The organism is Streptomyces sp. 135 (genome assembly GCF_020026305.1).
Classification (GTDB): Bacteria; Actinomycetota; Actinomycetes; order Streptomycetales; family Streptomycetaceae; genus Streptomyces.
This window is the reverse complement of the sequence record NZ_CP075691.1, coordinates 8,023,256-8,079,871: the sequence shown is the minus strand read 5'-3', so window position 1 is coordinate 8,079,871 and position 56,616 is coordinate 8,023,256. Positions and strand designations below refer to the sequence as shown.

Sequence of the window (56,616 nt, the reverse complement as noted above, 5' to 3'; positions counted from 1 at the left end):
TCGAAGGCGACGGGGTCCTCGCCCTTGACGATGAGTTCTTCGTTGAGGGTGTCGAGCATCTCCAGGAAGGACATGTCGGACGAGATGCCGTCCACCTCGTACGTGGACATCGCGCCGTCGGCGTCGGCGTTCTTCTGGCGCCAGACGCGCAGGGTGAGCTTCATGCGTAGCTCCGCTGGGTGGGGTGGACGTACTCGAAGACGAGGTCTTCCTTGTGCAGGACGGGGGCTTCGCCGGTGGCGGTGAACTCCCAGGCGGCGGCGTAGGAGAACTCCTCGTCGCGGCGGGCGGCCTCGCCGTCCGGGGTCTGGGACTCCTCGCGGAAGTGGCCGCCGCAGGACTCGGCGCGGTGCAGGGCGTCGAGGCACATCAGCTCGGCCAGTTCCAGGTAGTCGACGATGCGGTTGGCCTTCTCCAGGGACTGGTTGAACTCCTCGCCGGTGCCGGGGACCTTGATGCGGCGCCAGAACTCCTCACGGATCTGCGGGATGCGCTCCAGGGCCTTGCGCAGGCCGCTCTCGGTGCGGGCCATGCCGCAGAACTCCCACATGACCTCGCCGAGTTCGCGGTGGAAGGAGTCGGGGGTGCGGTCGCCGTCGACGGACAGCAGGAGGTTCAGCCGGTCCTCGGTCTCCGCCAACGCCTCCTGGACGACGGGGTGTTCGACGCTCACCTCGTCCTTGTGGGGGTGGCGCGCGAGGTAGTCGTTGATGGTGGACGGCAGGACGAAGTAGCCGTCGGCGAGGCCCTGCATGAGGGCGCTGGCGCCAAGCCGGTTCGCGCCGTGGTCGGAGAAGTTGGCCTCGCCGATCGCGAAGAGTCCGGGGACGGTGGTCTGGAGGTCGTAGTCGACCCAGAGGCCGCCCATCGTGTAGTGCACGGCGGGGTAGATCCGCATCGGCACCTCGTACGGGTTCTCGGCGGTGATCCGCTCGTACATGTCGAAGAGGTTGCCGTACTTCTCCTCGACCTTCTTCCTGCCCATGCGCCGGATGGCGTCGGCGAAGTCGAGGTAGACACCCTGTCCGCCGGGGCCCACTCCCCTGCCCTCGTCGCATACGTTCTTGGCGGCGCGGGAGGCGATGTCGCGGGGCACGAGGTTGCCGAAGGAGGGGTAGATCCGCTCCAGGTAGTAGTCGCGCTCGTCCTCGGGGATCTCGTTCGGCGGCCGCTGGTCGCCCCTCGCCTTCGGCACCCAGATCCGGCCGTCGTTGCGCAGCGACTCGCTCATCAGCGTGAGCTTGGACTGGTGGTCGCCGGTGCGCGGGATGCAGGTGGGGTGGATCTGCGTGAAGCAGGGGTTGGCGAAGTACGCACCGCGCCGATGGGCCCGCCAGACAGCGGTGGCGTTGGAGTTCATGGCGTTCGTCGACAGGTAGAAGACGTTGCCGTAGCCGCCGGAGGCGAGGACCACCGCGTCGGCGAAGTAGGTGTCGATCTTGCCGGTGATCAGGTCGCGGGCGACGATGCCGCGGGCCCGTCCGTCGACGACGATGACGTCCAGCATCTCGGTGCGCGGGTGCATCTCCACGTTTCCGGCGGCGATCTGCCTGCTCAGCGCCTGGTAGGCGCCCAGCAGCAGCTGCTGGCCCGTCTGGCCGCGCGCGTAGAAGGTGCGGGACACCTGGACGCCGCCGAAGGAGCGGGTGTCGAGCAGTCCGCCGTACTCGCGGGCGAACGGCACGCCCTGCGCGACGCACTGGTCGATGATCTCGACGGAGATCTGCGCGAGGCGGTGCACGTTGGACTCGCGGGCGCGGAAGTCGCCGCCCTTGACGGTGTCGTAGAAGAGGCGGTGGACCGAGTCGCCGTCGTTGCGGTAGTTCTTCGCGGCGTTGATGCCGCCCTGGGCGGCGATCGAGTGGGCGCGGCGCGGCGAGTCCTGGTAGCAGAACTGCACGACGTGGTAGCCCTGTTCGGCGAGCGTGGCCCCGGCTGAGCCGCCGGCCAGGCCGGTGCCGACGACGATGACGGTGTGCTTGCGGCGGTTGGCGGGGTTGACCAGCTTCGCCTGGAAGCGGCGGGTGTCCCAGCGGTCGGCGATCGGGCCGCTCGGGGCCTTGGCGTCGACGAGCGGCTCGCCGGTCGCGTAGGCGGCGTACTCACTGGAGTAGTTCATGGTTCAGCTCACCAGTCCGGTCATGACGGCCACGGGTACGGAGACGAAGCCGACGGTCAGCACCAGCGCGAGTCCGCCCGCCAGCGGCTTCAGGACGCGGTCGCGGGTTGCGGTGCCGACGCCCAGGGTCTGCGCGGCGCTCCACAGGCCGTGCCGGACGTGGAGGCCGAGGGCGACGACGGCGACGATGTAGATGACGTTGCCGTACCAGGTGGAGAAGGTGTCGATGATGTTCTGGTACGGGTGCAGGTGCTCGTAGCCGCCCGGGTGCACGGTGCCGGTCGTCAGGTCGAGGATGTGCCAGACGATGAAGAGGCCGAGGATGACGCCGCCCCAGCGCATGGTGCGGGTCGCGAAGGTCGCCTGCGCCTTCTTGTGGACGTACTTGGTGGGGCGCGCCCTGATGTCCAGGCGGCTCAGCTGGTAGGCGGACGTGGCGTGCGCGACGACGGCGGCGACGAGGACCACGCGGACGAGCCACAGCGTCCACTCGTAGTGCATGAACGGCTCGCCGACCGTGCGCAGCCAGTGCGCGTAGTGGCTGATCTCCTCGGGGCCGAAGAAGATTTTCAGGTTTCCGACCATGTGCGCGACCAGGTAGAGCAGCATGATCAGACCGCTCACCGCCATCACGGTCTTCTTGCCGATGGTGGAGTCCCAGAGCGTGCGGGTCATGGACGGCCGTTTGTCCGTCCGCGTTGCCAGAGCCATGTCAGCGACGCTACGGCCGAAAGTCCCGATCGGTCCAAGAGATGGTTCGGCTCATCTCGATAGCCTCGTCCTATCGTGCGGCGTAGGGTGCCTGTATGCAGTTCCAGCAGCTCCTCTACTTCGTCGCGGTCGCCGAGACGCGGCACTTCACGCGGGCGGCGGAGGAGGTCCATGTCTCCCAGCCGTCCCTCTCCCAGCAGATCAGGGCCCTGGAGAAGGAACTCGGCGCGGAGCTGTTCAGCCGGGCCCGCGGCAACATCACGCTGACCGACGCGGGCGAGGCGCTGCTGCCGCTGGCCCGCCGCATCCTCGCGGACGCGGACACCGCGCGGATCGAGGTGCAGGAGCTGGCGCAGCTGCGGCGCGGCCGGATCCGGCTCGGCGCGACCCCCAGCGTGTGCACGGGACTGCTTCCGGAGATCCTGCGCGCCTTCCACGACCGGCATCCGGGGATCCAGCTGCTCATCGAGGAGGGCGGCTCCCACGACCTCGTACGGGAGCTGGCGCGCGGGGCGCTGGATCTGGCCCTGGTGGTGCTGCCGCTGCCGAGCCCGTCACCGGCGCTGACCACGGTGGAGCTGCTGCGTGAGGACCTGGTCGTGGTGTCGTCCCCGCGGGCGCGGCGCCGGCTCGGCGAGTCCGTGCGGATCGCCGACCTCCAGGGCGAGCGCCTGGTGATGTTCCGGCACGGATACGACCTGCGGGAACTCACCGTCGCCGCGTGTCGCGCCGCGGGGTTCGAGCCGGAGTTCGCGGTGGAGGGCGGTGAGATGGACGCGGTGCTGGGGTTCGTACGGGCCGGGCTCGGGGTGGCGGTCGTGCCGCGCATGGTGGCGGAGCGGTCGGGGTCGGATCTGCGGGTGACGCGGCTTTCGCAGCCGAGCCTGCATCGGACGATCGCGCTGGCGCACCGCAGTGATGTGGCGCCGCCGCGGGCTGCGCGTGAGCTTCAGCGGATGCTGTTGGTAGGGGGCGGGTAAGAGCTCCGGGGTGCGCGTCGTATGCCGGGTGCGGGTGTGTTATGGCTGGTCGCGCAGTTCCCCGCGCCCCTGACGGGGGCGCATCCGGGCCCCGTCAGGGGCGCGGGGAACTGCGCGCGCAACCACACGAAGACCCGCACCCCGGCGGTCAGCCGACCGCGTCCGCCAGTGCCAGTTCATGCAGGCGGTCCGGCGGACCGGGACGCGCGTAATACCAGCCCTGAGCAGTATCGCAGCCAAGCTCCCGCAGCTGGTCCGCCTGATGGCCCGTCTCGACGCCCTCGACCGTGACCGCGAGGTCCAGGCTGTGGGCGAGCGCGACGATCCCCTCGACGATCTTCAGGTCGACGGGGTCGGCCGGGAAGTGCTGCATGCCCTGGGTGAAGGAGCGGTCCAGCTTGAGCACGCTCACCGGCAGCCTGCGCAGATTGGCGAGGTTGGAGTAGCCCGTGCCGAAGTCGTCGAGCGCGATGTCGACGCCCATCTCCGCGAGCCTGCGCAACGGCTTGAGCAGATCGTCGTCCGCTCCTATCAACGCGGACTCGGTGACTTCCAGGCAGAGCGCGCCCGGCGCGAGGCCCTCGCGCTCCAGGATGTCGACCGTGTCGGAGACAAGGCCCGGATGAGTGAGCTGCATGGGCGAGAGGTTGACGTTGACCCGCAGTGGCGCGGCGTCCGCTCCGCCCTGCGTACGCGACTCCCAGAGGCGGGCCTGCCGTACGGACTCCTCGAGCACCCAGCGGCCAAGGGGCACGATCAGGCCGGTGTGCTCGGCGAGCGGGATGAACCGGTCGGGGCCGATGATCCCGTGCTGCGGGTGCAGCCACCGCACCAGCGCCTCGGCGCCGCGCACACTGCCGTCGCCGAGGTGCACCAGCGGCTGGTACTCGATGAAGAACTCGCCGCGCTCCAGGGCGGCGGGCAGCGCGGTGGTCAGGCCGTGCCGGGTGATGGCGCGGGCGTCGGCCTCCGGGTCGGCGACCTCGTAGCGGTTGCCGCCCGCGGACTTCGCGCGGTACATCGTGATGTCGGCGCTGCGCAGCACCTCCGCCGCGCCGCGCTCCCCCGCGGGGCCCTCCACGATGCCGATGCTGCCGCGCACCGTCAGCTCTCGGCCGTCCACGCGGATCGGGGCGGAGAGGGCGTTCATGATGCGCCCGGCGAGCTCGTCGACCTCGGTCTCGGTGTCGGGGCCCGTGGTGAGCGCCACGAACTCGTCGCCGCCGAGCCGGGCCACCATCTCGCCGGGCGCGGTCGCGCAGGACTGGAGCCGGTCGGCGACCTCCACGAGCAGCCGGTCGCCGGCCGCGTGCCCGAGGCTGTCGTTGACGGTCTTGAAGCCGTCGAGGTCGAGGTAGCAGAGGCCGAACCGGGCGTTCTCGCCCGCCGAGAGGGCCTTCTCCAGGCGCTCGAAGAACAGCGTGCGGTTGGGCAGACCGGTGAGCGCGTCGTGGGTGGCCTCGTAGCGCAGGCGGAGGTTGAGCAGCCGGCGCTCCGTGGTGTCCTCCATCAACGCCAGCTGGTACTGCGGCAGTCCGTCCGCGTCCCGCAGCAGTGAGACGGTCAGGTTCGTCCACAGGACCGTGCCGTCGGGACGGTAGAAGGCCTTCTCCACGCGGTAGTGCTCGCGCTCGCCGCGCACCAGCTCCTCGTACAGCTTCCATACGTGGGGCGAGTCGTCGGGGTGTGTCCACTCGGCCGCGTTGCGTCCGCGCAGATTGCTCTCCAGGCCGCCGAACATGCGCACCAGCGCGTCGTTGACCTCCAGGATCGTGCCGTCCAGGCCCGCGATGCCGATGCCGATCGCCGCCCCGTGGAAGACCGCCCTGAAGCGTGCCTCGCTCGCGTGCAGGGCTTCGGCGACGGCGCTGCGCGCGCTGAGCGCGGCGCGGGAGATCGCCTCCTGCTCGGCGAGGGTGCGCTCGCGCAGCGCCTGGGCGAAACCGGCCGCCACCGCGTGCTGGATGCGCGAGCTGCGGGCCCGCAGCTCCTCCTGGGAGCCGTCGCCGCCGCAGTACAGGACCAGGTAGGCGTCGACACAGTCGAGGGTGCGGCTCAGCGCCTCGGGGTCGGTGCAGTGCGTGTCGATGAGGGCGGCGCCGACCGCGTGGCCCTGCGTCGCGTCGAAGAACCGCTCCTGGAGCGCGTCGCGCAACCGCCGGGCGAGCGGCACCAGTTGCTCCTCGAACTCGGGACGGGTCAGCGAGGTCGCCGTCACCGGGAAGATGGCACGGCTCCAGATGGTGGCGAACCTGCGGAGTCTTCCCTCCGGCCCGTCCGGCTCGGCGCTCAACGCTTCTGTCCCACGCCCGCGAACCCCGAGAAGGAGTACGGGTCCTCCTCGTCGGGCGCCGTGTCGGGCCGCCAGTGCGGCATCGGCACCAGGCCGGGTTCCACCATGTCGTATCCCTCGAAGAACCGCGCGATCTCGTCGCGCGAGCGCATGATCAGTGGATTGCGGATGTCCTTGTATACACCGACCGTGCCGTCGGCCTGCTCGGGGGGAACCGGGATCCCTTCGTACGAGGCGTGGGTGACGACGATCAGGCTGCCGGGCGCGAGGGCGTCCCGCAGTTCGGCGACCGCCGCGTACGGATCGTACGCGTCCTCGACGAAGTGCAGGACGGCGACGAGCAGCAGGGCCACCGGGCGGTCCAGGTCGAGGAGCGCGTCGACTTCCGAACTGCCCAGAATGTCCCGGGGCTTGCGCAGGTCCGCGGCGACGACCGCGGCCCGTTCGTCGCCGTCGAGGACCGCCTCGCTGTGCGCGACGGCGACCGGGTCGTGGTCGACGTACACGACGCGCGCCTCGTCGCTGGCCTGCTGCGCCACCTCGTGGACGTTGCCGAAGGTCGGGATGCCGGAGCCGATGTCGAGGAACTGGGTGACGCCCTGGTCGACGGCGTACCGCACCGCTCGCCTCATGAACGCGCGATTGGCCTGCATGATCTTCGGCAGGCCCGGCATGAACTCCATGGCCTTGCGGCCGGCCTCCCGGTCCACCTCGAAGTTGTGCGAACCGCCCAGGTAATAGTCGTAGATGCGGGAAACGCTGGGCATCGAGATGTCGATGCCGAGCGGGGCCCAGGCGGGACGCTCCATCAAGACTCCAAGGCATAGGGGGTGACGCGGGCGATCCGTTGTTCGAGGGTGAGGCTACTGATCGTCCGCCAAGGGAGCGAGTCAAAACGGAAATTGGCCGTCCGTTCTCGGTCACTGCCTTTGGCAAGTGCCGTACGCCACACCGAAAGCCGGTCCGTTCCCCTTCCCTTCTGTGGGGAGGAGGGGGAACGGACCGGCCGGCCGTGCACCGTGGGGGGTCCGGGGGTTATCGGGGGGCGCCCACCGCCTTGCCGTCGGGGCTCGCCGCGTACCAAGTGCCGCCCACACCCTGCCCGTTGGTGTCGCCGGGCTTCTTGTCGCCGGCGAAGGTGTACAGCGGCCAGCAGTCGATCGTCTGCTGCTTGCCGCCGTCCGGGCGGTCGTAGGTCATGTAGCCCTTCTTGTCGATGCCCTTGGTGTCGGCCTTGTCGACGGGGGCGACGGCGGGCCACTTCTCGGCGCAGGCGCCCTCGCAGTTGGACTTGATCGGCCAGGCGGAGTCCTTGGTGAAGCGGTAGACGGTCATGCCGTTCTTGTCGACGACGATCTCACCGAGCTTCGGGTCCTTGCGGGTGGACAGGCCCGCGGGGTCGGCGGGGGCGGCCCCGTCCGGGGCGCTCTCGGTGGGGGCGGTTCCGGCCGCCGCGGGCGCGGCCTTCTTGCCGTCGGGGGCCGCTGCGTGCCAGACGCCGCCGACGCCCTGGCCCTTGGCGTCACCGGGCTCGGTGTCCTTCGCGTACCGGTACATCGGCCAGCCGTCGATGGTGAGCTGCTTGGTGCCGTCGACGCCGGTGACCTCGCCGAGCAGGGAGCCGTCGACGCCCGGCGCGGCCTTCGCCCCGTCGGCGGGCGCGGCCGGCCAGAGCTTCAGACAGGCGGCGTCGCAGTTGGACTTGGGCGGCTGGGCGGTGTCCTTGTCGAAGCGGTACAGCGTGAAGCCCGCACTGTCGGTGACGACCTTTCCGAGCTTCTTGCTGTCCCATACGGCGAGCTGACCGGCCGGCTTCGCCTTGGCGCCCGCGCCATCGTCCGCGGCGCCGGAGTCGGCTCCGTATCCGTCGCCCGCGCCGTATCCGTCGCCCTTGGCGGGCGCTTCGTTGCCCACGTTCTGGCCGTTCGGGGACTGGTCGCCCTTCTCCTGGCCGCACGCCGCCGTCAGCGCCAGCAGGGCCACAGCCGTCGCTACGAGCGAGGCGCTCCGCCTGGCCCGAGGGGCTCGCCCACTTGGATGCCGCATCTGTAACTCCCGCTGTCCGCTTGGGTGTTGTGGCGCCGTTGCGCGTCACACATGGCCCTAGGTACGGGCGGGGGCGGCCGTCGCGTTCAATCGGTCCGCAAACTTTTCTACGTGGTCCGGGTGTACGGGGCGTGCGGCTCCCGGGCCGGGCGGCGTCAACTCGAGGGCGGTGGCGCCTCCTCCCTTCGGGTTATTCCGCCGCGTTGCGGCATGCATGGGGTGGACGGCGCCCATGATCTCCGTCGTGCATGGAACTTCGCGGGTCCTGTCGTCCGTCGCCACGCGTGTACTCACGCTCCTGGCACTGGCGTTGCTGTCCGGCGCCTGCGTCACCACCGGCGCGGCCGTGGCCGCCGACTGCGCGTACGCGTCGATCGGCAAGGGCGGTTCGTCCTCGGGGGGCGGCGCGGTGGCCGTGGCGGGGGGAGGTGATTGCTCGGCGGGGCCGACGCACCGCCCGAAGCCCCCGCCGCCACCGCCACCTCCGCCACCGCCTCCCCCGCCGCCACCTCCGCCTCCGGCACCACCCGCTCCTCCGCCGCCTGCCGAGCCGCCGCCGCCTCCGAAGGCCCTGGCGCCGCCGCCCGCACCGAAGGCGCCCGAGCCCGCGCCGTCCCTCACCCCGCCCCCGCCGCCCGCGCCGGACCCGAAGCCGACGGCGGAGCCGAAGCCTCCCGTTCGCACCAGAACGTCCAAGCCACCGCCGCCCGTGACCTATCCGGCGTACCACGCCCCGACCCGTAAGCAGCCGCGCCGCAGCGGCCCGTCCCTCGTCTCGCTCACCCTGCTCATCACGGCGCCCGCGGTGCTCGCCGTCGCCGCGCTCCGCCCGCGCTGACCCGCCGGAGGTTTCCTTGTCGGAATGGCTTGTTCTCACCCTCGCGATGGCGGCCGCTTGCGGTGTCGTGCTCGTCGTGACACTGCTGCGGCACCGCAGGACCGGCGCGGACTACGACGCGTCGGAGACCCCGGACGTCATCGAGTACATGACCATGATGATCGGTGTCGTGTACGCCATCGTCCTCGGTCTGGCCATCGCGGGCGTCTGGGAGGCGCGCGGCGCCGCCCAGGAACACGTCCGCGTCGAGGCCCAGGCCCTGCACGAGGTCTCGGAGCGCGCCCGGGTATATCCGGAGGACGTCAGGGACCGTATTCGCGCCGATGTCCACACATATGTCAGCCATGTCGTCACCAAGGAGTGGGACGCCATGAAGTCCAAGGGGGAACTCACCGATCGCGGTGCGGATCTCCTGGCCCGGATCCGCCATGACGTGACCGACTACGAACCGAAGTCGGACTTCGAGGCCCAGGCGTACCAGCCGCTGGTCGACGAGGTGGCGGCCGCGGACGACGCGCGCAGCTCACGGGCGGACAGCGTGGGGGCGACCATGCCGGGCGTGGTGTGGTTCGGCCTGATCATCGGGGGCCTGGTCACGATCGGCATGATCTTCGCGCTACAGATCCGCCGTACGCCGCGCGAACTGCTCCTCGCCGGCCTCTTCTCCGCCCTGTTCGCCTTCCTGCTCTTCCTGATCTGGGACTTCGACGCCCCGTACAGCCGGGGCATCGCGGCGACGGCGGAACCGTTCAGGGCGCTCTTCCCACACCTCGGCGGCTGATGCCGCCTCTCGCTTGATCAACCCTGCGTTGACCAGCGCCGTCCACTTGAACGCCGAACACCGTAAGCAACACCTGCTGGTCCGGGTCGCAGTCAACGCATGGTTGTCCGGCTAGGATGACCGCCGTGGATCTCATCGCCGTGCGCACCTTCGTCACCGCTGTGGACTCGGGGCAGTTCCAAGAAGCCGCCGTCAACTTGTCGATCACGCCGCAGGCCGTCTCCAAGCGCATCGCCGCGCTGGAGAAGGACCTCGGCGTGCGGCTGTTCAGCCGGACGGCCCGTGGCGCCCGGCTCACCATCGACGGGCAGGCTTTCCTGCCGTACGCCCGCGCGCTCCTCCAGGCCGAGGAGCGGGCCGCCGCTTCCGTACGGCCGGGGCGTCGGGCGCTGCGGGTCGACGTGATCGGCCGCCGGGTCTCGGTGGCGGGGCTGCTGCGCGACTTCCATCGCGCGTACCCCGAGACCGAGCTCGACGTCGTGACCCTGTTCGACTCCGCCACGGCCATCGCCGCCGTACGGTCCGGGACGATCGACGCGACCTTCCGCGCCGTGACCATGCCGGGGCGGCCGCTTCCCGAAGGGGTGGCGGCCGCCGCGGTCTTCGACGAGCCGTTGTACCTGTTCACCGGACCGGACCACGAGTTCGCCACGGCCCCCTCGATCTCGCCCGCGCAGCTCGCCGGGCGCCGGATCTGGATGCCCGGCAACCTGCCCGGCACCGAGTGGGCCGCCTACTACGACGACCTCGCCGCCTCGTTCGGTTTCACCGTCGACGCGGTCGGCCCCGACTTCGGCATCGAAGCCCTCCTCGACACGATCGCGGCCTCCTCGACGCTGGCGACCTTCGTCAGCGAGCAGACCCCGCTGGTCTGGCCCGCCGGCCACGACCTGCGGCGAATCCCTCTGCGCGACCCGACCCCGGTCTACCCGCACTCGCTGATCTGGCGCACCGACAACCCCCACCCGGCGCTCATCGCGCTGCGTGACCACCTCACCGCCGCCTACCCCGGCCACCCCGATGACGGGATCTGGACGCCGCAGTGGGCGGCCCAGCCGCCCGGGCCAACTCACGACTGAGGGGGCGTTGTTGAGGTGGGACGTGTCCGTGCCACGGCAAGGCGGGGCGGGCGGCGCGCAGGCCTGTCCCGGCCCGTGATGGCCGTGAACCGTGCTGCGCCGCGCGTCGGTCCGGCGCATTCTGGTGCCATGGCCTGGCAGACACCGATCGTCGTCCATCCGCCCGCCGCCGACGGCGGGCGGCGGGTCACCGTGCGCGGACAGGACGTGGGCGTCGCCCACGGCGACCGCGACCTGGAGGAGTTCCTGCGGCGCGCCGGGCTCGGCGAGGCCGACCTCGCGCTCGACGACCCGTGCCTCGTCGAGTGGCGCGGCGAGCCCCACGTATGGCCTTGAACTCTGGATTCTGCCCGTTCCCATACGCGCCGGACCCGACCGGTGCGCCACGCCGGGCCGTTCGCCCGATCGGCGTACCAGGTTGCCCCGTTCGCACGACACCGATCGCGGCCGTGCGGGAGCATACCTAGCGTTTCCGGCATCGAGGTGCATTTCAGGCGTCAGCGGAAGAAGGTCCGCGGCTGCTCCTCGGAGACCCGGAGGATCCACCCATGCACGCGATACGCGTCGCTTCCGCCGCTCTGCTCACCGCCACCGTCCTGACCCTGACGATCCCACCCGCGTCGGCGGCCGTCACGGGCGACGAGAACAACAACAACATCACCTCGTTCGGCTTCCGCGTGACCCCCTCGACGATCGCCGCGGGCGGACAGGTCACCCTCAGCGTCGACGGCTGCGAGGGCGACACCAAGGTCACCTCCGGGATCTTCGACGACGCCCACATCCCCAAGGGCCAGACCTCCACCACGGCCCATGTGTTCTGGGACGCGAAGCCGGGGGCGATGTACGAGGTGACGTTCGACTGCAAGGGCGAGATCGGCAAGACGGACCTCACCATCGCCACCGGCCGTCCCGACAACAACGGTCACCAGAACCCGGACCAGCGGAACCCGAACCAGCAGAACCCCGTCCACAAGGGTGTCAAGGCCGGTGTCGGCGGCAGCTTCGGCGGACTCGACCTGCACGAGATCGCCCTCGGCGGCGCCCTGATCCTGGGTGCCGTCGGCACCGCGTACTACAAGGCCCGCCGCCGCACCGGCGAGAGCAACTCCTGACCCGCTTCGCCTGACACCGCTTCGCCCCTGGGACGTCTTCCGAGTCCCGGGGGCGAAGCGGTGTCACGGGCGGGCCGCGGCGCGGAAGGGGGGCGCGCCGGGCCGCCCGCCGTCTCAGGCCCGGTTCTCGGACCGGCGGCGCATCCAGAACACCCCGCCGCCGACGACGGCCGCGGCCACCAGCGCGCCACCGATCGCGATGTCGGTACCGCTCGCCCCCGACTGCGAGGTGCCGCCGAAGCCACCGCGCACACCTCCGTGGATGACGGTGAAAGCGGCCGGGCGCATGAGCGTCTTGCCGCCGCAGTGGGCCGTGATGTCGTACGCGCCCGGAGTGACGTGCTTGTGGATGACGGCGGTGGCGCTCGACGTGGTGCCGCCGTGGATGGCGTGCAGGTGCGCGTCCGAGAAGGCGGGCGAGGTGATCTTGCCGCCGTGCTGGCACGACGATCCGTCGACCGTGACGGTCAGGTGCCCGCCCCGCGGGATCACGCTCGGCATCGCCACGATGTTGGTCGGGTCGGCCCACGCGGAAGCGGTCGGGGCGGCGAGCCCGACGACCGCGCCTGCCGCGGCGGCGACCGCGAGGGCACGAGTGGTACGCATACGAGAAGTACGCATGGCAATCCTCCGCGAAAGGCGCCCCGGGGGTACCGTCCCCGGTCGATCGGTGAGAGCGCCTCCCAGACAGACCCTCAGATGCGGCAGGCGGGCCCGCATTTCGGGAATCGGCCGTCCTGGTGAGACGACACGCCGGGACGTGTCCGCGTCGGCGGGCATCACCGCAGGTCACGGACCGTCAGAAATTTCCTGCCGGGGGCCGACCCGGATGGCGCACCCGACCGGGGCCGCCACCCGTTCGCTCCCGCCCTTTCGCACCCCGCTCGCCCCGCGCTTAGCGTTCTCGTACGCGCTACGGACGCGGCGCGCCCGCCGCGTTGAGAGGGGATAGAGAATGCCTTCGTCCCATCCGGCCGACGATTTCGACTTTCAGGATGCCCAGGAGGACGAAAAGCAGAAGAAGCGCGCCCCGTGGGGTGTGATGGCGCTTGTCCTGCTGACCGGCCTCGCGCTGATCCGCAACGGCTCGGGAGAATTCGACGTGGGCCCGCCGCAGCCCGCTTCCGCCGCGGCGGCCGATCACACGCCCGAGGCGGGCCCCGACGCCCCGGCACCGCTGATCTTCTCGCCCGCCGAGCGCATCCGCATCAAGGGCATCCAGGTGGACGCCCCGGTCATCCCGGTGGGCCTGGACGCCGAGGGCTGGGTGGACGCGCCGCCGCCCGAGGACCCGAACCTGGCGGGCTGGTTCACGGGGGCCGTCTCGCCGGGTGAGAAGGGCACGGCGGTGGTCGTCGGCCATGTGGACAACCAGCAGGGCCCCGCCGTCTTCTACGGCCTCGGTTCCCTGAAGAAGGGAAACCACGTCGAGGTCAGGCGCAAGGACAAGAAGACCGCGATTTTCGAGATCTACGGCATCGAGGTGTTCGCGAAGGACGACTTCCCGGGAAAGCGCGTCTACGGGAACAGCGGAACTCCCGAATTGCGGGTCATCACCTGCGGCGGCGGTTTCTCCGAGCAGTCCGGATACGACGGGAACGTCGTGGTCTTCGCCCGCCTGACCGCGGTGCGCTGACACCGCCCTGACAGGGCGCCGGCACGCGGACCGGGCGGGCGGACGGAGGGGTAGACGGATGGATGGACGGGGCGTCACATCGCGTAGCGGTTCGGCACCGTGAGGCGGTAGCCCGACGCGAGCAGGTCGGGGAGGTAGGTGCGCAGCGCGGCGACGGTGCCCGAGCGGTCGCCGCCCGCGTCGTGCGAGAGCACGACGACACCGGGAGCCGCGCCCGCGTGCACGCGGCGCACGATGGCCCTCGCGCCCGGCTCGGTCCAGTCGAGGGTGTCGACGGTCCAGGCGAGCGGTTCCATGCCGTACTCGGCGCCCAGCTGGAAGGCGTTGCGGTTCCACGCGCCGTAGGGGGCCCGGAACCACGCGGGGGCTTCGCCGGTCACGTGCTCGATGACGTCACAGGTGCTCTCCATCTGCCGGCGCATGGCGGCCCGGCTGAGCTTGGGCAGCAGCGGGTGGTTCCAGGTGTGGTTGCCGATCACGTGCCCGTCGTCGGCCATTTCGCGGAGCAGGTCCTGGTGGTCGGCGGCCATCTCCCCGCACACGAAGAACATGGCGCGGACGCCGTACTGGCGCAGGATCCGCAGGATGGCCGGGGTGTAGCGGGGGTCGGGTCCGTCGTCGAAGGTCAGCACCATCGAGCGGTCGTGCAGGTCCAGGCGCAGGATCGGGGCCTTGCGGACGCGCGGCAGGGCGCGCACGGCACGCGGGGGGCCGTGGCCGGCCATGGGCTGGAGGCGGTACGCGGAGGGCTTGAGGGGCGGGCGGCCGGTGGGCCCGCGGCGGCGGCGCCGCTGGGCGCGGTGGGGCCCAGGGCGGCCGTGGGGTCCGCGCCCGCGCAGGCGGTCGCGGTGAGGCCGAGTGCCGCGGCGGCGCGGAGCACCAGCCGGCGCCCTGGAGTCAGCTGATCGTCTTTCATGACTAATCCGTCGCACGGCCGAAGGCCCGCGCGGGACAACAACACCGGGGCGGCCCCCGAAAGCACCCGATCAGACGCGGCGGGCCGGTGGGTCGGTCAACTCCGAGCAGGCTGCGGCCGGTTCGCCGCCGAGGGCGGCGAGGTCCCGGCGGGGCGTCGCGTCCGGTCCTCGCGCCGTGCGGAGCGCCTGCCCACCAGCGGTCGGTGTGCCTCCGTTAACCTCTCGGCGTGAGCGAAGACCAGTCCCACCAATTCGAACGCGGCACCGACGGGCCCAAGGTGATCGTCGCCGGAGTCGACGGCTCCGACTCGTCGCTGCGGGCCGCGGCATACGCCGCCGGCCTCGCCCGGCGCCAGCGGGCCCTGCTCGCCGTCGTCTACATCCAGCCGGTCCTCGCGGCGGGCGCCGCGCTCGGCGTGCCGGTGGCCGACACCACGGAGGAGATCGCCGAGGGGCTCATCACGGAGATCAGGGCCGCGGCCGAGCGGGTGAAGGACATATTCGACGTCAGATGGGAGTTCCACACCTTCCGTGGCGATCCCTACAGCGGCCTCGTCACCGCCGCCGACGAGCTGAAGGCCGACGCCGTGGTCGTCGGCGCCTCCGAGCAGGCGGGCCACCGCATCGTCGGCTCGGTCGCCGTGCGGCTGGTGAAGGCGGGCCGTTGGCCGGTCACCGTGGTGCCCTGACCGGTCCCGCTCCGGATGAACGCCTCGGGCACAAGAGGTGTGGCGTCTTCCGTCCCCGCGCCCGCTGGGCCATCATGATCCGCCATCAGCCGATCGGCTTCTGCGAAGAGGTGGAGCTCATGGCGGGACTCCGTACGGGGCAGGGCGTGCTGCGCCGCAAGCCCATCGAGCACATCGAGGAGACGGAGGCGGGCGGGGGCCTGTCGCGTTCCCTCGGTCTCTGGCAGCTCACCGCCATCGGCGTCGGCGGCATCATCGGCGCCGGCATCTTCAGCCTCGCGGGAGCCGTGGCGAACGGCACGGCGGGGCCCGCGGTGCTGATCTCCTTCCTGATCGCGGGCGTCGCGAGCGCGGCCGCCGCGTTCTCGTACGCCGAGTTCGCGGGCATGATCCCGAAGGCCGGTTCCGCGTACACGTACGGCTATGTGGTGCTCGGCGAGCTGACCGGCTGGTTCATCGGCTGGGACCTGCTCCTGGAGTACACGGCGATCGTCGCGGTCGTCGCGATCGGCATCTCCGGGTACTTCGGCTTCCTCGTCGAGGAGATGGGCGCGGAGCTGCCGGCGTGGATGATGGGGGCGCCCGGCACCGGCGACGGCCACAAGGTCGACCTCTTCGCCGCCGTGCTGTGCCTGTTCATCGCGTACCTGCTCACCCTCGGCATCAAGAACGCCGCGCGCTTCGAGATGGTCGTGGTCGTGCTGAAGGTGCTCGTGGTGCTGGTGGTGATCGCGGTCGGCTTCTTCCACATCGACACCGGCAACTACGACCCGTTCTTCCCCTACGGGGTCAGCGGCGCGTTCACGGGGGCCGCGACCGTGTTCTTCGCCGTCTTCGGATACGACGCCATGAGCACGGCCGCCGAGGAGTCCAAGGACGCGCAGCGGCACATGCCGAAGGCGATCCTCTACTCCCTCACCATCTCGATGGTGCTGTACGTGCTCGCCTGCCTGGTCCTGACCGGCATGCAGAGCTACACGGAGGTCGATCCGGAGAGCGGGTTCTCCACGGCCTTCAAGTCGGTGGGGCTCGGCGGTCTCGCCGACATCATCGCGGTCGGCGCGATCATCGGCATCCTCACGGTGATGTTCACGTTCATGCTCGGCTGCACGCGCGTGTGGTTCTCGATGAGCCGGGACGGCCTCCTTCCCAAGTGGTTCGCGAAGACGCACGAGACCCGCCACGTGCCGACGCGCGTGACGTGGATCGTCGGCATCGCGTCAGCCGCCATCGCCGGGTTCCTGCCGATCGGCGAGGCGGCCGAACTCACCAACATCGGCATCCTGCTGGCCTTCGTCGTGGTGTGCGTCGCGGTGATCGTGCTGCGCTACAAGCGCCCCGACCTGCCGCGCACCTTCCGCTGCCCCGGCATGCCGTTCGTGCCCGCGATCGGCGTCGTCTTCTCGCTCTGGCTGATCACGTTCCTCCAGTGGCAGACCTGGGCGCGGTTCGCCGTGTGGTTCGGCCTCGGTCTCGTCGTGTACTTCGGCTACTCCTACCGCAAGTCGGAGCTGGCGAAGGCGGAGCGGGACGCCGTCGAGTAGGGCCCCGCTACTCGCCCATCACCAGGCCGTCCTTGCCCGCTCCCCTGCTCAGCACCACGCGGCGGATCCGGTCGCGTACGCCGCGGACGTCCGCCCCTCGGCCGAGCGCGGCGTTGAGGTCGACGACGCGGCCCGCCGCCGGGTCGAACCACATCGGGATGAACTCGGCCTTGCGCACCTTCCACCGTCCGCCCGGCGCGGCCGGTCGCGCGAAGGTGAAGCGGCCGATGGAGTTCTGGTTGCCGCGCGGGTCACGGGCACCCTCGTAGTTGGTCATGCTGCCGGCGATCTGGTCGCCCATGCCGTAGATGATCCAGGTGCCGTTCACCTTCTCGTACGCCTGGGGGACGTGCGCGTGCGTGCCGATGATGAGGTCGATGTCCGGGCGGCCGCCCGTGCGGGACTTCGTGAGCTGCTTGCCGAGGCTCAGCTGCTTCCGGTCGGGCGCGTCCTGCCACTCCGTGCCCCAGTGCAGGCTGACGACGACCACGTCCGCGCCCGCCTTCCGTGCCGCCCGGGCGTCCGCGACGATCTTGCCGCGGTCGATCAGGTCGACCGACCAGGGCTTGTCCTTCGGCATCGGATAGCCGTTGGTGCCGTACGTGTACGCGAGCTGCGCGACCTTGGCGCCGCCGGCCCGCAGCAACGCCGGCTTCTTGTCCTCGGCGGCGGAGCGGGCCGTTCCGGCGTGCTTGACGCCCGCCTCGTCGAGCGCGTCCAGGGTGCGGCGCACGCCCGCCGCGCCGTCGTCCAGGGAGTGGTTGGAGGCGGTCGAGCACGAGTCGTACCCGGTGGCCTTGAGGGCGCGGGCGATCTGCGGCGGGGACTTGAAGTCGGGGTAGCCGCTGTAGTCGCCCTTCTCGCCGTACACCGTCTCCATGTGGCAGATCGCGAGGTCGGCCCGGGAGACGACCCGCTTGGCGCCCTTGAGCATCGGCACGAAGTCGTGGCCGTTGCCGTCCGCGTCGGCGGCGGCCTGGCGGATGACCGAGGAGTGCGGCAGGACGTCCCCGGAGGCGACCAAGGTGAAGCCGCGCCGCTCGACCGCGCTGCCGCTCGCCGGGGAGTGGGCCGGGCCGGGGTCCGATGGGCCGGTGCGGTGCGAGTCGCCCCGCGGGGCGGCGGACTCGGCGGTCCGCCGTTCCGGCTGCGGCGCGCAGGACGAGGTGCCCGCGATGAGGAGAGCCGCGGCCGTGCCCGTCGCGGCAATGGCCACGGGGCGCCGCCCGGCCCGGGGCGCCGGCCCTGGCCTCGACCTCGGTCGAGGTGTGGGCCGTGGGGTGCCTGTGACCCCTGTGAGCTGTGCATTCCTTGCGTGCTGCGTCATCGATCAAGCTCCGCGAAAGGGTGGATGTCAGGTGATATGAATAGATGTACGGAGTTGACGATGAAACAGGCAGCAATACCGCCGCAGTCCCCGAAAGGGAGTCAAACCGTTAGGCCCTGTGACGCGAACAACACAAGGCTGCTCACCTGCGGGGAAACCGTCCGCCGGGTCAAGGCTCCGTAAAACGCCTTGCTCAGCACCCCCGTTGAGTAATCGGCTGTCCTCATCCGTGTTCCGGAATTGGGGGGCCAGAGGCCGGTGACGCGCACGGACCGGAGGAAGGCGGAGCGGGATGCTGCACGAGAGCAGAGGCAACACCGAGGGCCCCCAGGGCGGCGGCGAACTGACCGTGCCCATGGCGTGGTTGTACGCCGAGTACATCGCCGACGAGCTGTTGCGCACGGGCGATCTGATGCCGCCCACATCGTTCGAGTACCGCGCGGGGCGTGACGCGCTCGCGCTGACGATCTTCCTGTCGGACAGCCGGGGTGAGCTCTCCGGGATCCGGGTGATCACCCAGCTGGAGACGTGGCTCTCCCTGACGGAGTACGACCAGGCCTGGCAGGACTGGGTGCGTGGGCGCATGGAACTGCTTCTGGAGGAGGCCGCGGGGCAGGCCGGGCCCGGCCCCGACGTGGAGCTGGCCGAGCTGGCCTGGCGGTGGCTGGAGGAGACCGAGCTGCTCGCGCCGGATCTGGACGCCGTGCCGGGCGGCGGGGCCCTGCCGGGCGGCGAGGAGGACGGGCCTAAGGTGTGGACGCCCGCCTGGCGGCTCGGGCTGCCGCTCGGGCACCTCGCGATCCACCTGTTCTGAGGAGCACCCCCTTGAGTGATGTGAGTGATTCGGCGGCCCCTTGCGTACCGGAGGGCAAGCAGCACCTCTCACGTGAGGAACGCCATGAGGTCCCTGGAGCGGCACCGTGACGCCGGTGCCTACGCGCTCGGCGTGCTCGACGAGGCGGACGCGTTCCGGTTCGAGGACCACCTCGTGGGGTGCCCCGCGTGCGTCCTCACGCTCGATGAACTGGAGCTTCCCGCACGCCAGTTGGCGTGGTACGACCGGGCGACGCCCGCCGCGGTGACGCCGTGCGCGGTACCCGGCGCGGCGCTCCTGGAGGGGGCCCTGCGCGAGGTCGGCCGGCGGCACGCGGTGCGGCGCGGGGCGTGGCGGTGCGCCCTCGTCCTCGCCGTCGTACTCGTCCTCGGCGCGCCCGCCGTGGCGCTGATGGCGGCCGCCGGTTCCGGTCCGGAACGGATCAGCGCGCGGGACGCCCGCAGCGGGGTCGCCGGCACGCTGACGGCTCGCGACCGCGCCTGGGGTACGGAGCTCGCGCTCACGGTCAGGGACCCGGCCCCCGGAGCGCGGGTCCGCGCATTGGTCGCCGTCGGCAGGGACGGCGCGGAGCACACCGTCACGACCTGGCGTACCCGCGCGGCGCGGACCGTGGAGGTCCCGGCCGCCGCGGCGCTGCGGCCGGAGCGGACGGACCGGTACGAGGTGCGGACGGCGGACGGGGAGCGGCTGCTGACGCCATGGCCGTAGAGGCGAACGCGCCGCCATGGAGGGCGCTCACTTCAGCAGCCGCGAAAGCCTCCGGTCCGCCAGCGGTTTCCCGCCCGTCTGGCAGGTGGGGCAGTACTGGAGGGAGGAGTCGGCGAAGGACACCTCACGGATCGTGTCGCCGCACACGGGACACGGCTCACCAGTGCGGCCGTGCACGCGCAGCCCGCTCTTCTTCTCCGCCTTGAGACGGCCCGCCGCCACACCGCGCGAGCGCTCCACCGCCTCCGTCAGCGTGGTCCGCAGTGCCTGGTGCAGCCCGCGCACCTCCTGTTCGGTGAGACGTGACGTCAGCTTGAACGGGGACATGCGGGCCGCGTGCAGGATCTCGTCGCTGTACGCGTTGCCGATGCCGGCGATCAGGCTCTGGTCGCGCAACGCTCCCTTGATCTGCCGCCGTTCGCCCGCCAGGAGCCGCGCGAACCGCTCCTCGTCGAAGTCGGGGGCGAGCGGGTCGGGCCCGAGGCGGGCGATGCCCGGGATCTCCTGCGGTGCCTCGGTCACGTACACCGCGAGGCGCTTTTGGGTGCCGGCCTCCGTGAGGTCGAAGCCCTCCCCGGTGTCCAGGGCGACGCGCAGCGCGAGCGGGCCCTTGCCCGGGCGTGGGGTGCCGTCGGGGAGCCGGTCCTTCCACTGGAGCCAGCCGGCGCGGGCGAGGTGCGTGACGAGGTGCAAGCCGTCGGCGTCGATGTCCAGGAACTTGCCGTGCCGCGCCACGGACGTGACCGCGCGGCCTTCGAGGGCGGAGAGCGGCGGGTCGTACGTCTTCAGGACGCTGATCGCGACGGGCAGCACGCGTACGATCTCGCGGCCGACCAGCTGGTCCGTCAGAAAGCCTTTGAGGGCCTCTACTTCGGGCAGTTCCGGCATGGCTCTCCCTCACACCCGCTCTCCCTCACGCCCGCTCGTTCCTGGCGGGCACGACGAACTCGCACCACACGCATTTGCCGCCGCCGCGCGCGTCGACGCCCCACACGTCCGCGAGCAGGTCCACCAGGAGCAGGCCGCGGCCGGAGACCCCGTCCTCGCCCGCCTCGCGGCGGCGCGGCAGGGCGCTGGAGGAGTCCTCCACGTCGACGCGCAGCCGCCGGTCCGCGCCGCTCAGGACGCGCAGGGTGACGACCGCGGCGCCGTCGGTGTGCATCAGCGCGTTGGTGATCAGCTCGTCGGCGACCAGCTCGATCTCGTCGGCCCGCTCGCCCGCGCCCCAGGCGCGCACCGCGGCCCTGATCATGTGCCGGGCCTCGGTGAGCGCCTCCGGGTCGCTCGGCGCCACGTGCTGCTGGAGGCGGCCCCCCGAGCGGGGCGCGTCGATCATGCGGCGGCGCAGCAGGAGCAGCGCGGCGTCGTCGTCCCCGCCCCTGCCGTCGACGATCCCGCAGAGCCGGTCGGCGAGCTCGGACAGGTCGCGGGGGCCGGTGGCGGCCAGCTCGGCGAGGGCCTGCATGCCGTCGTCCAGGTCGGCGCCCGGCACTTCGACGAGGCCGTCGGTGCAGAGCAACAGGGTCTGCCCCGGGTCGAGTTCGAGGGTGGTGACGGGATAGTCGAGCCGTCCGAACTCGGCGGACAGGCCGAGCGGCAGGCCGCCGTCGACCGGGACCCGGCGGCAGGAGCCGTCGGCGAGCTGGAGGAGCGGGTCGATGTGGCCGGCCCGGACGAACTGGACCACGCCGGTCATCAGGTCGGCCTCCGCGTACAGGCAGGTCGCGAAGCGCTCGGTGTCCAGCTCGTGCAGGAAACCGGAGGCGCGGGCCATGACCGTGGCGGGCATGTGCCCTTCGGCGGCGTAGGCGCGGAGCACGATGCGGAGCTGGCCCATGACGGCCGCCGCGTGGGTGTCGTGGCCCTGGACGTCGCCGATGACGGCACCGACCCGGCCGCCGGGCAGCGGGATCACGTCGTACCAGTCGCCGCCGATGTCCCGGCCGAGCGCCGCCGAGCGGTAGCGCACGGCGATCTCCGCGCCCGGCACCCCGGGGATGGTGCGCGGCAGCATCGCCTGCTGGAGGCCCTGGGCGAGGTCCTTCTCCTGTTCGTAGAACATGGCGCGCTGGAGGCTCTGCGCGATGCTGCTGCCGAGCGCGACCAGGACGTTGCGCTCCTCCACGGTGAAGCCGCTCTTGTGCTGGTAGAGCAGGCCGAGCGCCCCGATGGGCCGGGCCTGCGCGATCAGGGGCAGATAGGCGGCCGAGGTGATGCCGAGACCGGCGATGTGCGGCCACAGCAGCGGATAGGACCGCGCGAATTCCTCGGCGCTCTCGATGTAGCGCGGCGCGAGGGTGCGCACGACCTCGCTCATGGGGTACGGCTCGTCGACGCGGGTCACCCGGGTGCCCGGCACGAAGCTGCCCGCGGGGCCCTCGGCGACCAGCCGGATCCGCCCGGCCTCGACGAGGCCCATGACGAGGTTCGACGCCCCGAGGTGCGCGAGGCCGTGGGTGTCCTTGAGTACGTCGATGACGTCGCGCACCGTACGGGCGTGGGCGAGCGCCGCCGTGGTGCCCTGGACGACGCTGGTCGTGCGGCGCCGCTCGGCGTCCTCGTCGACCGGTTCCCGCGCGGCGGGCGGGGTGTCGCCCAGCTCGCGGGTGGCGTCCCTGACGATGCCCACGATGCGGCGGGGGCGGCCGGTGGCGTCGCGCCGGATGCAGCCGTGGGTGTGGGTCCAGCGCATCGAGCCGGTGCGGCAGCGCACCCGGAAGTAGGCGCCGTAGGTCTGGCTGCCGTCCTTCAGGGCGTGCGCGACGATCTGGTCCAGGCGGTGCGCCTCGACGGGCGGGACGCGTGCGGCGAGGGTCTCGGGCCGGCCGTCGTACTCCTCGGGGCGTACGTCGAAGACCTCGTGCGCGGTAGCGTCCATGCACATGAGGCCCGTGTCGAGGTCCCAGTCGAAGCAGCCCATGCGCAGCGCGGCGCCGTACAGCTCCATGAAGCAGCCGGTCGGCTCCGCGGCCGGCTGTGCACAGCGGCAGTGCCCCGTCGGGTCGTGCCAACCGGTACCCGCGTCCATGGGGCCACGCTAGGCGGAGCCCCGGGTGCGCGCACGTGGGGGAAGCGGCGCGCGGGGCGCCGGGCGGGCCCGCGTGCCCGGCCGTCCAACCGGAGAGTGTGCCCGGTTGGACGACCGGGGTGCGCTCTGCCGCCTCGTGACCTCGGCTGCGGTCGGCTGACCGGTCGCCTGCTGGTCGGTCGGCGGGGTTACGCCGACTCGGCGACCTTGTCCTGCATGCGCACCGCCACCTCCGTCCACATCTCCGCGCTCTCGCCCGCCAGGTAGGCGACGACGCCCCGGCAGTGCGGCGGCACCTTGTCGATGATCTGGTCCCACTCCTCCATGCTGATCGTGTGGATGTTGAGCAGCCGCAGCAGCGTGCGGCCGATCTCGCTGAAGCGCAGCGCCGGGTCCGCCTTGAGGCGCTTGACGGCCGCGGCCCGGTCCTGGGCCGCGTCCCGGGCGGGCACGGCCGAGGGGCGGCGGGCGACGCGCGGGGCGATGACGCGGTGCTCGCCTCCCGGCTGCCTGCCGCGCCGGGCCACCGGGTCCTCGCCCCGCATCATGCGGTTGCGCACGTCGCGGACCGTCTCCGGGGAGATGGACGCGACGCGGGCCACCTGGCGCAGGGACAGGCCCGGGTTCTGGGCGATCAGCTCACTGGCGAGCCTGCGCCCCTCGGCGCCGTTGATGGGCCGCACCCGCCCGTCGTGGCCGATCCTGCTGCCGTCGGCCGCGGCGCCGCCCGGCTCCCGCCTGCGGAGGTCCGCGACGGTGCCCGGGGCGATGCCGCTGACCGAGGCGATCATCCGGTCCGACCACTGCGGGTGCGAGGCGATGATGCGGGTGGCCGCGCGCTTGCGGTCCGCCGTGGACAGGGGCAGGCCGTGTGTGATGTTCGATTCGACGGCGAGGACGAAGGCGTCGTCCTCGGCTCCGTCGAAGTACTTCACCGCGATCTTGCGATGCCCGCGGAGCTCGGCCGCGCGCAGCCGGTGCAGGCCGTCGATGACCCGCATCGTGGGCCGGTGCACGGTGATGGGCGGCAGCGGCGTCTGAACGACCGCCAGTGCCTCCACGTGGTCCGGGTCCACTCCGGACGTACGCGGTGAATCCGTCGTCGACAGCGAGCCGATCTCGACCTCGACGACCATCAGTTGGTCGAACGGTTCGTGCCCAGGTGTTGCCAACTCAACTCCCCCTCAAGCTCTTCATGTCCCCCGTGGGTGTGCGTCCCGGCACACTGAACGACTCACGCCCCACCGCCGCGCCCCTCCCGCGACCGCCGGTCGGACCCGGCTGGGCCACGTCTCCCGGATGAGTACGACGATTCCTCGTGGGTCGCGCCCCGTACGCGTCCGCCCTTCGCCGAGGGCCCCTGAAACGAATGCGCTGCGCGCTGCGCAGCGGTGGTTCTCCCGGATCGCGGCGACGTGTTCAATCACCTGATGAGAAAGCCGAGTCGAACATTTCGCCGAATGTGCGATCGGGGGGCAATTTCCGCCCGACCGGACACGTTTACCCTAACAACGCGCTTTCTGCGCTGGTACCCCTCACTGATAGCTCGCTCACAGGTTCCACCACCCCTAGTCACCCCTACCGGCCCGCACTTCGGCCGCGGACCGCGCGAGGGTCCCCCACGAGGTGGATCGATGCGATATCCGGGACCCCGGGAGCCCCTAAACCTTGAGGGGCGGATGCGGAATTCGGGGCTATTCACCGGGGTTCCACCGTAGGAGGACGGCGGATTTTCCTCAATGGAGTGCCGCGCCCTTGTCCAACTGCGCAACTCCGCTCGGGAAGGCGACCTCCACCGCGAGGCCACCGCCGGTGCGGGCCCGTGCGCTGATCGCGGCCTCGTGGGCGGTGGCGATGGCGTGGACGATCGCGAGGCCGAGCCCGTGGCCCTCGCCCGCGGTGCGGCCGAGCCGCTGGAAGGGCTCGAAGAGCAGATCCACCCGCTCGGGCGGCACCGGGGGGCCGGTGTTGGCCACGGCGACGACGGCCCGGCCGCCCCGGGTGCGGGTCGCTATCTCCACCTGTCCGCCGGGCGCGTTGTGGCGTACGGCGTTGTCCACGAGGTGGGTCACCAGGCTCTGGACGAGGGTGGGATCGCCCACGGTGGCCGCGGGCCCGATCGCTGAGTCGGCCCGCAGATTCCGCCGTTCGATCTCCGGGCGTGCGGCGTGCAGGACCCATTCGGCGACGAGGGCGAGGTCCAGGGGCTCCCTGTGGTCCAGGCCCCGCTGGCTGCCGGCGAGGGTGAGGAGCGATTCCAGGAGCCGTGCCTGCTGTTCGCTGATCGCGAGGAGCCGCTCGAAGTTCGCCCGGAACGACTCGGTGGTGGCCTCGCCGTCGATGAGCGACTCCTCCAGCAGCGCGTGCTCCAGGGTGAGCGGGGTGCGCAGTTCGTGTGCCGCGTTGGCGACGAAGCGCCGATGGGCGTCGAGCGCCGCTTCGAGGCGGCCGAGGAGCCCGTCGACGGTGTCGGCGAGGACCTTCAGCTCGTCCGCGGGGCCCTCCACGGCCAGCCGTTCATGGATGTTGCGGGCGGAGATGCGCTGGATGGCGCCGGCCATCGCGCGCAGCGGCCGCAGGACCCGGCCGGCGATCAACCGGCCGAGCACTGCGGAGACGATCAGCATGAGGGCGAGGGCGGTCCCCGACTGGACGAGCAACTGCCGTAGGTCGGCGCGGCGTTGGCGGGAGGCCTGCTCGCGCAGCTGCGCCGTGACGTCACCGGGCACGGACGGCGCGTGGGCACCGGGCAGTCCCTCGTCGACCCGGATGCCGCCGCCCGGCGCGGGGAGCGGCGCGCTCCCGGCGTCCCCGACGAGGACGCCGCTGATCGGGGACCGGGCGACGAGCAGGTAGGTGATCGCGAGCAGGACCGCCCCCGAGACCACGAACAGCGCGCCGTACAGCAGCGTGAGGCGTACGCCCACGCGTCGCGGTGTCAGGCGGCGCCGGGCCGCGGGTGCCAGGGCGGCGAGCGAGGGCAGGCGCATGGACCCCTCAAATCCGGTAGCCGCCCCGAGGAATGGTCTCGATGACGGGCGGGTGGCCGAGCTTGGGCCGCAGGCGGTTGATCGTCGCCTTGACGGTGGTGGTGAACGGGTCGGTCGCCTCGTCCCACACCCGGTCCAGGAGTTCCTCGGCCGACACGACCCGGCCCTGGGCCGCGAGCAGGTACTCAAGGACCGCGAACTCCTTGGGGGTGAGCGGCAGTCGCTCCCCGGCGCGCGACGCGACCCGCTGCGCCGGGTCGAGTCTGAGGTCGCCGCGGACCAGGACCGGGGGCAGCGCGGGCTGGGAGCGCCGGGCCAGGGCGCGGATGCGGGCGACCAGTTCGGCGTAGGCGAACGGCTTGGGGAGGTAGTCGTCGGCGCCGAGGCTGAAGCCCTCCACGCGGTGGGCGATCGTGCCGGAGGCGGTCAGCATCAACACACGGGCCTGCATGGGCTGTTCGGCGAGCTTGCGGCAGACCTCGTCGCCGTGCACGCCGGGCAGGTCGCGGTCGAGCACGACCACGTCGTAGTCGGTCACGGAGGTGCGTTCGAGGGCGTCGGAGCCGTCGTGGACGACGTCGACCGCCATCCCTTCCCGGCGCAGCACCCGCGCCACCGACTGGGCGAGTTCGGCGTGGTCCTCGACCACCAAGACCCTCATCGTCCACCCCTCGCCGAGCGCGGCACGGGCGGCGGGAAGGGGATCCGAGAACTGATCATGAAGACCACGTTGCCCGAAACCCCGTCACGCACCGGTCACAACGCCGGTCGCCGCCCCCGTGCCGGGCTCTGCCGCTCGTCCCCGGACTGTGGGAAAAGCGTACCTGTGCGCGGGTCACAGATCTTCGGACCGCGGTGTGACCGTGCGCCGCGTAGAAAAGACGACCGTGCTCCTCCACCGTCTATCCCACGTGCATCCGGTCGCAGGCGTCGTGCGTCGCGGGCCCCTCGTGGCCGCCCCGGTCCGTGAAGGGGCTGAGCTTCGCCGCGAGGTCGGCGCGCCGCTGGACGGCGAGCTTGCGGTACGCGCGGGTCAGGTGCTGCTCGACGGTGCTGATCGTGATGCAGAGTTTGTCGGCGATCTGGCGGTTGGTGTGGCCGCGGACGGCGAGCGTGGCCACCCTCAGTTCGGCGTTGCTGAGTTCCTCGGGATGTCGTCGCTGCCCGGACGACCACGGCTGTTGCGCGGGGAGCGGGCCGCCGGTGTCGACGGCCGGCGCCCGGGGGACGGGCATGCCGCACTCCGCGGCCAGTTCCTGCGCCTTGCGGGCCAGCGCGCGTGCCTGTCCGCTCTTGCCCAGTTCGCGCTGGGTGCGCGCCGATTCCTCCGTCGCCCGGACCAGTTCGAGCCGGTGCCCGCGCTCCCGCAGGATCTCGATGGCCTCGGCGAGCAGAGGCGGCCGGTGCGCCGCGTTCAGGGTGGCGGCGAGCACGCGCAGGGTGGCGGCGCGCACCCAGCGGTAGCCCCGGCCCACCAGGGCGAGCTGCTCCTCGGACAGGGCCCGGGCGCGGTCTTGCTCGCCCAGCGACAGATGGGCCTCGGCGGCGTCCGTGCGCCAGGGCACCAGCGCGGGCAGGTCGAACTCCCAGCGCGTCATCAGGTCCCCGCAGGTGAGGAAGTCGTCGAGCGCGGCGTAGGGGCGTCCGGCGGCGAGGTAGTAGTGGCCGCGGGCGCGCAGGTGCAGCAGCCCGTCGGGGGTCTGGAACGCCGGGTCGGGGACGGCGACGCCCAGGTGGGCGGCGGCCTCGTCGAGCCGGCCGAGGACGGTCTTGACGTAGACCGAGGTGGCGAGGGGCGACGCGACGGCGACGCCCCAGCCGTCGGCCGGGACCAGGGTGAGCGCCGAGCGCGCCGACTCCTCTGCGGCGGTGAGCGCGCCCGTGCGCAGTTCGATGCGGGCCTTGGCGGAGGCGAGGAGCGCCTGCCACATGGGGGCGCGCCGCTCGGCGGCTTCCCTGCGGAGGGTCTCGCACCAGAAGGCGGCGGTGTCCAGACGGTCGGCGAGGACCAGGGCGTTGAGCGCCATCAGGAGCGCGGTCAGGGTGCTGTCGTCGAGGCGGGTGCTCTGGAGGATCTGCTCGGCCAGGCCGATGACTTCCCCGCCCTGTCCGTGCGCCCCCGCGAGGAGCGCCTTCATCAGGGTGGCCGCGCGCTGGTGGGGGCTGCGCGCCCGGGACGGGGCGTGTTCCGGGGCGGCGTGCTCGGATGTCCCCGGTTCCGGGTCGTCGCCGAGGCAGGCGCGGGCGGAGGCGGGCAGGCCCGGATAGGCGTACGCCATCCAGCGGCGCGGGCAGTCGTGCCGGTGGGGCGCGCCGGGACCTGGCTGTCCGAAGGGTTCGCCGCGGCGCTCGGCGGCGCGCAGCACGTCCAGGGCGCGTTCCACATGGCCGAACCAGAGGAGGTGGCCGACGAGTTCGTCGGCGTGCCGGGTGCCGAGCCGCCCGTCCAGCGCGGCCGCGGTCAGCTCGGGCAGGTGCTGGGCGACGCCGGCGGGGTTGACGCGCCAGGCGGCCCGGGTGAGCGCCGCCCGGATCTCCAGTGTCTGGCGCGTGTCGGTGCGGGAGTCGCGGGCGACCCGCAGGCGGCTGAGGGCCAGCTCGACGTCGTCGTCGGCGAGGGCCCGGTCGGCCGCCTCGATGAGGGTGCGCACCGCCCAGGGGGCGTCGGGTGCGTCGACCTTCCCGGCCGCCATCAGATGCCGGACGACGACGGTCGCGGTGGCGCCGTGCTCGTGCAGGACTCGGGCGAAGCGGGTCTCCAGGCGGCCGCGGTCGGCGGGGTCCATGCTTCTGAGCACCGCGGCGCGTCCCGCCTCGTGGCGGAACCAGCCGGCGTCGAGCAGGCCCGCGTCGTTCAGCGCGCGCAGGCTGCGGTGGAGCGACTCCCGGGTGCCGCCGAGGACTTCGACCAGTTCGGCGAGGGACACGTCGGGGCCGGCGACGGCGAGCGCCCAGGCGGTGCGCCGCGTGGCGATGTCGCTGCGGTAGAGGCCGGTCGCCACGGCCTGGACGAAGGCCTCGCCGGGCACCAGGTCGGTGTCGGCGCCCCGTGCGGTGGCCGAGGTGTGGTGGTCCTCGATCAGCGCGCGGGTCAGCAGCGGGCTGCCGCCCCCCATCTGGTGGAGCTGCGAGACGAGCTTGCGCGTGCGCCACCCGGGTTCACCGAACACTGAGATCATTTCGGCCACTCCTTGCCGCTGGAGGGGCCCGAGCCTGATATTGCGGCAGCCCGGCAGGCGCAGCAAATCGACGCGCAATCGCGTATTGCGGGCCAGGAAACCGCTGTTCTCGCCGAGGACTACCAGAATGCGGCTCACGTCGAGTCGGCGCGCCAGGTAGAGCAGGCATTCCAGGGACGCGCTGTCGGCATGGTGCGCGTCGTCGATTCCGATCACCACCGTGCTTTCTCTGGCCTTTTCAAGCACAATCCCGCAGAGTTCGGGAATCTCGTTCATCGCCGCGGTGGACAGTGCGCCCGCGCACTCCGGTTGTGCCGCTTCCGTGGCGAGACCCTGGAGGCGGCGCGCGCGCCGGGCGTCCGCGCCCAGGAGCCCGGCGCCGAGCAGCAGCTGCCCCATGACGCCAAGGGTCAGATCGCTCTCCGCCTCCGACGCCGTGGCCTGCAGGTACAGGGCTCCCGCGGCGGTGGCGCGCGCACCGAAGGCACGCAGGAGCGCGGTTTTGCCACTGGCCACCGGGCCGCTTACCAGAAGGACTCCGCCATGCCCGCCCGCGCACGAGCCGAGCATGCTCTCCATGATCGAGAATGCGTCACCACGTTCCACCAAGTTCATGAGTCGACGTCTCCCCCGTGCCTGACGGCTGATCCTTGACCGGCCGGACGGCCGGCTGGATCAATTCCCCTGACTTGACCTGCCACCCGTGCGTCGACTCTGCCATATATGGAAATCAACCACCAGCACTATTTGACTCGATGCCATCCTATTACCGTCGTGAATGCGCCATGCCTCAAACGATCGGAGAGCCACGTTCCGCATCTCGCAAAAACACTCGAATATGTGACTGTTGACAGAGTTCGACGGGTCTTTTCAGAACGCGGATGCGATTCCGCGCAATGGACTGCGGTGACGCCTGGGGCGGCAGCGACGTGAGGGCCGGGGAACGATTGGCCCGATCGGCGTGGCTCCCGCGGACGCCCGCTGACTGGTTCACGGGGCCCCGCCCCGCCGTCCGTTCCGGCACGCGGCCGCGCGAGCCGCAAGGATCACCCGGCGGCACAATGGAGGCGTGGATTGGTTCACCGCGGACGCGTACGGCGTGAGCCGGCTGGTCTTCCAGCGGGGCTTGGCCGCGCTCTATCTGGTGGCCTTTCTGGGCGCCGCCCTCCAGTTCCGTGCGCTCATCGGCGAGCGCGGGATGCTGCCCGTGCCGAGGTACGTGGAGCGGGTGCCGTTCCGAAGGGCGCCGAGCCTCTTCCAGCTCCACTACTCGGACCGGTTCTTCGCCCTCTGCGCGTGGACGGGCTGCGCGGTCGCCGTGGCGCTGCTCGCGGGCGCCGACGGCCTGCTCCCGCTGTGGGGCGCGATGGTGCTGTGGCTCATCCCGTGGGCGCTCTACCTCTCCATCGTGAACGTGGGGCAGACCTGGTACGGCTTCGGCTGGGAGTCCCTGCTCCTCGAAGTGGGCTTCCTCGCGGTCTTCCTCGGCAACGACGAGGTCGCGCCGCCGGTCCTCGTGCTCTTCCTGCTCCGCTGGGTGCTCTTCCGCGTGGAGTTCGGCGCCGGACTGATCAAGATGCGCGGCGACGCCTGCTGGCGCGAGCTCACCTGCCTGTACTTCCACCACGAGACGCAGCCGATGCCCGGCCCGCTGAGCTGGTTCTTCCACCACCTCCCGAAGCCCGTGCACCGGGTGGAGGTCGCGGCCAACCACGTCACCCAGCTCTTCGTGCCCTTCCTGCTGTTCACCCCGCAGCCGGTGGCCACGGGCGCGGCCTGCCTGATGATCGTGACCCAGCTGTGGCTGGTCCTGTCCGGCAACTTCGCGTGGCTCAACTGGATCACCATCGTGGTCGCGGTGTCCGCCGTGGACTTCTCCCCCTGGCTCGCGCCGACGCGGTACGCGCCGACCCCGCTCTGGTACGAGCTGCTGGTCATCGCCGTCACCGCGGGGCTCCTGGCCCTCAGCTACCGTCCCGTGCGGAACCTGCTGTCCCGGCGGCAGGTCATGAACTGCTCCTTCGACCCGCTGCACCTCGTCAACGCGTACGGCGCGTTCGGCAGCGTCAGCCGTGTCCGCCAGGAGATCGTCATCGAGGGCACGGCGGATCCGCGGCCGCGCGAGGACTCCGAGTGGCTCGCCTACGAATTCAAGGGCAAGCCGGGCGACGTGCGCCGCTGGCCGCGCCAGTTCGCTCCCTATCACCTGCGGCTCGACTGGCTGATGTGGTTCGCCGCGCTCTCCCCCGCGTACGCCCGCACGTGGTTCGGCCCGCTGGTGGAGCGGCTCCTGGACGACGACCGCGACACGCTGCGGCTGCTGCGCCACTCGCCCTTCCCGCCCGGCTCCCCGCCCACGCACATCCGCGCCCGGCTGTACCGCTACCGGTACACGACCTGGCGCGAGCTGCGCGAGACGGGCGCCTGCTGGGAACGGAGCCACGTCCGTGAGTTCCTGGCACCGACGAAGCTCGCCCCGCCCGCTCAGAAGCCGTAGACGCGGCGCGCCGTCCCGCCGAACACCTCCCCGCGCTCGTGCGTGCCCAGCTCCCACGTCAACAGCCGTGCCGCGTCGAGGACTTCGGCGTAGGACGCGGCGAGCGTGCTGACGGGCCAGTCGGAGCCGAACATCAGCCGGTCGGGGCCGAAGGCGTCCAGGACGGTGTCGGCGTAGGGCCGCAGGTCGTCCACCGTCCAGGTCCGGTGGTCGGCCTCGGTGACCATGCCGGACAGCTTGCACACGGTGTTGGGGCGGGCGGCGAGCGCGCGGACCGCCGAGGCCCAGGGTTCGAGGGCCCCCGAGGCGATGGGCGGCTTCCCCAGGTGGTCCAGGACGAAGGTCAGTTGAGGGAGGCTCGCAGCGGCCTCGGCGCAGGCGGCGAGCTGCTGGGGCCGCACGACGAGGTCGTAGACTAGCCCCGCGTCGGCGACGGCGGCGAGGCCCCTGCGGACGTCGCGGCGCAGCAGCCAGGCGGGGTCCGGCTCGCTCTGCACCTGGTGGCGGATGCCCACCAGATGGCGGCCGCCCGGGAGCTCACGGAGTCCGGCCAGCGCGTCGGCCACGTCGGGGCGGGTGAGGTCCGTCCACCCGACGACGCCCGCGACGAGGTCGCTGTCCGCCGCGAGGGCGAGGAACTCCGGGGTCTCCTGCGCCGCCGTCACCGTCTGGACGAGGACAGTGGCGCCGACCCCGGCCGCGCGGGCCCCGGGCGCGAGGTCGGCCAGGGAGAAGTTCCTGCGCAGCGGTGCGAGCGCGGCGGCGCTGAGCCACTCCTGGTCCCGGACGGAGAGGTCCCACACGTGGTGGTGGGCGTCGACCAGCGGGCCGACCGCGCGAGGGCCCGTCACGGGAGTTCCCAGACGACGGGCAGCCCGGCCCGCGCGCCCCCGGCGGAGTAGTCGTGCGCGACGTCGAGCAGTTCGGCCATCCGGGCCTGCCAGGCGATGTTCACCGGCAGCTTCTCCAGTGCGGCGAGCATGCGGGCGTAGTCCTCGCACTCCAGGAGGTGGAAGAGGTCGGTGCCACTGCGCCAGATCGTCCACGAGGTGGCGCCCGCCGCGCGGATCGCGGCGGTGAGTTCGGCGGGGACCTCGCGGTGGGCGGCGTCGTACTCCTCGACACGGTCGGCACGGACCTTGGTGTGCAGGGCGACCCTCACGGGCGGTTTCCTCCTCGCGGGTTTCCTGGGTCTCGCGGGGTTCGTAGGCCTCGCGGATTTCGTGGGCCTCGTAGAGCTCCTGGGTCTGACGGCACTGGTACCTCGTCCGGCAGCAGCCCCGCCTCCCGTGCCTCGCGCCAGAAGGCGGCCGGCACCTCGGCCGCGAACTGCTCGGCCGCGTCCGTGACCTGCTCCGGGGCGTGGATGCCGACCAGGACACTGGCGACGGCCGGATGCCCGAAGGGGAAGGCCAGCGCGGCGGCCCGCAGCGTCGTACCGTGGCGTTCGGCGAGGGCGCGCAGGGTGCGGGCGCGTTCCAGGAGGCGCGGCGGCGCCTCGGTGTAGTCGAACCGCGCGCCCGGCTTCGGGTCGGCGAGCAGCCCGGAGTTGAAGACGCCGCCGATGACGACCGAGGCGCCCCGTTCGGTGGCCGCGGGCAGCAGGTCGGCGAGGGCCCCGTGGTCGAGGAGGGTGTAGCGGCCGGCGCACAGCACCGCGTCGACGTCCGTGTCGCGGACGAAGCGGGTGAGCATCTCCGACTGGTTCATACCGGCGCCGATCGCCCCGACGACGCCTTCGGAGCGCAGCTTCTCCAGAGCCGGGTAGCCCTCGCGGAAGGCCTGTTCCCCGTGGTCGTCGGGGTCGTGCAGGAAGACGACGTCGACGCGGTCCGTGCCCAGACGGTTCAGGCTGGACTCGATCGAGCGGCGTACGCCGTCCGCGCTGAAGTCCCAGATCCTGCGGTGCGTCGCGGGCACCGCGAAGCCGCCGTCGGCGAGGTCGTCGCCGCGCACCTCGTCGACCGGTTCGAGGAGCCGCCCGACCTTCGTGGAGATCACGTACGAGGAACGGTCGCGGCCGCGCAGGGCCTCGCCGAGCCTGTGTTCGGACAGGCCGAGGCCGTAGTGCGGGGCGGTGTCGAAGTAGCGGATGCCCGCGTCCCAGGCGCGGTCGACGGCGGTGGCCGCCTGGGCGTCGGTGATCGGCGAGTAGAGGTTGCCGATGCCGGCGGCGCCGAAGGACAGCTCGGTCACCTGGACGCCGCCTGCTCCCAGGGGGCGCCGCGCCAGGGCGTTCACCGGCCCACCGGCCGCAGCCGCAGGCCCTGCATGCCGCCGTCGACGGCGAGTGCGGTGCCGGTGGTGGCGCCGGACAGGGGGCTCGCGAGGTAGGCGATGGCGGCCGCGACCTCGTCCGCCGTGACGAGGCGGCCGGTGGGCTGGCGGGCCTGGAGCGCGGCCCGCTCGGCCGCCGGGTCGGGGGCGGCGTCCAGGAGGCGGGAGACCCACGGGGTGTCGACGGTGCCGGGATTGACGCAGGTGACGCGTACCCCTTCGCGTACGTGGTCGGCGGCCATGGCGAGGGTCAGGGAGAGGACCGCTCCCTTCGACGCCGAGTACAGGGCGCGCTGCGGCAGGCCCGCGGTGGCGGCGATGGAGCAGGTGTTGACGATCGCCGCCCGTGCCGAGGCGCGCAGGTGGGGCAGGGCGGCGCGGGTGGTGCGGACGATCCCGAGGACGTTGACGTCCAGGACGGTGTGCCACTGGGCGTCGTCGTTGTCCTCGACGGTGCCCTGGGCGCCGATGCCCGCGTTGTTGACGAGGACATCGAGGCCCCCGAGGTCGGCCGCCGCCGAGGCGACCGCCTTCCGCACCGAGGCGTCGTCGCGGACGTCGGCGGCGTACGCGCGGAGCGGTTTCGCCACGCCGCCGGGGTCGAGGTCGAGGACGGCGACCTCCGCGCCGCGCGCGGCGAGCAGGTCGGCGGTGGCGCGGCCGATGCCGGACGCGCCGCCGGTGACCAGCGCCTTGAGTCCCTCGAAGTCGGTCATGCGGCTGCTCCCTTGTCCGATGCGAGGTCGGCGGCCCAGAACGTGCCGTCCGGATAGGTGTACTCGACGAGGGACTCGGCCCGCATCGTCGCCGAGAAGCCCGGCGCGGTCGGGGCGGTGTAGTGGCCGCCGCGCATCACGACCGGGTCGACGAAGTGTTCGTGGAGGTGGTCGACGTACTCGATGACGCGGTCCTCGGTGGTGCCCGAAAGGGCCACGTAGTCGAACATCGAGAGGTGCTGGACGAGTTCGCACAGGCCGACGCCGCCCGCGTGCGGGCAGACGGGGACGCCGAACTTGGCGGCGAGGAGGAGGATCGCGAGGTTCTCGTTGACGCCGCCGACGCGGGCCGCGTCGATCTGGAGGACGTCGATGGCGCCCGCCTGGAGGAGCTGTTTGAAGACGATACGGTTCTGGACGTGCTCGCCGGTGGCGACCTTGACGGGGGCGACGGCCGCGCGGATCGCCGCGTGGCCGAGGACGTCGTCGGGGCTGGTGGGCTCCTCCACCCAGTAAGGGTCGAACTCGGCGAGGGCGCGTGTCCACTCCACCGCCTCGCCGACGTTCCAGCGCTGGTTGGCGTCGATCGCCATGCGGATGCCGGGGCCGATCGCCTCGCGGGCGGTGCGGCAGCGGCGGACGTCGTCGGCGAGGTCCGCGCCGACCTTCAGCTTGATCTGGGTGAAGCCCTCGGCGACGGCCTGGCGGGCAAGCCGGATGAGTTTGTCGTCGCTGTAGCCGAGCCAGCCGGGCGAGGTGGTGTAGCCGGGGAAGCCGCGCTCGCGCAGGGCGGCCGCACGCCCGGCCGCCCCCTTGCGGCCGGTCCGCAGCAGATCGAGCGCCTCCTCGGGGCTGAGGGCGTCGGCGATGTAGCGGAAGTCGACCTGCGCGACGAGCCATTCGGGCGGGGCGTCGGCGAGGAGCTGCCACAGCGGCTTGCGCGCGCGTTTGGCCGCGAGGTCCCAGACGGCGTTGACGACCGCGCCGATCGCCATGTGCATCACGCCCTTCTCGGGGCCGAGCCAGCGCAGCTGGCTGTCGCCGACCAGGTCGCGGTTGAGGGTGCCGGGGTCGGCGCAGAGCCGGTCGATGTCGCGGCCGATCACATGGTGGCGCAGCGACTGGACCGCCGCGACCTGCACGTCGTTGCCGCGGCCGATGGTGAAGGTGAAGCCGTGCCCCTCCAGGCCGTCGCCCGCGTCGGTGCGCAGCACCACGTAGGCGGCGGAGTAGTCGGGGTCGGGGTTCATGGCGTCGGACCCGTCCAGTTCCCGTGAGGTGGGGAACCGTATGTCGTACGTGTCGACCGCGGTGATGCGGGCGGGAGTCGGGGACACAGCAGGCCTTTCCGGAAAGGAGCGGGGAGCGGCGGACCGGTACGGGGCCGGGAACCGGTACGGGCCGCGGACCGGGACGGGGTCAGTCCTGTGCGCGGCCGGTCGTGACGCGCGCGATCATCAGGGCGACCAGGATGATTCCGCCGTAGATGGCCTGGATCCAGAAGGACGGCACCTGGGCGAGGGTGAGCAGGTTCTGTACGACGCCGAGCAGCAGTACGCCGGTGAGGGCGCCGAACATGGTCCCCTTGCCGCCGTCGAGACTGATGCCTCCGATGACGGCAGCGGCGAAGACCGTGAAGATCATGTTCTGGCCCTGGTTGGCGTTGATGGCGCCGACGTAGCCGGTCTGCATGAGCCCGCCGACCGCGGCGAGGCACCCGGCGACGACGAACACGCCGAGCATGACGCGCTCGACGCGGATGCCGGCGGCGCGCGCCGCGTCCGAGTTGCCGCCGATCGCGTAGAGGGCGCGCCCCACGCGGTGGTACTTGAGGACGAAGCCCGCGATGCCGAAGGCGGCCGCGGCGAGCCACACCGACAGGGGGATGGTGAGGAAGGTGGAGGTGGCCGGCGTGTAGAACGCGTCGGGCATGCCGAAGAGGGTCTTGCCCTTGGTGGCGCCGACGAGGAGACCGCGCAGCACGATCAGCATGGCGAGCGTCACGATGAACGCGTTGAGCTTGAGCTTCACCACGAGTACGCCGTTGAAGGCGCCGATGGCCGCGCCGACCAGGAGGATGGCGAGGAGCCCGACGGCTGCGGGCATGTCCGTGCCGAACCCGGCCTGGGCTGCGGGCAGGACGAGGAGCGCGCCGAGCGCGGGCGCGATGCCGACGACCGACTCCAGGGAGAGGTCGAACTTGCCGGTGATCAGGACGAGCGACTCGGCGAGGACGACCATCGCGAGGGCGGCGGAGGCGCCGAGGACGGAGATGAGGTTGCGCTCGGTCAGGAACGAGTCGTTGAGCAGGGCGCCGAGCAGCATGAGCAGCAACAGGGCGGGCACGAGGGCGAGTTCGCGGGCGTGTCGCAGGAGCACGGATTTGGCCGAGGCCGCGTCCCGGCCCGGCCGCGCGGGGGCGGCGGCCGTCGCGGCCGCGGCCTTGAGGTCAGCCACGGTGGTCTCCTTGTGGTTCGGCTGCGGGTGCGGTGCGGCTGGTCGCGCGGTGCCCCGCGCCGCCGGATGGGCTGTCGGCCGGGTCCGGTTGCCGCACTCCCTCGATCGACGCGATGAGGTCGTGGTCGGTCCAGCCCGCCCGGTGTTCGGCGACGATCCGGCCGTGGAAGAGGACCAGGACGCGGTCGCAGCGGCGCAGGTCGTCGAGTTCGTCGGAGACGACGAGCACGGCGGTGCCGTCCTCGCGGGCGGTGTCCACGCGCGCCAGCAGGGACTCCTTCGACTTCACGTCGACGCCCGCGGTGGGGTTGATCAGGACGAGCAGACGCGGGTCCGAAGCCAGGGCACGGGCCATGACGACCTTCTGGGCGTTGCCGCCCGAGAGGTCGGAGACCGACTGGCCGGGGCCCTCGGCGTGGATGTCGAGGCGGTCGATGAGGCCGTCGGCGAAGCGGCGCCTGGTGTCGGTGCCGATGAAGCCGTACCGGCCGAGGCGGTCGAGGACGCTCATCGTGGCGTTGTCGCCGATGGACATGCCGAAGACCAGGCCCTGGCCGTGCCGGTCGCGCGGGACGCAGCCGACCCCGGCCCGCAGGGCCGCGGCCACGTCCCCGAACGGCAGGGTCCGGCCGTCCAGCCGGGCGGTGCCCGCCGTCGGCTCGTGGAGACCGGCGAAGCTCTCGGCGAGGTTGATCTTGCCGCTGCCACTGGATCCCGCGAGGCCGACGACCTCGCCCGCGCGGACGGTCAGGTCGACGTCGGTGTACGAGGCGCCGGTGAGGCCGCGCGCCTCCAGCACCACAGGGGCGTCGGCGGGGACCTCGGTGCGCGTGACGGCCGCCTCGGCCTCGGCCTGGTCGGCGATGACCTCGCCCGCCATCGCCTCGACCAGTGCGGCGCGGGGCAGTTCGGTGACGGGTGCGCTGGTGATCCAGCGGGCGTCGCGCAGCACGGTGACGGTCTGGCAGACCTCGTACACCTCCTGGAGGTGGTGCGAGATGAACAGGAAGGTGACGCCGGAGTCCTGGAGGGCGCGCATGCGCGTGAAGAGGCGTTCGATCTCGCGGTTGTCGAGCTGGGCGGTCGGTTCGTCCAGCACGATGAAGCGCGCGCCGAAGCTCAACGCCCGTGCGATCTCCACCATTTGCCGGTCCTCGACGAGGAGGTCGGCGGTGCGCGCCCCGGGGTCGACGCGCACGTCCCAGGTGTCGAGGAGCTCGGCGGCCTCGGTGCGCATTCTGCGCCAGCTGATGAACCCGCCGCGGCCGGCCGGCTGCCGGTTGATGAAGAGGTTTTCGGCGACGGTCAACTCCGGGACAACGGTCGGCCGTTGGTAGACGCACGCCACCTTGCGGCGCCAGGCGTCGCGGTCGCCGAGCGGCGGCGCGGGCTCGCCGTCGAAGAGGATGGTGCCCGCGTCCGGGGCCTGGAGCCCGGTGAGCAGGGAGACGAGGGTGGACTTGCCCGCGCCGTTGCGACCGACGAGGGCGTGGGACTCGCCGGGCAGGACGGTCAGGCGGCCGTCCCGCAGGGCGACGGTGGGTCCGTACCGTTTGGCTACCCCTGACGCCTCGACGAGCGGTGGCGTGGTCCGGCCGCGCGCGGGGGGCTCGGTCATCGGCGTACTCATCCGGCCGAGTTGCCCCACAGCTCGGCGTCGTCGACGTTCTCCTTGGTGACCAGCGGCGCGGGCAGCTGGTCCGTCAGGATGCCGCTGGGCAGCTCGACGATCTCGGAGTCGTGGTCGGTCGGTCCGGGCTTGAACTTCTGCCCGTTCATCGCGGCCTTGATGTAGTACATGCCGTACTTGGCGTAGGCGTCGGCGGGCTGCGAGACGGTCGCGTCGATCTGGCCCTTGCGGATGGCGTCGAGCTCCTGAGGGATGCCGTCGTTGGAGACGACGGTGATGTGCCCCTTCTCCCCCGCGTTCTTCAGCATCCCCTTGGACTTGAGGGTCTGGAGGGTGGGCGCGAGGTAGACGCCGCCCGCCTGCAGGTAGATGCCCTTGATGCCGGGGTGGGAGTTCAGCAGCGTGTCGAGTTTGGAGGCGGCGGTGTCCGACTCCCACTTGGCGGGGATCTCCAGGACCTTCAGCTTCGGGTACTTCTTCTGCACGCAGTCGCGGAAGGCCTTGGAGCGCTCGCGGCCGTTGACGGACGCGAGGTCGCCCATGATCTGTACGACCTCGCCGGTCCCGACCTGCTTGCCGAGGTAGTCGCAGGCCTTCTCGCCGTACGCCACGTTGTCGGCCCGTACGACCATCGCGACCTCGCCCTTCTCGGGCGCGACATCGACGGCGACCACGGGTACGCCCTTGCGTTCGGCCTGGTCGAGTCCGGCGGAGATGGCGGCGCTGTCGAGCGGCGCCACGACGAGTCCCTTGACGCCCTGGTTGAGCTGGTTGTTGATGTCGGTGATCTGCTGCGACGGGTCGCTGTTGGAGTTGACGGTCTTCCTCGCGTCGACGTCCTCGGACTTCGCCATCTTCGGCACGTAGTCGTTGTACGACTGCCAGAACGGCGACGTCAGCAGGGGCAGGATCACCCCGACCTCGCCCTCGCCGCCGCCCGCGCCGCCGGGCGCCGCGGTGTCCTTCGTACTGCCGCACGCCGCGAGCACGAGGCTCAGGCTCGCGCAGGCGGCCGCCGCCGCGGCGGCGCGCGCCGTCCGCGAAGTCCCCGCCCTGCCGGGCCGGTTGCGCACTGTTCTGCGGGCCATCTGACGGCTCCTCATCGAGCGGGATCGGTGGGGTTCGGTCGGGACCAGTCGGGATCAGTCGGGATCGGAGGTGTTGCAGAACCTGATGACGCGAATATTTATCAGACCACTTGGCGGGCACAACACCCCTCGGCGCCAAATCTTCCCGTATTCAGGCCGTAGTGGTCGGACCACATCGCTGGCTAGACTGCGCCGCACCAGGCCAGTGGAGGAGCGCTACGTGGACCAGTCCGCCCCGCAGAAGGGCACCGTGACGCAGCGGGCCATCGAAGAGGTCAAGGCGATGATCGGCGAGGGCCGGCTGGAACCGGGCCAGCGGCTCCCCACGGAACGGGACCTGGCGACGCGGCTCGGCATCTCGCGCAGCTCCATGCGGGAGGCGATCCGGGCGCTGACGGTGATGGGCGTACTGGAGGCCCGGCACGGTTCGGGCATCTACGTCACGCAGTTGGAGGCCGGCGATCTGCTGGAGACCTTCGGCGTGGTGGCCGACCTGTCGCGCGGGCCCCGGCTCGTGGAGCTGCTCGAAGTGCGGCGGGTCCTGGAGTCGACGGCGACGGCCCTGGCCGCCGCGCGCATCACGACAGGCCAACTGGCCGAGGTGGAGAAGCACTTGGCGGCGATGAACGCCACGGACGATCCGGAGGAGATCCTCTCCCACGACCTGGCGTTCCACCGGGCGATCGCCCTGGCGGCGGGCAACGACACGATGGCCGCGATCCTGGAGGGCCTGTCGTCCCGGACGTTTCGCGCGCGGGTGTGGCGCGGCTATCAGGAGGAGGGCGCGTTCGAGCGGACACGGCGCGAGCACGCCCGGATCCACCGGGCGCTTCTCGCCCGCGACCCGGAGGCGGCACGGGCCGCGGCGGCGGCGCACGTGGGCGAGGTGGAGGAGTGGCTACGGGCACAGCTGGACGGCTAGGCCGACGCCCGGCGGGAGGACCGGGCGGGGCGACGTCACCCGGCGGTGCGCCGCGCCGATCCAGCCGATGGGGAGGGGGGCCTGCCGGAACCTCCGCCGAGGCCGACCGGTCGGCCGCCCTGCTGGGGCGGGGACTCGGTCGGCGGGTTCGGTGAGTTCGATGAGTTCGGCGGGTTCAGCGGGTTCGGCGGCTCGGTGAGTTCGGTGAGTTCGGTGAGTTCGTGACCAGCATGGCCTGGTTCACGCTCGCCGGCCGGGCGGAGCGCCCCGGCTCACTCCACCCGTCCGCCGCTTGGAGCACCGCCGAAGACCGCCCGGCGGGGGCGGTCCTCGCGGATTACGCGCCACGGTGCGCGAGGGCGGCCCCTGCCCTCCGGCGACGCTTCGAGCACCGCCTCAGACCACCCGGGACAGCCGCCTCGCTCAGGCCCTCCCCAACCGCAGCGTCACCAGTTCGAACGGCCGCAGCGTCACCGCGATCGCACCGCCCGTCCGCTCCGGGGCCGACGCGTCGGGCAGTGGCCGCTCCAGGAGGTCGGTCACCGTGAGCGAGCCGACCTCGAAGCCCGCCGTCAGCGTGGCCCGTGCCCGGCCGCCGTACGCCTCGTGGAAGCGGACGACCACATCGCCGCTGCCGTCGTCGGCGAGCTTGACCGCCGTGACGACGACCGCGTCGTTGTCGACGGTCACCAGCGGGGCCACCTCAGCGCCGCCGCTCACCCGCCGCTCGGGCAGGTTGATGCGGTAGCCCTCCCGCACCGCGTCGCCGATCGCCGCACCCGGCGCCAGCGCGTGCCGGAAGCGGTGCACGCCCTGGTCCGTCTCGGGGTCGGGGAAGCGCGGGGCGCGCAGCAGCGAGACGCGTACCGTCGTGGTCGTGCCCGCGTCCTCGGTGCGGACCGTCCGGGTCACGTCATGGCCGTACGTCGAGTCGTTGACCAGCGCCACGCCCCAGCCCGGCTCCTCCATGTGCACGAAGCGGTGGTTGCACGCCTCGAACTTGGCGGCCTCCCAGCTCGTGTTGGTGTGCGTGGGCCGGTAGAAGTGGCCGAACTGGGTCTCCGACGCGTACCGCTCCGCGTGGATGTCCAGCGGGAAGGCCAGCTTCAGGAACTTCTCCGTCTCGTGCCAGTCGACCTCGGTGTCGATGTCGAGCCGCCGCGCGCCGGGGGCGAGCGACAGGACCTGCGTCATGCGCGAGGCACCGAAGCTGCGCACGATACGGACCGACGCGCCCTCCCCCGCCATGACCTCGTCTGCCTCCGTGAGGTCCGTGACGGTGTTGCGGTAGAACTCGTCCACATCCCACGCGTCCCACATGTTCGGGAAGTCGGCGTGGATCTGCGGCAGGTTCGCCGCAGCCCCCGGCGCGACGGTCTCGCGGTCAGCCACCAGGTCGTACGCGGAGACGACCAGGCCCCGCCCGTCGATCTCGACCCGCAGCAGGCCGTTGTCGAGGACGAAGCCGCCCTCGGCGCGCGTGGCGATCGCGGACTGCCCGTCGATCACGGCGGGCCGCGCGCCGCCCGCGGGCACCCCGTCACGGGTGTGCGGCGTGGAGTTGAAGACCAGGTCGCCGCCGCCCTCACCGGCGAGCGCGCGCTGCGCCGCCTCGATGATGCCGTTCAGCTCCGCCGCGAGCGCCGCATAGGTCGCGCGGGCCTCGCGGTGCACCCAGGCGATGGACGAGCCGGGCAGGATGTCGTGGAACTGGTGGAGCAGGACCGTCTTCCAGATGCGGTCCAACTCGGCGTACGGGTACGTGAATTCGGCGCACCGCACGGCCGCCGTCGCCGCCCACAGCTCCGCCTCCCGCAGCAGGTGCTCGCTGCGGCGGTTGCCCTGCTTGGTGCCCGCCTGGCTGGTGAGCGTCGCGCGGTGCAGCTCCAGGTACAGCTCGCCGACCCAGACGGGGGCGTTCGGGTACTCCGCCTCGGCCTTCTCGAAGAACTGCTCCGGTGTCTCCCACTGGACGGTCGCCGAACCTTCGAGGTCCCGCAGGCGCGCGGCCTTGGCGATCATCTCGCGGGTGGTGCCGCCTCCTCCGTCGCCCCAGCCGGTGGGCGCGAGGGAGTGCCGGGCGACGCCCTTGTCCTTGAAGTTCTTCGCCGCGTGGGCGATCTCGCTGCCCTTCATCGAGCAGTTGTAGGTGTCGACGGGCGGGAAGTGCGTGAAGATCCGCGTGCCGTCGATGCCCTCCCAGTTGAAGGTGTGGTGCGGGAAGCGGTTGGTCTGCGACCACGAGATCTTCTGTGTGAGCAGCCACTTGGAGCCCGCCGCCTTGATGATCTGCGGCAGTCCGGCGGCGAAGCCGAAGGTGTCGGGCAGCCATGCCTCGTCGTTCTCGACGCCGAACTCGTCGAGGAAGAACCGCTTGCCGTGCACGAACTGACGGGCCATCGCCTCCGAGCCCGGCATGTTCGTGTCCGACTCGACCCACATGCCGCCCGCGGGCACGAACCGTCCGTCGGCGACCGCCTTCTTGACCTTGGCCCACACCTCGGGGCGGTGGTCCTTGATCCAGGCCCACTGCTGCGCCTGCGACATGGCGAAGACGAAGTCCGGCTCGTCCTCGACGAGCGCCGTCATGTTCGACGTCGTACGCGCCACCTTGCGCACCGTCTCGCGCAGCGGCCACAGCCACGCGGAGTCGATGTGCGCGTGGCCGACGGCGCTGATGCGGTGCGCGGAGGGCTCGGCGGGGGCCGACAGGACCCCTTCGAGCAGGGCGCGGGCCGCGCCGGCCGTGCCGTTGACGTCCTGGAGGTCGACGGCGTCAAGGGCACGGCCGACGGCGCGCACGATGTCGTAGCGCCGCCCGGAGTCCTCGGGCAGCTCCCGCATCAGCTCGCCGAGGACCTCGAGGTCGATGACGAGCTGCCACACCGTCTCGTCGAAGACGGCGAGGTCCATGCGCTCCAGCTTGTACTGCGGTTCGCTGCCCGCCGTCTCCTTGTCGCCCAACCGGGTGGGCAGGAAGGGGTGGTAGTCGAGGATCACGGGGTTGGACGCGGCCTCGACGTGCAGCCGTACCTCTTCTCCGCCCTCGGCGGGCGCGGCGATCCGCACCCACTGGTTGCGGGGGTTGAGTCCCTTCACCGGGGTGCCGTCGGGGCGGTAGACGAGGCCCTCGCACTGGAAGCCCGGCATGTTCTCGTCGAAGCCGAGGTCGAGGATCGCCTCGACGGTCCTGCCCGCCCACTCCTTGGGCACCGTCCCGGTCACCCGGAACCAGCTGGTCCCCCAGGGCGCGCCCCACCGCTCACCGACGGCGGTCGGCGACGGCTCGGCGGCGAGCCCTTCGGCCACCGGTACGGGCTCGTCCGGCGCGTTCCACACCGCGACGTCGAGTGGCACGGAGGCGGGGTACACGGCGGGCCTGATGCGCTCGTCCAGAACGCGCTTGAGACGGCCTTCGACCAGGGTGCGGTCGTCATGCATGAGAATCTCCCGGGGTGGAAAACGTGAGCCCGTCCGGCGATTGGGGACGAGCGCGCAGCGCGATCTACGGAAGTCTTACCGGCCTAGCGGACCTCCTCCGGCGTCACCACTTCCGTAATGCCCCGCGCGGCGAGATGCTCCGCGTCGGCGGCCCGGCTCGCGAGGACGGCCGTCGGCCGGACACCGTCCTGCGTGAGGCGGGCGAACGCCTCGAAGACGGCTCCCCCGGGCGCGCACTCCACGCGCCGCTCCATCGCGTCGTCCACGACCACCGCCGTGGTCCGGGGCGCCGGCGCGTACGTACGGCCCCGCCACTCCTTCGCGATACGGGCGACGGCCGCGCCCGCGGGCTTGACCTGCCCTTCGTTGGCCAGCAGGCCGAGGCTGTACTCCAGCTCGGGGAAATCCGCGAGGTCGCGCGAGACGTCGTGGGAGCACCACCACGTCACGCCCCACACGTCCCGGCAGTCGAGGGCGGCCTCGATCGTCTCCTCGGTGAAGGCGGCCGCGTGCTCGGCGGGGATCAGCGGGGCGGGCGCGCCGACCTCCTGGAGCCAGACGGGGCGGTGCGGGTCGAGCGCCCAGGCCTTGGACAGCTCGATGAGGTACGCGGCGTGGGCGCGGGTCGCGGTGCCGGTGCGTCCGTGACGCTGGGCGGTGCCGTTGAAGACCCAGGAGTGCACGGCGGTCACGGCGCCGAGCCGGGCGGCCTGCCCGGGGGTGAAGGGCTGGTCGGCCTGGTACCAGGCGGCGTCGTACTCGGCGTGCAGGTGGAGTTTGCCGGGGGCGCCCTCCTCGCAGGCGGCCAGTACGGTGCGCAGCCAGGTCTCGGCCTGCTCCTCGGTGATGCGGTCGGGGTCGGGGTGCGGCCCGGCGGAGAACTGGTTGATCTCGTTGCCGATGGTCATGCCGATGAAGTTCGGCCGGTCGGCGAGCGCGGCGGCGAGCGTACGCAGGTACGCGGCCTGCCCGGCGACGACGTCCGGGTCGGTGAAGAGGTTCCGCCGGTGCCAGGTCTGCGTCCAGGCGGGCAGGAAGTCGAAGCTGGACAGGTGGCCCTGGAGGCCGTCGACGTTGACGTCCAGGCCACGCTCGGCGGCGGCGTCGGCGAGCTGGACGAGCTGCTCGACGGCGCGCGGGCGGATGAGGGTGCGGTTGGGCTGGAAGTACGGCCAGATGGGGAAGACCCGCACATGGTCGAGGCCGAGTGCGGCGAGCGCGTCGAGGTCGGTGCGCACGGCGTCGAGGTCGAAGTCCAGCCAGTGGTGGAACCACCCTTGGGCGGGCGTGTAGTTGGCGCCGAAGCGCGGCGCGCCCGAAGGCGTTGCGGAGGGCGATGCGAGAGGCAATGCGGGTCCTGGTTCCTCGTGGGTGCGGGGTGGCGCCGTTCAGCCCTTGACCGCGCCTTCGCCGACGCCGCGGAAGAAGTACCGCTGGAGGCAGGCGAAGAGGACGATCAGCGGGAGCACGGCGATGACCGTGCCCGCGGCGACGAGGCGTTCGTCGTTGGCGAAGGTGCCGTGCAGGTAGTTCAGGCCGATGGTGAGGGTGAAGCGCTCGGGGTCGCTGAGCACGATGAGCGGCCACAGGAAGTCGTCCCAGGCGCCCATGAAGGCGAAGATCGCGACGACCGCGAGGGTGCCCTTGACGGCGGGCAGCGCGATGCGGACGAAGCGCTGCCAGACGTTCGCGCCGTCCACGAACGCGGCTTCCTCGATCTCGTAGGGCACGTTGAGGAAGGCGTTGCGCATCAGCAGGACGTTGAGCGCGGAGACGCAGCCCGGCAGCAGCACCCCGATGAGGGTGTTGTTCAGGCCGAGTTCACGCATCGTCGTGAACTGGGCGATGATGATGCCTTCGACGGGCACCAGCATGGCCAGGATGAAGACGAGGGTGGCCGCCTTGCGGCCGCGGTAGCGCAGGCGTGCCAGGGCGTAGCCGGCGAGGGCGGCGCCCACGCAGTTGGTGACGACGTTGGCGGCGGCCACCTTCAGGGAGTTGAGCGCGTAGTCCCAGACGGGGATGGTGTCGGCGACCCGCTCGTAGTTGTGGAGGGTCGGGTCGGAGGGCAGGAACTTCGGCGGGGAGCTGAAGATGTCCTCGTGCGGCCCCTTCAGGGACGTGGACAGCTGCCAGAGGAACGGCCCGATCATCAGCGCCAGTACGGCGAGCAGGAGTCCGTAGCGCAGGACGATCTCCCACACGGGCATCCGGCGGCCGTTCTCGTCGGTGACACGCGGCCGGCGGCGGGTCTTCGGGCGCGTCTCGTGCTCGGTGATGCTCACGCGTCCTCCTTCCGGTCCGCCCGCAGCACGAGCAGCATCAGCGCGACGGTGACGACGAAGATGACGACGGAGATGGCCGAGGCGTAGCCGACGCGCCCGGTCAGGCCGGTGCCGGTGCGCTGCACCAGCATCACCAGCGTGGTGTCCTCGCCCGCGGGGCCGCCGGTGGGCCCCGCCATCAGATAGACCTCGGAGAAGACCTTGAAGGCGGCGACCGAGGAGAGCGCGCCGACGAGCACCATGGTGGAGCGCACGGCGGGCACGGTGACGCTGAAGAAGCGGCGCACCGCCCCCGCGCCGTCGACCGCCGCGGCCTCGTGGAGCTCGCGCGGCACGTTGGCGAGGGCTGCCAGGTAAATGATCATGTAGTAGCCGAGGCCCTTCCAGACCGTGACGGCCATGGCGCTGAACAGCAGCAGCCACTGGTCGCTGAGGAAGCCGACCTTGCCGACGCCCACCGCCTCCAGCACCGCGTTCACCAGGCCGCGTTCGTCGAGCATCCACACCCAGATCAGGCCGACGACCACGATGGAGGCGACCACCGGGGTGTAGAAGGCGGACCGGAAGAAGGTGATGCCGGGGATGTGCTTCTGGACGAGCATGGCGAGGAGCAGCGGCAGCAGGACGAGCGCGGGGACGACCACGAGGACGTACAGCGTGCTGTTGCGCAGGCCGATCCAGAACATGTCGTCGTGCAGCAGCTCGCGGAAGTTGGCGAGCCCCACGTACTCGCCGGGGATCAACGTCCTTTTGTCGGTGAAGGAGTTGATGATCGTGCTGACGAACGGATAGAGGCTGAAGACGGCGACGATCGCGAGCCCGGGGGCGGCGAACAGCCAGGGGCTGGTGGACAGTTGGCGCCGGATCCTGGCGCGCCTCCGGGTGGCGGTCCGGCCGCCGCCCGGGGAGGCGGCGGCGCGGCCCGCGCCCGGGGTTCTGGTGACGGTACTGGTCTTCATGGCTGGCGTTCCCTGGTCATGGCTTCACGGCTGGGCACGGCTCGGCACGGCACGGCGCCGGGGCTCAGCTCTGCTTCAGCAGCCGGTCGCAGTTCTTGACAGCGTTGTCAAGCGCTTCCTTGGGGCTCTCCTTGCCCTGGAGTGCCTTGGCGACGGAGTTGCGCAGCTCGACCTTCATCTGCTCGCTGAAGAGCACGGGCGTGTAGTTCACCGCCGTCTTGACGGACTTCGCGGCGGCGACGCGGACCCGCGTCTCCTCCTTGCCGTCCTGCTCGGTGAAGTAGGGGTCGTCCAGGGAGCCCTGGGTGCTCGGGAAGATCGCGACCTGCTTGGCGAACTCCATCTGGTGCTTGGCGTCGGTGACGAAGTGCGCGAAGGCGACGGCGGCCGGCGTCTGCTTGGTGCGGGCGTTCACCATCACGCCCATCACGTACATGTTGTCCTTGCCGGTGTTGCTGATCTGCGGGGTGATGCCGATGTTCTTGTAGAGCTTCGGCGCGTCCTTCTTGAACTTCTCCAGGTCCAGCGCGCTGCCGGGGTTCATGGCGACGGCCTCGGTGAGGAACTTCTTGCCGGTCGACTCCGGCGTCGCCGTCAGCGCCTGCCCGTCCAGGGCCTTGGCGTCGTACAGCTTCTTGTACTTGGTGAGGAGTTCGACGCCCTTGGCGTCGTTGAAGGTGAAGCCGGTGCCTTCCTTGTTCATCAGCGGGACGCCGTAGCGCCCGAAGTCCTCGATGGTGGGGACGTTGGCGAGCGTGGCGATCTTCCCGTCGCTCTTCTTCGCCAACTGCAAGGCCTGGTCGAAGAGCTGGTCGTACGTCTTCGGGGGCTCGTTCTCGTCGAGGCCCGCATCCTTGAAGAGGCGCTTGTTGTAGAAGAGCGGCCCGGTGTTCAGGTACCAGGGGAAGGCGTACGTCCCCTCCGTGCCCGGTATCTGGTGGCTCTTCCAGGCCCCGGGGAGGTACTCCTTCTCGTACTTGCCCGCGGCCTTGTCGAGGTCGAGCGCGAGGCCGGCCTTGGCGAGCGGGGCGACCAGATCGGGCGAGACGTTCACGACGTCGGGCAGCGTGCCCGCGGCGGCGTCGGCGCTGATCTTGTCGGCGTAGCCCTCGCCGGGCTGGTCGATCCACTTGACGTCGGTGCCGGGGTACTTCTTCTCGAACTCGGCGACGAGGCCCTCGAAGTAGGGCTTGAAGTTCGCCTTCAGATTCCAGGTCTGGAAGGTGATCTTGCCTTCGATCTTGCCCGACGCGTCCGTGGAACCGCCGCCGTCGCCTCCGTCGCCACAGGCGCTCAGCGGCAGCAGGACAGCGAGGACGGCGCCTGCGGCGACCGCTCTGCGGGGAATACGGGAGATACGCACGGTGAAACGGCTCCTTTGCTCGGCCCAGCGTGAGACGGCGGTGACTGCGGCCGTCCGAGCCGGGCAATCCACGCCGAGGCAGACCCTGCATCCAACCGTGGCGCAAAGTCAATGGATTCGGGGAATCAATAGCGAAGATCTCTCGTTCTGCCCGGCAATTCCCAGGTCAGGCGCGTGTGTCACGGGTCTTGCGGCAGTTGACTAATGCGCTTTAGAGTCGATGCGCTCAAGCGCTTTAGTGCGCGGTGCCAGGAAAGGGGCTACGGGTGCAAGGCAAGCGGTCACCGGCACGCCGGCCGACCATGAAGGACATCGCGCGCCGCGCCGGGGTCTCCGAGAGCGCCGTCTCCTTCGCGCTCAACGACCGGCCCGGCGTCTCCGAGATCACCCGCGACCGGGTGCGCAGGGTCGCGGAACAGCTCGGCTGGCGGCCCAGTACGGCGGCGCGCGCCCTGTCGGGCGAGGGCTCGGCCACCGTCGGCCTGGTCGTGGCGCGGCCCGCGGCGACGCTGGGCGTCGACTCCTTCTTCCTCCAGCTCATCTCCGGCGTCCAGGAGGTGCTGGCCGAGCGGCACTTGGGGCTGCTCTTCCAGGTGGTGGAGGACGTGGCCGCCGAGTGCGCGGTCTACCGCCGCTGGTGGGCCGAGCACCGGGTGGACGGCGTGCTCGTGGTCGACCCGCGCACGGACGACCCCCGGCCCGCACTCCTCGACGAGCTGGGGCTGCCCGCGGTGGTGACGGGCGGCGTGCCCGACCCGGAGGCGGGGCCGCCGGGGCTCTCCACGGTGTGGGCGGACGACGCGGGGGCGATGGCGTCGGTCGTGGGCCATCTGCACGCCCTCGGGCACCGCCGCATCGTGCACATCGCGGGCATGGAAGGGCTCGCGCACACCGAGCGCCGCATGCGCACCCTGCGGGCCGAGGCGGCGAGCCGCGGCCTGTCCGGGGTGCGCTCGGTGACGACCGACTACTCCGACGCGGAGGGCGCCGCCGTGACCCGGCGCGTCCTGCAGTCCGCCGAACCGCCGACGGCCCTGGTGTACGACAACGACGTGATGGCCGTGGCCGGGGTCGCCGCCGCGTCCTCCCTCGGCTTCGGCGTCCCGGACGACGTGTCGGTCGTGGCCTGGGAGGACTCGGCGCTGTGCCGCATGGTGCACCCATGGCTGACGGCCCTGTCCCGGGACACCGTGGCGTTCGGCCGCACGGCCGCCCGCGAGCTGCTCGCCCTCCTCGACGACGGGCCCGCGGCGACCGTCCAGGTGCCGCTGCCGCGGCTCATCGAACGGGAGAGCACGGGGCCGGTACGGGACGTGTGAACCGGCGCGGGCGCTGGGATCCTGGAGTGCCCCTCTGCCGGGTCCGGTCATGCTCCCGGGCGCGCCGGACTCGCTGTCGGCCCTCCGGGCGAGGAAGGTGCACAGAAGGACAGGCACAGAAAGACAGCCACAGAGGGACAGGCATGCACGTCGGCGGAAGGACACGGCGCATGGCGGACCATATCCCCACCGTCGGTGTCGAGGAGGAGTACTTCCTCGTCGGTGCCGCCCAGCGCACGGTGGTCGCGGCGGCGCCCCGGATCCTGGCTCGCGTCAAGCCGGTGCTCGGGGACCTGGTGACGGGCGAGGCGTGCCGATATCAGGTGGAGGGCAAGACTCCGCCCTGCCGGACCCTCGGCGAACTCCGGCACGAACTGCGGCGCGTACGCTCCGCCGTCGTCACCGCCGCGGCGCGGGACGGGGTGCGCCCTCTCGCCTCCGGGACACCGCTGCTGGGCATGCGGACGCCGATGCCGCTCAATGACGACGCCCACTACCTTCCCCAGTTCGAGATGTTCAGGTCCCTGTACGACACCTTCGCCTTCTGCGGGCTCCACGTACACGTCCAGGTCCCGGACCGGGAGCACGCCGTCCTGGTCGGCAACCACCTGCGGCCGTGGCTGCCCGTCCTGGTGGCACTGGCGGCGAACTCCCCCTTCTGGGAGGAGCGGGACAGCGGCTACTGCAGCTGGCGGACCCTGGGAGTCACGCGCTGGCCCGTGTCCGGCCCGCCGCCGTACTTCTCCTCGGCCGCGCACTACGACGCGCTCGCGGCTTCGCTCCAGGAGGCAGGCGCGATCCGGGGCGAACGCTCGCTGTACTGGGACGTGCGTCCGTGTGCGCACCTGCCCACCGTGGAGATCAGGGTGATGGACGTCCCCACCACCGTCGAGGAAGCGGCGGTCTTCGCGGTCCTCGTGCGGGCACTGGTCGTCCGTGCGCTGGAACGGGTACGCCGCGGCGACCCCGGGCCCGCGATGGACGAAGCGCTGCTGCGTGCGGCGTACTGGCGGTGCGCCCGCGATGGTCTGACCGGGCACAGCCTCGATCCGCGGACCAGCCGGCTGGTGCCGACCACCCACGAGGTACGCCGCCTGCTGGAGCACGTCCGGCCGACTCTGGCGGAACACCGCGAGCTGTCGCAGGTCACCAAGGTCCTGCGGCATCTCGTCACGCATGGCGGCGGAGCCGAACGGCAGCGCTCCGTCCACGCCCGCGCGGGCAGCCTGCTCGACGTCGTCGACGACCTGGCCGCCCGCACGGCCGCGAGCCGGACACCGGGCCCCGCGCGGGGGCCGCGGCTGCCCGGCACCGAACAGACCGCGGCTACTTGACGGCCTCGGGCTGTCCGGGCGGGACGGGCGGTCCGGGCGGCCACGGCAGTTCGGCCAGGATCGGCAGGAGCGCTTCCTCCTCGTAGTCGAGATGGCGGGTCAACTCCTCCGACATGCGCGCCAGTTCGGCTCGGAAACGCTCCGGGTCCGCTCCCCCGAGGCCGGCCAGGAGCCCGGCGAGCTCGCCCTGGATGCGGGCGACCGTCCGGTGTTCCTCGGCGAGCCGGTCGAAGGTCTCGCGCAGTTCGAGGTGGTAGCCCGCCATCGTCGGGAAGAGATGCGCCTCCTCGCTGGTGTGGTGGAACTCCAGGGCCTCGCAGAACGCCAGGCAGTGCTGGCGGATCCGCAGCCCGAGCCCCGGTTCCGGCGGCGCTCCGGGGCCCCGGTGCGCCGCTGTCGCCGCGAAGTGTGCCTCGGTCTCGTCCCGTACGTGCCGCAGCTGGCCGCGCAGCCACAGGTGCACCTGCTGCATCTTCTCGGCGAAGTCACCGGCCTCCTGCGGGATGCCGGCCTCGTGCGCGGGCCGCTCAAGGACGACGACGGGCAGGATCCGGCTGGTGCGCGCCTGGTAGTCGCCGTATCCGGGCTCGGCTGCCGTGATCCGCGCGAAGAGCCGGTCGCGCCGCTCCCCCTCGGCGGGGACGGCGATCGCCTGGAACTCCTCGGTGCCGAGCTCCACGCCGACCGTCGGGTGGGCGAGGACGTTGTGGTACCAGTCGGGATGGCACGGCCCGCCGAGGTTCGAGCCGACCAGCAGGAGCAGGTCGCCGTCGCGGACGAAGCCGAGCGGGGTGGTGTGTTCCTTGCCGGACCTGGCTCCGGTGGTGGTGAGCAGGAGCAGGTCGCCGCCCTCGAAGGGGCCGCCGACCTTGCCGCCGTTGGCGCGGAACTCGTCGATGACGGATTGGTTGAAGGATGTGGCGGGTGTGGGCATGACGGTGTCGGGTCTCCGTACGGAATGTTCGGTACCGCGCTGGGCGCGGTTCGCGTCGTGCGGGGTTCGCATCGTGCGGGGTTCGCGTCGTACGCGGTGGAAGGCGGGGCCACGCGTGAGGGGCGTGACCGGGGCGCGCGAAGGCGCGCGGATCAGGCGAAGGCCTGGCGGTGTGAACTCACGACGTGTCCATCGGCGACGTCCTTGAGTGAAGGTGCTCGCCCGATCGCCGACCTGCCCACTGCTCTTTGGTCGGCGCCACGCGGCACGAGCACCATTACAGTCACCCGATCCCCGCCTGTCAACGCACGGAGATCACCATGCCTTGACGTTCTTGACGTTCTTGACGTTTGGGCGGACCTGTCGGCGGCGTATGTACACCTCGCCGTACGCCTCGTGCCCTCCCCCGAAAGGCCGCAACCACCATGACCTATACGACCGTTCACGTCCCGATCTCCGGTGGCGACAGTGCCGTCGACTGCCTGATCACCGGCTCGGGTCCGGCCCTGGTGCTGGTGCACGGCACCGGCGCCACCCCCGAGGGCAACTGGGGCCCGGTCATCGACGCCCTCAAGGACCGCTGCACCATCGTCGCCCCGACCCTGTCCGGGTCGGGTGCCACCACCGACGCCGGTGGCCCGCTGACCGTCGACGACCTGGTCGCCCAGGTGCTCGGCGCCGTGGACGCGGCGGGTCTGGACACCTTCCACCTGGCGGGGCACTCCCTGGGGGCCACGGTCGCGGCCGCCGCGGCCGGGGCCCGCCCCGAGCGGATACGTTCCCTCTTCCTGCACGCGGGCTGGGCGGTGACCGACCCGTGGCAGGAGTTCCAGTTCGACCTGTGGCAGCGGCTGCTGCGCGTCGACAAGGACCTGTTCTCCCGGGCGCTCCAGGTCACCGCCTTCGGCGCCAAGACGCTGGCCGGGCGCCGCACCGAGGACTTCGAGGAGAGCGTGGCCGCGTGCAACGCGCTGTTCGACGCGGACGGCATGGCCCGCCAGTCGGAGCTGAACATCCGGGTGGACATCACCGAGGCGCTGGCCAGGATCACCGCCCCCACCCTGGTCGTGTCGGGGTCCCAGGACCTGATCGTCCCGCCGCACCACCAAAGGGAGTTGGCGGCGTCCATCGCCGGCGCCGAGTTCTTGGAACTGGACTGCGGCCATGCGCTGCCCTTCGAGCTGCCCGAGCTGTTCGCCCGTACCGTCACGGAGTTCGTGGACCGGCAGCAAGCAGCCGCCGCATGACCTGAAGGTGGCCGCCCGCGGCCCGGGGCCTGCCCGGCGGATCGCGCCGGACAGGCCCCGGGCCTGGCAGGGCTCAGCGTTTGAGCATGAAGGTGAAGTCACCGGAGAGCTTGCCGCTCAGCCGGACCGCCGAGACGACCTTCCCCTCGTCGATCAGCCTCTCGACCTCGGCCCTCGGAAGACCGCAGCCTTCAGCGATCAGCCGCACCGGCCGGACCGGGATCCGCGCCGCGAAGCGGACCGATACGTCGATCACCTCGCTGTCCGGGTGATCCGATCCGCCGGTGTCGAGACGCCAGGCGTCCGCCCAGTCGAGAGCGATGCGATTGCGGCGCCGCACGACCGGGTCCTGGAGCAACTCGGCTGCCAGGCCCGGGTCGTTGGCGTGCATCCGGTCCAGCAGCTCGGGCCGTACGGAGCGCACGTTCAGCCGCTCCAGGACCGTGAGCTTCGCGGTCTCCCCGCAAGCGGTACAGAGCACGAGGAGCCAGGCATCGAGGAGCTTGCGGTTCGCGTTGACACGGAACTTGCCGTTGGCCCGGAACCGTTCGGACGCGCACGTGTGGCAACGGCGCAGGACGAGGGGCAGGCAGGCGGGCATGACCACCCAGTTTTCAAGCACAGAAGTACACCGGTTTCAGTGAGAAGTCCGCAGCAAAGGGCAGCGCGACGCGGAGGCGCGGCGCGCTGCAGATCAGCTCTCGGGGTGTCTCACAGGGTGTACAACGGCCCGTCCTTGGTCAGGCGACTCGGTCCGGCAGCACGTTAGTGGCGTTCAGCGGCGCCGATCCACTGGTTTTTTTCGAGCCCACGAACGGCTCACCCGAATCACCCGACTCGCCCGACTCGCGCGGATACGGACTGATCATGGTGTCGAAGTAGCCGTCGGGGGCTTCTTCGAGGAAGTCCAGCAGGTGGTCCAGGAAGTGGCGCAGCGCCGGTGTGGCGTTGTGCCGGTCCAGGTCTTCCTGGGAGCGCCAGACCTCGTACAGGAAGAGCCGGCCGTCGTCCTGCGCGTGCAGGTGGTACTCCAGGTTGCCCTCCTCCCGCCGGGTGGGCTCCACGAGGGAGGCGAGGAACTGCCGGACCTCGTCGGCCCGTTCGGGCCGGGGGCGCAGAAAACCGTAGAGGGAGATGGGTGCTTGTGCCGTCGTCATGAGGGCGACGCTACGATCTCACATCCATGTGAGGTTCAAGTTCATGACACGTGAGGTGCGCCACATGAAGATCGGCGAACTGGCCCGCGCGACAGGCGTGAGCGTGCGCCTGCTGCGTTACTACGAGGAACAGGGCCTGCTCGTCCCGTCCCGGACGGACGGCGGCCACCGGCACTACGGCGAGGGCGCGCTGACGACCGTCACGCGGATCCGGACGCTGCTGGCCGCGGGGCTCCCCACCCGGATCATCCGCGACCTCATGCCGTGCTTCCTCGGCGACGGACCGGAACTCGACACCTGCGTCCTGGAGCACCTCCGGACGCACCTGTCCGAGCTGGACACGCGCATCGCCGACCTGCAACAGGCCCGCACGTCGCTCCGCGACCTCCTCGACACTTCGTCACGCGCTTCCCGCGCCGAGGTGTCTTGCGGGTGAATCTCCCGGCCCCACAGGGGTACTGGCGTGAGATGGCGACGGGGGGGCGGACGGTCGTGGAGGGGACGGTCGTCCGCGCCACACCGGATACACCTGTGCCCCCGCCACGGGCAGGGGCACAGTGCGAAGCCGACGACCGGCGGTACCGATCAGTCGATGCCCGGGAGGATGTGCGGCTCGGCGAGGTCGTCCTCGTAGCCCGCCAGACGAATGGGGGCCGCCTTGGCCCACGCCTCCAGGTTGCGGAGCTTGGGGGGTCTGCCGGCCCGTTCGCCGCCGCGTTCCGCCGGTCGCTTCTCGTGCTTCGTCAGTTCTGGTGTCACCGCGCACTCCTTTGTGTCGCGTAGAAGGACAAGGGCAGGATTCGGTCGCGGTGGCGCCGGTAGTTGGCGGGACCGCAGCCGTGATTGCCGGCCTGTCCCCGGGGTGACCGAGAGACGTTCGTGGATCTCTCGTGGCCACCCGCTCACCCCAGGTTAACCAAATGAGCGCGCCCGCGCTCGATGGAATATCAAAGCTGTGTAAATTCCGGACAAGGGTGCCGGTGCGGATGCGGGCGTTCGAGCGGCCGTGCGCCGGCGCGTACTACCACTTACCGGGCGCGTAGTCCTTCAGGAAGACGCCGAACAGATCCTCGCCGGCCTGGCCGCGCACGATGGGGTCGTAGACCCGCGCCGCGCCGTCGATGAGGTCCAGGGGGGCGTGGAAGCCCTCCTCGGCCAGGCGCATCTTGTCGGGGTGCGGTCGCTCGTCGGTGATCCAGCCCGTGTCGACCGCGGTCATGAGGATGCGGTCCTTCTCGAACATCTCCTGCGCGCTGGTGCGCGTCAGCATGTTCAGGGCGGCCTTGGCCATGTTGGTGTGCGGGTGGCCCGCGCCCTTGTAGCCGCGGCCGAAAACTCCCTCCATGGCGGAGACGTTCACGACGTACGCGCGGCCGTCCTCGTTCGCCGCGGCGGCGGCCGCCATGGCGGAGCGCAGGTGGCTGATGAGGATGAACGGCGCCGTCGAGTTGCACAGCTGTACTTCGAGCAGCTCGATCGGGCCGACCTCCTCGACGGTCTGGATCCAGCTGTTGGTGTCGTGCAGGTCGGGCACCAGGCCGCCCGCGTCGATCGCCGTGCCGGCCGCGATGCGCTCCAGGGAGGCCGACCCCGTGACCAGCGCGAGGCCGGTGACGTCGTCGGCGGTCAGCGCGCCGCCCCCGGCGACCGGCAGCGCGGCCACGGCGCCGGAACCGAAGGTGCCGATCACCTCGGAGGCGGGCAGCTCACCGGCGGGCAGCGGGGCGGACTCGGCGGCGACCAGCTCGCTGTAGGCCTGGGGGGAGCGGCGTACGGTCTGCGCGGCGTTGTTGATCAGTACGTCGAGGGGGCCCTCGGCGGCGACCGACTCGGCGAGCGCGACGACCTGGGCGGGGTCGCGCAGGTCGATGCCGACGATCTTCAGGCGGTGGATCCACTCGTCGCTGTCGGGCATGGCCTTGAAGCGGCGGATCGCGTCGCTCGGGAAGCGCGTGGTGACGGTGGTGTGCGCGCCGTCCCGCAGCAGCCGCAGCGCGATGTACATGCCGATCTTGGCGCGGCCGCCGGTGAGCAGGGCGCGCTTGCCGGTCAGGTCGGTGCGGGCGTCGCGGCGGGCGCGGTTCTCGGCGGCGCAGGGCTGGCAGAGCTGGTGGTAGAACGCGTCGACCTCGACGTACCGCGTCTTGCAGGTGTAGCAGGAGCGCGGGCGCTGGAGTA

Annotated in this window: 49 protein-coding genes and 1 pseudogene (2 of these 50 only partly in view); 17 read left to right on the top strand and 33 right to left on the bottom strand. The window is 71.4% G+C overall.

The window, feature by feature from the left end:
- The 3 genes in view from KKZ08_RS35770 to KKZ08_RS35760 are tightly spaced (at most 3 nt apart) and all read right to left on the bottom strand, a layout consistent with a single transcriptional unit that may run on beyond the window.
- Nucleotides 1–164 carry the start of a succinate dehydrogenase/fumarate reductase iron-sulfur subunit gene (locus KKZ08_RS35770; RefSeq protein ID WP_223778389.1) on the bottom strand. 583 nt of this gene lie to the left of the window's left edge, so the window shows 164 of its 747 coding nt (coding positions 1–164); its start codon is at nt 162–164; its stop codon lies beyond the left edge, outside the window.
- Nucleotides 161–2,119, bottom strand: coding sequence for a fumarate reductase/succinate dehydrogenase flavoprotein subunit (locus tag KKZ08_RS35765; protein WP_223778388.1), 1,959 nt, complete (start codon nt 2,117–2,119; stop codon nt 161–163). Before KKZ08_RS35765 ends, KKZ08_RS35770 begins: the two co-directional genes overlap by 4 nt.
- Before the next feature lie 3 nt (nt 2,120–2,122).
- Complete coding sequence (locus KKZ08_RS35760; RefSeq protein WP_223778387.1) at nt 2,123–2,830, bottom strand: succinate dehydrogenase; 708 nt, start codon at nt 2,828–2,830, stop codon at nt 2,123–2,125.
- A 95-nt stretch (nt 2,831–2,925) separates the two neighbouring features.
- Here KKZ08_RS35760 and KKZ08_RS35755 point away from each other — a divergent pair, with 95 nt between their 5' ends.
- Nucleotides 2,926–3,810 (top strand): LysR substrate-binding domain-containing protein, encoded by an 885-nt coding sequence (locus KKZ08_RS35755; RefSeq protein WP_223778386.1) that lies wholly within the window; start codon nt 2,926–2,928, stop codon nt 3,808–3,810.
- A gap of 148 nt (nt 3,811–3,958) precedes the next feature.
- On the opposite strand, the gene KKZ08_RS35750 is transcribed toward KKZ08_RS35755, so the two are convergent.
- The 3 genes from KKZ08_RS35750 to KKZ08_RS35740 form a co-directional block, all read right to left on the bottom strand.
- Complete coding sequence (locus KKZ08_RS35750; RefSeq protein ID WP_223778385.1) at nt 3,959–6,103, bottom strand: EAL domain-containing protein; 2,145 nt, start codon at nt 6,101–6,103, stop codon at nt 3,959–3,961.
- Nucleotides 6,100–6,912, bottom strand: a complete 813-nt coding sequence (locus tag KKZ08_RS35745) for an SAM-dependent methyltransferase (protein WP_223778384.1) — start codon at nt 6,910–6,912, stop codon at nt 6,100–6,102. Before KKZ08_RS35745 ends, KKZ08_RS35750 begins: the two co-directional genes overlap by 4 nt.
- Before the next feature lie 226 nt (nt 6,913–7,138).
- Nucleotides 7,139–8,149, bottom strand: a complete 1,011-nt coding sequence (locus KKZ08_RS35740; RefSeq protein WP_223778383.1) for an SCO0930 family lipoprotein — start codon at nt 8,147–8,149, stop codon at nt 7,139–7,141.
- A 244-nt stretch (nt 8,150–8,393) separates the two neighbouring features.
- On the opposite strand from KKZ08_RS35740, the gene KKZ08_RS35735 reads away from it, so the two are divergent.
- From KKZ08_RS35735 to KKZ08_RS35715, 5 genes are all read left to right on the top strand, one after another.
- Nucleotides 8,394–8,987 (top strand): hypothetical protein, encoded by a 594-nt coding sequence (locus tag KKZ08_RS35735; RefSeq protein WP_223778382.1) that lies wholly within the window; start codon nt 8,394–8,396, stop codon nt 8,985–8,987.
- Nucleotides 8,988–9,003: 16 nt separating this feature from the next.
- Nucleotides 9,004–9,768: a DUF4239 domain-containing protein gene (locus KKZ08_RS35730; RefSeq protein WP_223778381.1), complete on the top strand. Its 765-nt coding sequence runs from the start codon at nt 9,004–9,006 to the stop codon at nt 9,766–9,768.
- 125 nt (nt 9,769–9,893) lie between these two features.
- The gene (locus KKZ08_RS35725; protein ID WP_223778380.1) at nt 9,894–10,847 is read left to right on the top strand and encodes a LysR family transcriptional regulator; all 954 of its coding nucleotides are present in this window, start codon (nt 9,894–9,896) and stop codon (nt 10,845–10,847) included.
- A gap of 129 nt (nt 10,848–10,976) precedes the next feature.
- Nucleotides 10,977–11,183, top strand: a complete 207-nt coding sequence (locus KKZ08_RS35720) for a hypothetical protein (protein WP_223778379.1) — start codon at nt 10,977–10,979, stop codon at nt 11,181–11,183.
- A 212-nt stretch (nt 11,184–11,395) separates the two neighbouring features.
- Nucleotides 11,396–11,959 (top strand): hypothetical protein, encoded by a 564-nt coding sequence (locus tag KKZ08_RS35715; RefSeq protein WP_223778378.1) that lies wholly within the window; start codon nt 11,396–11,398, stop codon nt 11,957–11,959.
- 114 nt (nt 11,960–12,073) lie between these two features.
- Here KKZ08_RS35715 and KKZ08_RS35710 read toward each other — a convergent pair whose 3' ends face one another.
- Nucleotides 12,074–12,565, bottom strand: coding sequence for a hypothetical protein (locus tag KKZ08_RS35710; RefSeq protein ID WP_223778377.1), 492 nt, complete (start codon nt 12,563–12,565; stop codon nt 12,074–12,076).
- A gap of 349 nt (nt 12,566–12,914) precedes the next feature.
- Between KKZ08_RS35710 and KKZ08_RS35705 the strand changes: the two genes are divergently transcribed.
- On the top strand, nt 12,915–13,595 hold the full coding sequence (locus KKZ08_RS35705) for a class F sortase (RefSeq protein WP_223778376.1): 681 nt from the start codon (nt 12,915–12,917) through the stop codon (nt 13,593–13,595).
- A gap of 74 nt (nt 13,596–13,669) precedes the next feature.
- On the opposite strand, the pseudogene KKZ08_RS35700 reads toward KKZ08_RS35705, so the two are convergent.
- Nucleotides 13,670–14,511 (bottom strand): annotated as a pseudogene (locus KKZ08_RS35700) (polysaccharide deacetylase family protein).
- Between the two features lie 228 nt (nt 14,512–14,739).
- On the opposite strand from KKZ08_RS35700, the gene KKZ08_RS35695 reads away from it, so the two are divergent.
- Together KKZ08_RS35695 and KKZ08_RS35690 are read left to right on the top strand one after the other, a co-directional pair.
- Nucleotides 14,740–15,201: a universal stress protein gene (locus tag KKZ08_RS35695; protein ID WP_223778374.1), complete on the top strand. Its 462-nt coding sequence runs from the start codon at nt 14,740–14,742 to the stop codon at nt 15,199–15,201.
- Nucleotides 15,202–15,320: 119 nt separating this feature from the next.
- Nucleotides 15,321–16,745 (top strand): amino acid permease, encoded by a 1,425-nt coding sequence (locus KKZ08_RS35690; RefSeq protein WP_223779328.1) that lies wholly within the window; start codon nt 15,321–15,323, stop codon nt 16,743–16,745.
- A gap of 7 nt (nt 16,746–16,752) precedes the next feature.
- On the opposite strand, the gene KKZ08_RS35685 is transcribed toward KKZ08_RS35690, so the two are convergent.
- On the bottom strand, nt 16,753–17,961 hold the full coding sequence (locus KKZ08_RS35685; protein WP_223778373.1) for a CapA family protein: 1,209 nt from the start codon (nt 17,959–17,961) through the stop codon (nt 16,753–16,755).
- Between the two features lie 403 nt (nt 17,962–18,364).
- Between KKZ08_RS35685 and KKZ08_RS35680 the strand changes: the two genes are divergently transcribed.
- Together KKZ08_RS35680 and KKZ08_RS35675 are read left to right on the top strand one after the other, a co-directional pair.
- Nucleotides 18,365–18,886, top strand: coding sequence for a hypothetical protein (locus tag KKZ08_RS35680; protein WP_223778372.1), 522 nt, complete (start codon nt 18,365–18,367; stop codon nt 18,884–18,886).
- A gap of 84 nt (nt 18,887–18,970) precedes the next feature.
- Nucleotides 18,971–19,615 carry a zf-HC2 domain-containing protein gene (locus tag KKZ08_RS35675; protein WP_223778371.1) on the top strand — a complete coding sequence of 215 codons (645 nt, stop codon included), beginning with the start codon at nt 18,971–18,973 and terminating at the stop codon, nt 19,613–19,615.
- A 27-nt stretch (nt 19,616–19,642) separates the two neighbouring features.
- On the opposite strand, the gene KKZ08_RS35670 is transcribed toward KKZ08_RS35675, so the two are convergent.
- From KKZ08_RS35670 to KKZ08_RS35645, 6 genes are all read right to left on the bottom strand, one after another.
- A complete protein-coding gene (locus tag KKZ08_RS35670; protein WP_223778370.1) occupies nt 19,643–20,503 on the bottom strand; it encodes a DNA-formamidopyrimidine glycosylase family protein in 861 nt (286 codons plus the stop codon).
- Between the two features lie 25 nt (nt 20,504–20,528).
- Nucleotides 20,529–22,562, bottom strand: coding sequence for a SpoIIE family protein phosphatase (locus KKZ08_RS35665; RefSeq protein ID WP_223779327.1), 2,034 nt, complete (start codon nt 22,560–22,562; stop codon nt 20,529–20,531).
- Between the two features lie 269 nt (nt 22,563–22,831).
- The gene (locus KKZ08_RS35660) at nt 22,832–23,815 is read right to left on the bottom strand and encodes a ParB/RepB/Spo0J family partition protein (RefSeq protein ID WP_223778369.1); all 984 of its coding nucleotides are present in this window, start codon (nt 23,813–23,815) and stop codon (nt 22,832–22,834) included.
- 564 nt (nt 23,816–24,379) lie between these two features.
- Entirely contained in the window at nt 24,380–25,633 is a 1,254-nt protein-coding gene (locus KKZ08_RS35655; RefSeq protein WP_223778368.1) for a HAMP domain-containing sensor histidine kinase, read from the bottom strand.
- Nucleotides 25,634–25,640: 7 nt separating this feature from the next.
- Nucleotides 25,641–26,294: a response regulator transcription factor gene (locus KKZ08_RS35650; protein WP_223778367.1), complete on the bottom strand. Its 654-nt coding sequence runs from the start codon at nt 26,292–26,294 to the stop codon at nt 25,641–25,643.
- Nucleotides 26,295–26,535: 241 nt separating this feature from the next.
- Entirely contained in the window at nt 26,536–29,427 is a 2,892-nt protein-coding gene (locus KKZ08_RS35645) for a LuxR family transcriptional regulator (RefSeq protein ID WP_223778366.1), read from the bottom strand.
- A gap of 454 nt (nt 29,428–29,881) precedes the next feature.
- On the opposite strand from KKZ08_RS35645, the gene KKZ08_RS35640 reads away from it, so the two are divergent.
- Complete coding sequence (locus KKZ08_RS35640; protein ID WP_223778365.1) at nt 29,882–31,309, top strand: lipase maturation factor family protein; 1,428 nt, start codon at nt 29,882–29,884, stop codon at nt 31,307–31,309.
- Here KKZ08_RS35640 and KKZ08_RS35635 read toward each other — a convergent pair.
- The 8 genes from KKZ08_RS35635 to KKZ08_RS35600 form a co-directional block, all read right to left on the bottom strand.
- Nucleotides 31,297–32,160, bottom strand: a complete 864-nt coding sequence (locus KKZ08_RS35635; RefSeq protein ID WP_223778364.1) for an amidohydrolase family protein — start codon at nt 32,158–32,160, stop codon at nt 31,297–31,299. The two genes, KKZ08_RS35640 and KKZ08_RS35635, sit on opposite strands and share 13 nt — an antisense overlap.
- Nucleotides 32,157–32,471, bottom strand: a complete 315-nt coding sequence (locus tag KKZ08_RS35630) for an L-rhamnose mutarotase (RefSeq protein WP_223778363.1) — start codon at nt 32,469–32,471, stop codon at nt 32,157–32,159. Before KKZ08_RS35630 ends, KKZ08_RS35635 begins: the two co-directional genes overlap by 4 nt.
- Entirely contained in the window at nt 32,468–33,505 is a 1,038-nt protein-coding gene (locus KKZ08_RS35625) for an aldo/keto reductase (protein WP_223778362.1), read from the bottom strand. The genes KKZ08_RS35630 and KKZ08_RS35625 overlap by 4 nt, the downstream gene beginning before the upstream one ends.
- A 41-nt stretch (nt 33,506–33,546) precedes the next feature.
- Nucleotides 33,547–34,302, bottom strand: a complete 756-nt coding sequence (locus KKZ08_RS35620; RefSeq protein WP_223778361.1) for an SDR family oxidoreductase — start codon at nt 34,300–34,302, stop codon at nt 33,547–33,549.
- The gene (locus tag KKZ08_RS35615) at nt 34,299–35,639 is read right to left on the bottom strand and encodes an L-fuconate dehydratase (protein ID WP_223778360.1); all 1,341 of its coding nucleotides are present in this window, start codon (nt 35,637–35,639) and stop codon (nt 34,299–34,301) included. The genes KKZ08_RS35620 and KKZ08_RS35615 overlap by 4 nt, the downstream gene beginning before the upstream one ends.
- Before the next feature lie 82 nt (nt 35,640–35,721).
- Entirely contained in the window at nt 35,722–36,759 is a 1,038-nt protein-coding gene (locus KKZ08_RS35610) for an ABC transporter permease (RefSeq protein WP_223778359.1), read from the bottom strand.
- Nucleotides 36,752–38,377 (bottom strand): sugar ABC transporter ATP-binding protein, encoded by a 1,626-nt coding sequence (locus tag KKZ08_RS35605; RefSeq protein ID WP_223778358.1) that lies wholly within the window; start codon nt 38,375–38,377, stop codon nt 36,752–36,754. The genes KKZ08_RS35610 and KKZ08_RS35605 overlap by 8 nt, the downstream gene beginning before the upstream one ends.
- A gap of 8 nt (nt 38,378–38,385) precedes the next feature.
- Entirely contained in the window at nt 38,386–39,477 is a 1,092-nt protein-coding gene (locus KKZ08_RS35600) for a sugar ABC transporter substrate-binding protein (protein WP_223778357.1), read from the bottom strand.
- A gap of 220 nt (nt 39,478–39,697) precedes the next feature.
- Between KKZ08_RS35600 and KKZ08_RS35595 the strand changes: the two genes are divergently transcribed.
- Complete coding sequence (locus KKZ08_RS35595; protein ID WP_223778356.1) at nt 39,698–40,399, top strand: FadR/GntR family transcriptional regulator; 702 nt, start codon at nt 39,698–39,700, stop codon at nt 40,397–40,399.
- Nucleotides 40,400–40,822: 423 nt separating this feature from the next.
- On the opposite strand, the gene KKZ08_RS35590 is transcribed toward KKZ08_RS35595, so the two are convergent.
- From KKZ08_RS35590 to KKZ08_RS35570, 5 genes are all read right to left on the bottom strand, one after another.
- Nucleotides 40,823–43,840 carry a glycoside hydrolase family 38 C-terminal domain-containing protein gene (locus tag KKZ08_RS35590; protein WP_223778355.1) on the bottom strand — a complete coding sequence of 1,006 codons (3,018 nt, stop codon included), beginning with the start codon at nt 43,838–43,840 and terminating at the stop codon, nt 40,823–40,825.
- Between the two features lie 83 nt (nt 43,841–43,923).
- Nucleotides 43,924–45,189, bottom strand: coding sequence for a glycosyl hydrolase (locus tag KKZ08_RS35585; RefSeq protein ID WP_223778354.1), 1,266 nt, complete (start codon nt 45,187–45,189; stop codon nt 43,924–43,926).
- Nucleotides 45,190–45,228: 39 nt separating this feature from the next.
- Nucleotides 45,229–46,050: a carbohydrate ABC transporter permease gene (locus KKZ08_RS35580; protein ID WP_223779326.1), complete on the bottom strand. Its 822-nt coding sequence runs from the start codon at nt 46,048–46,050 to the stop codon at nt 45,229–45,231.
- A 71-nt stretch (nt 46,051–46,121) separates the two neighbouring features.
- A complete protein-coding gene (locus KKZ08_RS35575) occupies nt 46,122–47,084 on the bottom strand; it encodes a sugar ABC transporter permease (RefSeq protein WP_223778353.1) in 963 nt (320 codons plus the stop codon).
- 64 nt (nt 47,085–47,148) lie between these two features.
- Entirely contained in the window at nt 47,149–48,447 is a 1,299-nt protein-coding gene (locus tag KKZ08_RS35570) for an extracellular solute-binding protein (RefSeq protein ID WP_223778352.1), read from the bottom strand.
- Nucleotides 48,448–48,749: 302 nt separating this feature from the next.
- On the opposite strand from KKZ08_RS35570, the gene KKZ08_RS35565 reads away from it, so the two are divergent.
- Together KKZ08_RS35565 and KKZ08_RS35560 are read left to right on the top strand one after the other, a co-directional pair.
- Nucleotides 48,750–49,766: a LacI family DNA-binding transcriptional regulator gene (locus KKZ08_RS35565; RefSeq protein ID WP_263303384.1), complete on the top strand. Its 1,017-nt coding sequence runs from the start codon at nt 48,750–48,752 to the stop codon at nt 49,764–49,766.
- A 170-nt stretch (nt 49,767–49,936) separates the two neighbouring features.
- Nucleotides 49,937–51,100, top strand: a complete 1,164-nt coding sequence (locus KKZ08_RS35560) for a glutamate--cysteine ligase (RefSeq protein ID WP_223778350.1) — start codon at nt 49,937–49,939, stop codon at nt 51,098–51,100.
- Here KKZ08_RS35560 and KKZ08_RS35555 read toward each other — a convergent pair.
- Nucleotides 51,093–52,034 carry a nitroreductase/quinone reductase family protein gene (locus KKZ08_RS35555; RefSeq protein WP_223778349.1) on the bottom strand — a complete coding sequence of 314 codons (942 nt, stop codon included), beginning with the start codon at nt 52,032–52,034 and terminating at the stop codon, nt 51,093–51,095. The two genes, KKZ08_RS35560 and KKZ08_RS35555, sit on opposite strands and share 8 nt — an antisense overlap.
- A gap of 425 nt (nt 52,035–52,459) precedes the next feature.
- Here KKZ08_RS35555 and KKZ08_RS35550 point away from each other — a divergent pair, with 425 nt between their 5' ends.
- Nucleotides 52,460–53,281, top strand: coding sequence for an alpha/beta hydrolase (locus tag KKZ08_RS35550; RefSeq protein ID WP_223778348.1), 822 nt, complete (start codon nt 52,460–52,462; stop codon nt 53,279–53,281).
- 73 nt (nt 53,282–53,354) lie between these two features.
- On the opposite strand, the gene KKZ08_RS35545 is transcribed toward KKZ08_RS35550, so the two are convergent.
- Nucleotides 53,355–53,903, bottom strand: coding sequence for a DUF1062 domain-containing protein (locus KKZ08_RS35545; protein WP_223778347.1), 549 nt, complete (start codon nt 53,901–53,903; stop codon nt 53,355–53,357).
- 118 nt (nt 53,904–54,021) lie between these two features.
- Nucleotides 54,022–54,438, bottom strand: a complete 417-nt coding sequence (locus KKZ08_RS35540) for a putative quinol monooxygenase (RefSeq protein ID WP_223778346.1) — start codon at nt 54,436–54,438, stop codon at nt 54,022–54,024.
- A 43-nt stretch (nt 54,439–54,481) separates the two neighbouring features.
- Between KKZ08_RS35540 and KKZ08_RS35535 the strand changes: the two genes are divergently transcribed.
- Complete coding sequence (locus tag KKZ08_RS35535; RefSeq protein WP_320589046.1) at nt 54,482–54,874, top strand: MerR family transcriptional regulator; 393 nt, start codon at nt 54,482–54,484, stop codon at nt 54,872–54,874.
- A 149-nt stretch (nt 54,875–55,023) separates the two neighbouring features.
- Here the strand turns inward: KKZ08_RS35535 and KKZ08_RS35530 are convergent, their stop codons facing one another.
- Entirely contained in the window at nt 55,024–55,197 is a 174-nt protein-coding gene (locus tag KKZ08_RS35530; protein WP_167515794.1) for a hypothetical protein, read from the bottom strand.
- A gap of 262 nt (nt 55,198–55,459) precedes the next feature.
- A protein-coding gene (locus KKZ08_RS35525; protein ID WP_223778345.1) for an SDR family NAD(P)-dependent oxidoreductase crosses the window boundary here: on the bottom strand, nt 55,460–56,616 show its 3' portion. 322 nt of this gene lie beyond the right edge of the window; only the last 1,157 of its 1,479 coding nucleotides appear in the window; the start codon falls outside the window, past its right edge; the stop codon is at nt 55,460–55,462.

Excerpts from the sequence above, each read along its gene's own strand:
- KKZ08_RS35765 (WP_223778388.1), bottom strand. The coding sequence starts at position 2,119 with ATGAACTACTCCAGTGAGTACGCCGCCTACGCGACCGGCGAGCCGCTC.
- KKZ08_RS35760 (WP_223778387.1), bottom strand. The coding sequence starts at position 2,830 with ATGGCTCTGGCAACGCGGACGGACAAACGGCCGTCCATGACCCGCACG.
- KKZ08_RS35755 (WP_223778386.1), top strand. The coding sequence starts at position 2,926 with ATGCAGTTCCAGCAGCTCCTCTACTTCGTCGCGGTCGCCGAGACGCGG.
- KKZ08_RS35745 (WP_223778384.1), bottom strand. The coding sequence starts at position 6,912 with ATGGAGCGTCCCGCCTGGGCCCCGCTCGGCATCGACATCTCGATGCCC.
- KKZ08_RS35740 (WP_223778383.1), bottom strand. The coding sequence starts at position 8,149 with ATGCGGCATCCAAGTGGGCGAGCCCCTCGGGCCAGGCGGAGCGCCTCG.
- KKZ08_RS35720 (WP_223778379.1), top strand. The coding sequence starts at position 10,977 with ATGGCCTGGCAGACACCGATCGTCGTCCATCCGCCCGCCGCCGACGGC.
- KKZ08_RS35715 (WP_223778378.1), top strand. The coding sequence starts at position 11,396 with ATGCACGCGATACGCGTCGCTTCCGCCGCTCTGCTCACCGCCACCGTC.
- KKZ08_RS35710 (WP_223778377.1), bottom strand. The coding sequence starts at position 12,565 with ATGCGTACCACTCGTGCCCTCGCGGTCGCCGCCGCGGCAGGCGCGGTC.
- KKZ08_RS35705 (WP_223778376.1), top strand. The coding sequence starts at position 12,915 with ATGCCTTCGTCCCATCCGGCCGACGATTTCGACTTTCAGGATGCCCAG.
- KKZ08_RS35690 (WP_223779328.1), top strand. The coding sequence starts at position 15,321 with ATGGCGGGACTCCGTACGGGGCAGGGCGTGCTGCGCCGCAAGCCCATC.
- KKZ08_RS35680 (WP_223778372.1), top strand. The coding sequence starts at position 18,365 with ATGCTGCACGAGAGCAGAGGCAACACCGAGGGCCCCCAGGGCGGCGGC.
- KKZ08_RS35675 (WP_223778371.1), top strand. The coding sequence starts at position 18,971 with ATGAGGTCCCTGGAGCGGCACCGTGACGCCGGTGCCTACGCGCTCGGC.
- KKZ08_RS35670 (WP_223778370.1), bottom strand. The coding sequence starts at position 20,503 with ATGCCGGAACTGCCCGAAGTAGAGGCCCTCAAAGGCTTTCTGACGGAC.
- KKZ08_RS35665 (WP_223779327.1), bottom strand. The coding sequence starts at position 22,562 with ATGGAGCTGTACGGCGCCGCGCTGCGCATGGGCTGCTTCGACTGGGAC.
- KKZ08_RS35655 (WP_223778368.1), bottom strand. The coding sequence starts at position 25,633 with ATGCGCCTGCCCTCGCTCGCCGCCCTGGCACCCGCGGCCCGGCGCCGC.
- KKZ08_RS35650 (WP_223778367.1), bottom strand. The coding sequence starts at position 26,294 with ATGAGGGTCTTGGTGGTCGAGGACCACGCCGAACTCGCCCAGTCGGTG.
- KKZ08_RS35645 (WP_223778366.1), bottom strand. The coding sequence starts at position 29,427 with ATGAACTTGGTGGAACGTGGTGACGCATTCTCGATCATGGAGAGCATG.
- KKZ08_RS35620 (WP_223778361.1), bottom strand. The coding sequence starts at position 34,302 with ATGACCGACTTCGAGGGACTCAAGGCGCTGGTCACCGGCGGCGCGTCC.
- KKZ08_RS35605 (WP_223778358.1), bottom strand. The coding sequence starts at position 38,377 with ATGACCGAGCCCCCCGCGCGCGGCCGGACCACGCCACCGCTCGTCGAG.
- KKZ08_RS35600 (WP_223778357.1), bottom strand. The coding sequence starts at position 39,477 with ATGGCCCGCAGAACAGTGCGCAACCGGCCCGGCAGGGCGGGGACTTCG.
- KKZ08_RS35590 (WP_223778355.1), bottom strand. The coding sequence starts at position 43,840 with ATGCATGACGACCGCACCCTGGTCGAAGGCCGTCTCAAGCGCGTTCTG.
- KKZ08_RS35580 (WP_223779326.1), bottom strand. The coding sequence starts at position 46,050 with ATGCCCGTGTGGGAGATCGTCCTGCGCTACGGACTCCTGCTCGCCGTA.
- KKZ08_RS35575 (WP_223778353.1), bottom strand. The coding sequence starts at position 47,084 with ATGAAGACCAGTACCGTCACCAGAACCCCGGGCGCGGGCCGCGCCGCC.
- KKZ08_RS35565 (WP_263303384.1), top strand. The coding sequence starts at position 48,750 with ATGAAGGACATCGCGCGCCGCGCCGGGGTCTCCGAGAGCGCCGTCTCC.
- KKZ08_RS35560 (WP_223778350.1), top strand. The coding sequence starts at position 49,937 with ATGGCGGACCATATCCCCACCGTCGGTGTCGAGGAGGAGTACTTCCTC.
- KKZ08_RS35555 (WP_223778349.1), bottom strand. The coding sequence starts at position 52,034 with ATGCCCACACCCGCCACATCCTTCAACCAATCCGTCATCGACGAGTTC.
- KKZ08_RS35550 (WP_223778348.1), top strand. The coding sequence starts at position 52,460 with ATGACCTATACGACCGTTCACGTCCCGATCTCCGGTGGCGACAGTGCC.
- KKZ08_RS35540 (WP_223778346.1), bottom strand. The coding sequence starts at position 54,438 with ATGACGACGGCACAAGCACCCATCTCCCTCTACGGTTTTCTGCGCCCC.
- KKZ08_RS35535 (WP_320589046.1), top strand. The coding sequence starts at position 54,482 with ATGACACGTGAGGTGCGCCACATGAAGATCGGCGAACTGGCCCGCGCG.